General features: G+C 67.8%; 44 protein-coding genes and 1 tRNA gene (2 of these 45 only partly in view). 19 read left to right on the top strand and 26 right to left on the bottom strand.

Annotation, left to right across the window (positions count from 1 at the left end; genetic code table 11):
* The 4 genes from ACP7AI_RS02350 to ACP7AI_RS02335 all read right to left on the bottom strand — a co-directional run.
* A protein-coding gene (locus ACP7AI_RS02350; protein WP_426163650.1) for a hypothetical protein crosses the window boundary here: on the bottom strand, nucleotides 1-2259 show its 5' portion. The gene continues 1044 nt to the left of window position 1, outside the view; the window shows 2259 of its 3303 coding nt (coding positions 1-2259); its start codon is at nucleotides 2257-2259; its stop codon lies beyond the left edge, outside the window.
* A gap of 13 nt (nucleotides 2260-2272) precedes the next feature.
* On the bottom strand, nucleotides 2273-5410 hold the full coding sequence (locus ACP7AI_RS02345) for a hypothetical protein (RefSeq protein ID WP_426163648.1): 3138 nt from the start codon (nucleotides 5408-5410) through the stop codon (nucleotides 2273-2275).
* Nucleotides 5407-12663: a hypothetical protein gene (locus ACP7AI_RS02340; RefSeq protein WP_426163647.1), complete on the bottom strand. Its 7257-nt coding sequence runs from the start codon at nucleotides 12661-12663 to the stop codon at nucleotides 5407-5409. The genes ACP7AI_RS02345 and ACP7AI_RS02340 overlap by 4 nt, the downstream gene beginning before the upstream one ends.
* A gap of 132 nt (nucleotides 12664-12795) precedes the next feature.
* Nucleotides 12796-13815, bottom strand: coding sequence for a hypothetical protein (locus tag ACP7AI_RS02335; protein ID WP_426163645.1), 1020 nt, complete (start codon nucleotides 13813-13815; stop codon nucleotides 12796-12798).
* 189 nt (nucleotides 13816-14004) lie between these two features.
* Between ACP7AI_RS02335 and ACP7AI_RS02330 the strand changes: the two genes are divergently transcribed.
* Both ACP7AI_RS02330 and ACP7AI_RS02325 read left to right on the top strand, forming a co-directional pair.
* Nucleotides 14005-16824, top strand: a complete 2820-nt coding sequence (locus tag ACP7AI_RS02330; protein ID WP_426163643.1) for a DUF2339 domain-containing protein — start codon at nucleotides 14005-14007, stop codon at nucleotides 16822-16824.
* Entirely contained in the window at nucleotides 16821-18185 is a 1365-nt protein-coding gene (locus ACP7AI_RS02325) for a DUF3999 family protein (protein ID WP_426163641.1), read from the top strand. Before ACP7AI_RS02330 ends, ACP7AI_RS02325 begins: the two co-directional genes overlap by 4 nt.
* On the opposite strand, the gene ACP7AI_RS02320 is transcribed toward ACP7AI_RS02325, so the two are convergent.
* The 4 genes from ACP7AI_RS02320 to ACP7AI_RS02305 form a co-directional block, all read right to left on the bottom strand.
* A tRNA-Val gene (locus ACP7AI_RS02320) sits at nucleotides 18164-18238 on the bottom strand. The two genes, ACP7AI_RS02325 and ACP7AI_RS02320, sit on opposite strands and share 22 nt — an antisense overlap.
* Before the next feature lie 131 nt (nucleotides 18239-18369).
* Complete coding sequence (locus tag ACP7AI_RS02315) at nucleotides 18370-18651, bottom strand: HU family DNA-binding protein (RefSeq protein ID WP_426163638.1); 282 nt, start codon at nucleotides 18649-18651, stop codon at nucleotides 18370-18372.
* 139 nt (nucleotides 18652-18790) lie between these two features.
* Nucleotides 18791-21187 (bottom strand): endopeptidase La, encoded by a 2397-nt coding sequence (lon, locus tag ACP7AI_RS02310; protein WP_426163636.1) that lies wholly within the window; start codon nucleotides 21185-21187, stop codon nucleotides 18791-18793.
* 177 nt (nucleotides 21188-21364) lie between these two features.
* The gene (locus ACP7AI_RS02305; protein ID WP_426163634.1) at nucleotides 21365-22546 is read right to left on the bottom strand and encodes a CaiB/BaiF CoA transferase family protein; all 1182 of its coding nucleotides are present in this window, start codon (nucleotides 22544-22546) and stop codon (nucleotides 21365-21367) included.
* A gap of 137 nt (nucleotides 22547-22683) precedes the next feature.
* Between ACP7AI_RS02305 and ACP7AI_RS02300 the strand changes: the two genes are divergently transcribed.
* A complete protein-coding gene (locus ACP7AI_RS02300) occupies nucleotides 22684-22938 on the top strand; it encodes a hypothetical protein (protein WP_426163632.1) in 255 nt (84 codons plus the stop codon).
* On the opposite strand, the gene ACP7AI_RS02295 is transcribed toward ACP7AI_RS02300, so the two are convergent.
* The 3 genes from ACP7AI_RS02295 to ACP7AI_RS02285 all read right to left on the bottom strand — a co-directional run bounded on the left by ACP7AI_RS02295 (nucleotide 22935) and on the right by ACP7AI_RS02285 (nucleotide 26209).
* Nucleotides 22935-23471, bottom strand: a complete 537-nt coding sequence (locus ACP7AI_RS02295; protein WP_426163630.1) for a DUF1003 domain-containing protein — start codon at nucleotides 23469-23471, stop codon at nucleotides 22935-22937. The genes ACP7AI_RS02300 and ACP7AI_RS02295 overlap by 4 nt on opposite strands.
* Nucleotides 23472-23512: 41 nt before the next feature.
* The gene (locus tag ACP7AI_RS02290) at nucleotides 23513-25105 is read right to left on the bottom strand and encodes an MFS transporter (protein WP_426163628.1); all 1593 of its coding nucleotides are present in this window, start codon (nucleotides 25103-25105) and stop codon (nucleotides 23513-23515) included.
* A gap of 63 nt (nucleotides 25106-25168) precedes the next feature.
* Nucleotides 25169-26209 (bottom strand): DUF2855 family protein, encoded by a 1041-nt coding sequence (locus ACP7AI_RS02285; protein WP_426163626.1) that lies wholly within the window; start codon nucleotides 26207-26209, stop codon nucleotides 25169-25171.
* Between the two features lie 193 nt (nucleotides 26210-26402).
* Here ACP7AI_RS02285 and ACP7AI_RS02280 point away from each other — a divergent pair, with 193 nt between their 5' ends.
* Both ACP7AI_RS02280 and ACP7AI_RS02275 read left to right on the top strand, forming a co-directional pair.
* Nucleotides 26403-27476: a PA0069 family radical SAM protein gene (locus tag ACP7AI_RS02280; protein WP_426163623.1), complete on the top strand. Its 1074-nt coding sequence runs from the start codon at nucleotides 26403-26405 to the stop codon at nucleotides 27474-27476.
* 46 nt (nucleotides 27477-27522) lie between these two features.
* Nucleotides 27523-27798, top strand: coding sequence for a hypothetical protein (locus ACP7AI_RS02275; protein WP_426163621.1), 276 nt, complete (start codon nucleotides 27523-27525; stop codon nucleotides 27796-27798).
* Nucleotides 27799-27800: 2 nt separating this feature from the next.
* Here the strand turns inward: ACP7AI_RS02275 and ACP7AI_RS02270 are convergent, their stop codons facing one another.
* Nucleotides 27801-29435 carry a long-chain-fatty-acid--CoA ligase gene (locus ACP7AI_RS02270; RefSeq protein ID WP_426163619.1) on the bottom strand — a complete coding sequence of 545 codons (1635 nt, stop codon included), beginning with the start codon at nucleotides 29433-29435 and terminating at the stop codon, nucleotides 27801-27803.
* Nucleotides 29436-29534: 99 nt separating this feature from the next.
* Between ACP7AI_RS02270 and ACP7AI_RS02265 the strand changes: the two genes are divergently transcribed.
* The gene (locus tag ACP7AI_RS02265) at nucleotides 29535-29708 is read left to right on the top strand and encodes a hypothetical protein (RefSeq protein WP_426163616.1); all 174 of its coding nucleotides are present in this window, start codon (nucleotides 29535-29537) and stop codon (nucleotides 29706-29708) included.
* Here the strand turns inward: ACP7AI_RS02265 and ACP7AI_RS02260 are convergent.
* A complete protein-coding gene (locus ACP7AI_RS02260; RefSeq protein ID WP_426163614.1) occupies nucleotides 29660-30481 on the bottom strand; it encodes a CDP-alcohol phosphatidyltransferase family protein in 822 nt (273 codons plus the stop codon). The two genes, ACP7AI_RS02265 and ACP7AI_RS02260, sit on opposite strands and share 49 nt — an antisense overlap.
* Entirely contained in the window at nucleotides 30478-31248 is a 771-nt protein-coding gene (locus ACP7AI_RS02255) for a phosphatidylserine decarboxylase (protein ID WP_426163611.1), read from the bottom strand. The genes ACP7AI_RS02260 and ACP7AI_RS02255 overlap by 4 nt, the downstream gene beginning before the upstream one ends.
* Before the next feature lie 71 nt (nucleotides 31249-31319).
* On the opposite strand from ACP7AI_RS02255, the gene ACP7AI_RS02250 reads away from it, so the two are divergent.
* Both ACP7AI_RS02250 and ACP7AI_RS02245 read left to right on the top strand, forming a co-directional pair.
* On the top strand, nucleotides 31320-31889 hold the full coding sequence (locus tag ACP7AI_RS02250; RefSeq protein ID WP_426163608.1) for a TIGR00730 family Rossman fold protein: 570 nt from the start codon (nucleotides 31320-31322) through the stop codon (nucleotides 31887-31889).
* Nucleotides 31890-31946: 57 nt separating this feature from the next.
* Nucleotides 31947-33170, top strand: a complete 1224-nt coding sequence (locus tag ACP7AI_RS02245; protein WP_426163606.1) for an NADP-dependent isocitrate dehydrogenase — start codon at nucleotides 31947-31949, stop codon at nucleotides 33168-33170.
* Nucleotides 33171-33376: 206 nt separating this feature from the next.
* Here ACP7AI_RS02245 and ACP7AI_RS02240 read toward each other — a convergent pair whose 3' ends face one another.
* On the bottom strand, nucleotides 33377-34204 hold the full coding sequence (locus ACP7AI_RS02240) for a 2OG-Fe(II) oxygenase (RefSeq protein ID WP_426163604.1): 828 nt from the start codon (nucleotides 34202-34204) through the stop codon (nucleotides 33377-33379).
* 205 nt (nucleotides 34205-34409) lie between these two features.
* Here ACP7AI_RS02240 and ACP7AI_RS02235 point away from each other — a divergent pair, with 205 nt between their 5' ends.
* Nucleotides 34410-37772 (top strand): S41 family peptidase, encoded by a 3363-nt coding sequence (locus tag ACP7AI_RS02235; RefSeq protein WP_426163602.1) that lies wholly within the window; start codon nucleotides 34410-34412, stop codon nucleotides 37770-37772.
* 78 nt (nucleotides 37773-37850) lie between these two features.
* The gene (locus tag ACP7AI_RS02230) at nucleotides 37851-38678 is read left to right on the top strand and encodes an enoyl-CoA hydratase-related protein (protein WP_426163600.1); all 828 of its coding nucleotides are present in this window, start codon (nucleotides 37851-37853) and stop codon (nucleotides 38676-38678) included.
* A 1-nt stretch (nucleotide 38679) separates the two neighbouring features.
* Here ACP7AI_RS02230 and ACP7AI_RS02225 read toward each other — a convergent pair whose 3' ends face one another.
* Complete coding sequence (locus ACP7AI_RS02225; protein ID WP_426163597.1) at nucleotides 38680-39771, bottom strand: acyl-CoA dehydrogenase family protein; 1092 nt, start codon at nucleotides 39769-39771, stop codon at nucleotides 38680-38682.
* Nucleotides 39772-39990: 219 nt separating this feature from the next.
* Here ACP7AI_RS02225 and ACP7AI_RS02220 point away from each other — a divergent pair, with 219 nt between their 5' ends.
* Nucleotides 39991-40731 carry a TetR/AcrR family transcriptional regulator gene (locus ACP7AI_RS02220; RefSeq protein ID WP_426163595.1) on the top strand — a complete coding sequence of 247 codons (741 nt, stop codon included), beginning with the start codon at nucleotides 39991-39993 and terminating at the stop codon, nucleotides 40729-40731.
* Between the two features lie 3 nt (nucleotides 40732-40734).
* On the opposite strand, the gene ACP7AI_RS02215 is transcribed toward ACP7AI_RS02220, so the two are convergent.
* The 7 genes from ACP7AI_RS02215 to ACP7AI_RS02185 form a co-directional block, all read right to left on the bottom strand.
* The gene (locus tag ACP7AI_RS02215) at nucleotides 40735-40962 is read right to left on the bottom strand and encodes a lipoyl domain-containing protein (RefSeq protein ID WP_426163593.1); all 228 of its coding nucleotides are present in this window, start codon (nucleotides 40960-40962) and stop codon (nucleotides 40735-40737) included.
* Between the two features lie 13 nt (nucleotides 40963-40975).
* Nucleotides 40976-41995, bottom strand: a complete 1020-nt coding sequence (locus ACP7AI_RS02210) for an alpha-ketoacid dehydrogenase subunit beta (RefSeq protein ID WP_426163591.1) — start codon at nucleotides 41993-41995, stop codon at nucleotides 40976-40978.
* Nucleotides 41992-42978 carry a thiamine pyrophosphate-dependent dehydrogenase E1 component subunit alpha gene (locus ACP7AI_RS02205; protein WP_426163589.1) on the bottom strand — a complete coding sequence of 329 codons (987 nt, stop codon included), beginning with the start codon at nucleotides 42976-42978 and terminating at the stop codon, nucleotides 41992-41994. Before ACP7AI_RS02205 ends, ACP7AI_RS02210 begins: the two co-directional genes overlap by 4 nt.
* Nucleotides 42979-43004: 26 nt before the next feature.
* Nucleotides 43005-44147 carry a thiolase family protein gene (locus ACP7AI_RS02200; protein ID WP_426163587.1) on the bottom strand — a complete coding sequence of 381 codons (1143 nt, stop codon included), beginning with the start codon at nucleotides 44145-44147 and terminating at the stop codon, nucleotides 43005-43007.
* The gene (locus ACP7AI_RS02195) at nucleotides 44144-44563 is read right to left on the bottom strand and encodes a Zn-ribbon domain-containing OB-fold protein (protein WP_426163585.1); all 420 of its coding nucleotides are present in this window, start codon (nucleotides 44561-44563) and stop codon (nucleotides 44144-44146) included. The genes ACP7AI_RS02200 and ACP7AI_RS02195 overlap by 4 nt, the downstream gene beginning before the upstream one ends.
* 65 nt (nucleotides 44564-44628) lie before the next feature.
* Nucleotides 44629-45837, bottom strand: a complete 1209-nt coding sequence (locus tag ACP7AI_RS02190; protein WP_426163583.1) for an acyl-CoA dehydrogenase family protein — start codon at nucleotides 45835-45837, stop codon at nucleotides 44629-44631.
* An 11-nt stretch (nucleotides 45838-45848) separates the two neighbouring features.
* Nucleotides 45849-46589 carry a 2-oxo acid dehydrogenase subunit E2 gene (locus tag ACP7AI_RS02185; protein WP_426163581.1) on the bottom strand — a complete coding sequence of 247 codons (741 nt, stop codon included), beginning with the start codon at nucleotides 46587-46589 and terminating at the stop codon, nucleotides 45849-45851.
* Between the two features lie 55 nt (nucleotides 46590-46644).
* On the opposite strand from ACP7AI_RS02185, the gene ACP7AI_RS02180 reads away from it, so the two are divergent.
* The 8 genes from ACP7AI_RS02180 to ACP7AI_RS02145 all read left to right on the top strand — a co-directional run bounded on the left by ACP7AI_RS02180 (nucleotide 46645) and on the right by ACP7AI_RS02145 (nucleotide 55102).
* Entirely contained in the window at nucleotides 46645-47649 is a 1005-nt protein-coding gene (locus tag ACP7AI_RS02180; protein WP_426163578.1) for an NADP-dependent oxidoreductase, read from the top strand.
* 18 nt (nucleotides 47650-47667) lie between these two features.
* Complete coding sequence (locus tag ACP7AI_RS02175) at nucleotides 47668-47985, top strand: 2Fe-2S iron-sulfur cluster-binding protein (RefSeq protein ID WP_426163576.1); 318 nt, start codon at nucleotides 47668-47670, stop codon at nucleotides 47983-47985.
* 107 nt (nucleotides 47986-48092) lie between these two features.
* Nucleotides 48093-49463 carry an aromatic ring-hydroxylating dioxygenase subunit alpha gene (locus ACP7AI_RS02170; RefSeq protein ID WP_426163574.1) on the top strand — a complete coding sequence of 457 codons (1371 nt, stop codon included), beginning with the start codon at nucleotides 48093-48095 and terminating at the stop codon, nucleotides 49461-49463.
* On the top strand, nucleotides 49460-50008 hold the full coding sequence (locus tag ACP7AI_RS02165) for a nuclear transport factor 2 family protein (protein ID WP_426163572.1): 549 nt from the start codon (nucleotides 49460-49462) through the stop codon (nucleotides 50006-50008). Before ACP7AI_RS02170 ends, ACP7AI_RS02165 begins: the two co-directional genes overlap by 4 nt.
* Nucleotides 50005-50523, top strand: a complete 519-nt coding sequence (locus ACP7AI_RS02160; RefSeq protein WP_426163570.1) for a nuclear transport factor 2 family protein — start codon at nucleotides 50005-50007, stop codon at nucleotides 50521-50523. Before ACP7AI_RS02165 ends, ACP7AI_RS02160 begins: the two co-directional genes overlap by 4 nt.
* A 9-nt stretch (nucleotides 50524-50532) precedes the next feature.
* Nucleotides 50533-51081: a nuclear transport factor 2 family protein gene (locus tag ACP7AI_RS02155; RefSeq protein WP_426163568.1), complete on the top strand. Its 549-nt coding sequence runs from the start codon at nucleotides 50533-50535 to the stop codon at nucleotides 51079-51081.
* Between the two features lie 12 nt (nucleotides 51082-51093).
* Nucleotides 51094-52452 carry an aromatic ring-hydroxylating oxygenase subunit alpha gene (locus tag ACP7AI_RS02150; RefSeq protein WP_426163565.1) on the top strand — a complete coding sequence of 453 codons (1359 nt, stop codon included), beginning with the start codon at nucleotides 51094-51096 and terminating at the stop codon, nucleotides 52450-52452.
* A 121-nt stretch (nucleotides 52453-52573) separates the two neighbouring features.
* Entirely contained in the window at nucleotides 52574-55102 is a 2529-nt protein-coding gene (locus ACP7AI_RS02145; protein WP_426163563.1) for a TonB-dependent receptor, read from the top strand.
* 278 nt (nucleotides 55103-55380) lie between these two features.
* Here the strand turns inward: ACP7AI_RS02145 and ACP7AI_RS02140 are convergent, their stop codons facing one another.
* The 3 genes in view from ACP7AI_RS02140 to ACP7AI_RS02130 are tightly spaced (at most 42 nt apart) and all read right to left on the bottom strand, a layout consistent with a single transcriptional unit that may run on beyond the window.
* Complete coding sequence (locus ACP7AI_RS02140; protein ID WP_426163561.1) at nucleotides 55381-56766, bottom strand: MFS transporter; 1386 nt, start codon at nucleotides 56764-56766, stop codon at nucleotides 55381-55383.
* Between the two features lie 42 nt (nucleotides 56767-56808).
* Nucleotides 56809-57564 carry an SDR family NAD(P)-dependent oxidoreductase gene (locus ACP7AI_RS02135; protein WP_426163559.1) on the bottom strand — a complete coding sequence of 252 codons (756 nt, stop codon included), beginning with the start codon at nucleotides 57562-57564 and terminating at the stop codon, nucleotides 56809-56811.
* A gap of 35 nt (nucleotides 57565-57599) precedes the next feature.
* A protein-coding gene (locus ACP7AI_RS02130) for a VOC family protein (RefSeq protein WP_426163557.1) crosses the window boundary here: on the bottom strand, nucleotides 57600-57671 show its final stretch. It continues 429 nt past the right edge of the window; only the last 72 of its 501 coding nucleotides appear in the window; its start codon lies off the right edge, out of view; its stop codon occupies nucleotides 57600-57602.

Raw genomic sequence — 57671 nt, 5'->3', positions numbered from 1 at the left:
CGCATCGGCCAGCGCCGACAGGCCTTCCGCCACCAGCAGCGCCGCCGGACCGCCCAGGTCGATACCGACACCCGCCGTTTCGGGCGCTGCCGGGCTGCCGGGATGGCCCTGCTGCGCGGGCCCGATCTCGTGGAATCGCGATAGTGCCGGCGGCGGAAACAGCACCGCGCGCGCCGTCGTCGCGTCGAACGCCGCCGCCGCACTGGCCAGCGCCATCTGGGACGGTAGCGGCGTGCCCGGGCCGCTCGTGCGCAACACCCCCTCGCGCAGTATCTCGGTCGCCGTCGCACCGGTCGCGCCGAGCAGCGCCGCCGTACCACCCAGCGGCTCGGCACGGAACGCCGGCCGGCTGATGACGACGCGATCGCCTGCCGTCAGCGACCGGATCACCGTTCCCGCGGCAAAGGCGGCCGCCGGCACGCTCGCCGGATCGATCAGGCTCGCCGTACCGCCGCTGTCGTCAACCAGCGTCGAGCCGGGCAACAGTCCCGCCGCCTGCGCCGCGGCGATGCCGGCAAAGCGGTCCTGTTCACAGGCGATGATCGCCCCGCCGGCCGCGCTCCAGGCCAGCGCCGCGCCGCCCGCCGCCAGCGGCCGCGGAAACCGCAGCTCGCCATACAGCCGCGTACGGTCGCCGGTGCCGATCATTGCCGTCGCGCCGAGCTGCGACGCGGCATTTTCGCCATCGGGCAGAAGCACCACCAGGCTGACCTTGCCGTCGGCGCGCACCCGCCCCGCCCCGCCGTCGGTCGCCTTGCGCCGGCCAGTGGCGAGGTCGATGCCATTGGGCCACAGCCGCAGCATGGCGCCGGTCAGCACCGGATCGAGGTCGAATTCCACCAGCACCCGCTGTCCGGCGATCGTCGAACCGGCAGCGGTGCCGCCGCCGACCAGCGCCCGCACCGTCGGCGTCGGCAGGCTGGCGGGGAACGGATCGGGATCGACAGCCAGCGGTGGCAACGGCCCCTGGTCGCGATCGAGCTGCTGCGCCACCACCAGCGCCGGCGCCGCGTCCTGCAGCAGGTCGACCAGCGCATCGGCGGCATCGTCGATCGAGATGCGCAGCGGCGTCGGCGCGGCATCGCCGCCGGGCGCCCGCGCCACCGCCACCCGCGTCGCGGCGCGGTTCTGGTCGGCGGCGCGGCGCATTTCCCCTGCAGTCGGCGTCACGCTTGCCGGCGTACGCGGCTGGCCGGTCAGATGGCGCTCGACATCGACCAGCGCCACCCGGGCATAATCGCGCCCCAGCGCCGCATCGACCGGCCCCGCCGGCCACAGTGACACGCTATTGCCCCAGGCCCGATGCGGCAGCAGCGCCGCCCGCGGCACCGGCGCATCGTCGGGCGCTGGCGCCGCAGAAAATCCCACCGTCACCGCCGCCGTGCCGCTCGCTCGCCGCACCACATCGGTGGCGGCGCCGTCCACCCCCGCCAGCGTGGCGCGCGCCAGCAAGGCGGCCGTCAGCGTGCCTTCATGCGCGTTGACGAGGTAGACGCTGCGCGCGTCGGGCGCCGTCGCCGTGCGCTTGTCGCCGGCGTCGAGCCCCGGCGCCCAAAGATTGTCGAACTCGACCGTCGCCAGATAGGCCAGCCAAGCCGCCGCAGCCCCCGGATCGACGGCCCGGCCGCGCGCATCGAAGGCCCAGACGCCATGGCTCACCGCCGCCAGCGTGAACAATTCATCGAAACTGCCGGCGAACTTGCCCGGCGCGGCCAGCACCTGCGCCGGTCGTTCCGCATTAGCCAGCGCACCGTCGCTGCCGCCCAGCCCGATCTCCTTCAGCTTTTCGGGCGTCGTCGTCTCGGCAAAGCCCTGCACCCAGCGCGCGAACACCTGCGCCGCCGTGCTCGCCGTGGTGACTCCGCTCGCCTCGATGGCGAACCAGCGCGGCATCGGCCGGGTCGCGACGCTCGCCGCGCTGCCATCGGGCGAAGGGATGTTGGCCAGCAGCGCCTCCAGCCGCACCATCACCTCGGGCAGCAGCTGGAACAGCGCCACCAGCACATTGTCGGCAAAGGCCGGCGCACCATTGGCCCGGCGCAGCATCGCCAGCGCCGGCGGGCGCGGGCTGGTGGCGAAATGCAGCGACAGCACGCCCCGCGCCGGCGGCAGCCAGGTCGTCGAGGCGCCGGGCGTGACCCGCACCGCCAGGTCGCCGTCGGGCGCGCCCAGCGACAGGTCGCTCGCAAACCACGGGCCGATCGCCGGCGAGGCGAGGCCCAGGCTGTCGGGGGCCGGCACGAGCGGACGCGGCGCCATGGCTATGCCCCCCTCATGGCACGATCACCGCGGCGCTGGGCACGCTGGTGCGCCCGGCCGGGTCGGTGATCATGGCGCGGAACACCGTGCCGCTGACCGGCGGCGCCGCCAGGGTGAAGCGGAACCGCCCGCTGCGATCGGGCTGGCGGCCGCCGTTGGCCGCCTCGGCATCGGCCGACAGCACCGCGACGAACGCCATATCGCCGCCTGGCGGCTGGGCATAGAGATCGATGGCATAGGCACCTATGCTGCCGCCGCGCAGCGGTTCGGGGTGGCTGAAGCTGACTTCAGTGGCCCCGTCCCACTGACCGTTCTCGGGTGCCGGCGGCGGCCCCGGCGGGATGATCGCCGTCGTCACCGCGGCACTCGGCGGCGACCATTCGCCAGGCACGCTGCTGCCCGGCTCCGGCCCGCCGCGGACCTCCACGACCCAGCTGTACGCCGTCCAGGGCAGCAGCACGTCGGGCGTCCTGAACTCGTTGCCACCGGTGTCGCGCAGCGTCGCCACCTCCTGCATCGCCTCGGGCCCGGCGCCGGCGGCCAGCGGCGGCACGCTGCCGGTACGGGCGACGGGCATGCGCTCGACGATCCGGCTCTCGACCGCCGATCGCCGCAGCCGGTATTCGCCCGCCTGCACCGGCCCCTGCGGCACCCGGATGATGACCTGGGCCTGCACCGGTGTGGCATCCCCGGCGTCAAACACCGGCTTGACGATCAGCAGCGGGGTCGCCGGCGGGCCCGAGTTGGGGATGCCATAGGGCACCAGCGCGCTGTCGCCGATCCGCCCCTCCACACTGGCAGCGCTCACGGGCACGATCCGATAGAACACCAGCACGCGCAGGCTGCCCGACACCTTGTGCTCGAAGGCCTGCGCCGTAAACCCGTCGGGGTTGACCAGCTCGAACGCCGTCCGCCCGAACCGCGCCTTGTTGGCGACGAAGATCGCCGCCCGCGCCGCCGGATTCGGTGCCGCAGCGATCGCGTCGCGGATGCCCTGCGTGCTTGCCCCGGCCTTTTCGAGCACGGTCAGCAATGTCGTCTCGTCGCTCTGGTACACCCGCGTCGTCGCCTGGCCGGGGCTGTTGGTCCAGCGCAGCTGGATGCGCGACTTGCCGGTGACGTCGGGGCGGGAGCCATAGGCCAGCACCTCGGGGATCACGATCGCCGCCGGCGGCCGCGGGTCCTTGATATCCCGGCCCATCTCGGGCGACGGATCGGAGAACATGCCCGCCGCATCGCGCCAGCGGCAGGTCAGCGTGATGGCGCCTGTCGCACAGCGCGCCAGCGCCGGCCCGACGCGGGTGAGGTCGAGCTCGAGCGCACCGCCCGGCACCGCCACCAGTTCCGGCGCGCCGCCGTTCAATGTCATCTCGAGCGTCGTCACGACCTGGCTGCCCGGCGGCAGCTGCAGCGGCTGCGGCACCGCCACGCGCACATTGATGCTGCCCGCCAGCGGCGCATCGTGCATCGGATCGGGAATGTCGGGCTGGGTGTAGAACAGCTCCGGCACCGGGCGCGGCGGCCGCGGCCGGATGCCCGGCGGTGACTGCGCCTCGTTCCACTCGCTCCAGCGGCCGAACCAGTCGGCCTGGGCGACGCGATAGCGGATCGGATCGGGCGGCGAAAACCGGTCATAGACTTCGCCGCGCCCCGGCGTCAGCGCGTCGGGCAGCAGCGCGGCGCTGATCGGCAACCTCCCGCCATCGGGACACTTTTCGTGCAGCGCCTCGGGCCCGGCGGCACCGCTGCGCGCAAAGGCCAGGACATTGGCCCCGGTCAGCCCCGACAGCGGCACCGTCACCTGCCGCGCCGCCGCCGGTGGCACCAGCGTCGTGTTCCACGGCCCGCCGAGCAGCGCGCCCATTGCCGGCCGCAGCGGCCGGTCGGGCGGCACGCCGACGATCAGCGGGATGATCGTGCCCATGTTGACCAGCGCCCGCACGGCGTCGGGCACCTTGCCGTCGAACGTCCGCCTGAAAACCTCGGGGTCGTTTTTTGCGCCCAGGATGTCGCTGTTGATCAACTTGCCGAACAGCCCCTTCGACGGCACCGCGCGGCTGTCCCACCAGCTGTCGATCCAGTAGAGCACCAGCGTCTGCGCCGGCAGGCCCGGCACCTCCGGATCGGTATCGGCGAACCCCAACCAGCGCGCCATGCCAGGATCGACCGAGGCCAGTTGCACCGCCGCCAGCAGATTGACGTTGATCGTGCCGACCACCCTGCCGCTGATCTCGTCGCGGCTGGCGACCGTATCGACCAGCTCGGAAGGCGGCGCGCTGAGGTCACCGACCAGCCTATCGACGGCCTTTTCGAGGTCGCCGTCATAGCGCTTCACCACCCGCGTCACATCATGGTCGACGGGGTCGGCAAAAGCCGGAGCGGTCGCCGGCGTCGCGCCCGGCGCATCGTACATCGCCTCGCGCTTTGGCGCGCCGTTGGCGACACGGTCCTTGGCCCGCCCCCTGGGATCGGGCAGCGACAGGTAACGCGGCGCGCTGTCATGGGGCAGCGACCACATCGTCCAGCGCTTGCCGTCCTCGCCCTTCAAGGAATTCGCGTCGACCCACGTCACGCCGCGCACCGTGCCGCTGCCCGACACGCGGATCCGCGCGATATGGCTGCCGGCGAGCATGTACGGCGCCGTCGACCGGCTTTGCACCACCGCCGGACCCAGCAGCGACGTTTCCATCTGCGCCAGCTGCAGGCCGCCCTGCAGTAGCGGGCGCAGCACGTCGGCCGGGTCGCGGCGCGGGCGGTCGATGACGATGTCGCCCAGCCGTCGCCGCGGGTCCAGCGGCAGCCGCGGATCGATCGGCGGCAGTTGCCGTTGCGGCGTCATGTCGACCCGGATCCAGATGCAGCGCGCCTGCGGCATCGGCGGGAGCGTGCCATAGACCGGGTTGCCGGGCACGACGTCGAACGGCGGCGTCAGCAGCAAGCCGTTGCTGTCGCGCCATTCGATCACCCGCCGGCCCAGCCGCTTCAGCCGGTCGGCATCGAGGATCGTCCGCGATACGATGATGGGCGCCACCGGCAGGCCCAGCGCCGGATTGGCGAACAGCCGGATATGGCCGCCCTTGGCGAGGTGCGGATCACCCGGATCGTCGATGCCGACGCCGGAAAGCAGCCGTGGCGGCGCCATCCAGGTCATGCCAGCCCCTCCAGGAACGCCATGCGTGGCAGCTTCAGGATCGATCGCCGGCCGGTGATGGTGGCGGCGCCGTCGAGGACAGCGACCGAAATCACCGCATCCCCCGCCAGCAGCAACGGCGTCGCCGCCATCCAGATCATGCGCGTTGTCGCCGTGTTGGCGACGATGCGCTGCAGTGCCACGCCGGCAATCGTGATCGACGCGACGGCCATGCGGCCCGGCCGCTCCAGTGGCTCATCGGTCTCGAGCATGATGCCATGCAGGTGGAACGGTGCCGTCCGGCTCCACAGCGCCACCACACGCGGCAGCGTCGGCAACGGCCAGGGATCGAGGCCCAGGGCGCGCAGCACGACTTCGAAGGCGGCATCGTTTGCCGCCGCCACCGCCGCCGGCAGGCCCGGCGCCACCAGCGCATCGGTGGGCAGCCGCGGATCGGGATTGCCCGTGATCGGCAGCGCCATCGCCGCCAGCATCGCCGAGGGCGACGCATAGCGCGAGGTGTGGAAATGGCCGCGGGTGATAAGCACCATGTCGACATCGGGGGTCGCCGCGGGCGGCGCCACCAGCAGCAGGTCGTAATCGGCATCGGGTTCCAGCGGCGCGGTGATGTCGAGCGTGCGCCCGCCCACCGCCGGCGGGTTCGGCACGCAGGGCGCATCCTCGGCGGCGTTGACCAGCAGCAGGTCCGATGGTTCGAGCAGGAACTTGTCGAGCAGCCCGACGACGATCATCATCGGCACCAGCGGCGGCGGCAGCGAGCCACCCAGCCCGCCCGGCCCGGCCAGGCTGGCGGGCGGCGGATCGGTGCGGCGCAGCTTCAACCGCAGGTCGCGGCCGTATTTGGCCAGCAGCGGCGCGATATGATCGGCGCGGAAATCGACCTTGATGGTGTCGCCGAGGAAATGCGGCGCCCCCAGTCCATCGGGCCGGAAACCGAGGAAATAGCGCATCAGCCCGCGCGGATCGAAGGTGCGTTCATCCTTGAAATCGGCCGGCGGCGGGTTGGCCGGCAGCACAGCAGCGGGCGATGTGCGGAACCGGTGCACGGCCTCCGGAAAATCCTGCCAGGCCAGCGCATCGCTGATCGGCGGCGGCCCGGCATTGGCCGGCGCATTGCGCGGCTTGCGCCAGCCGACCCACTGCATGCCGACGACGATCTCGTAATCGGTATCGGCGTCGAGCAGGTTGGGCCGCTCGCTGGTCGACGGGTCGCTGTGATCGCCGAGGCTCCCGGCCGTCCCCGCCTGCGCGTCACCGTTGACCGTCTGGATATAGCGCGTCACCCAGTCGGTCCCGCACAGCGACACGACGGTGACCTGGCCGCCGGTCCATGGTGAAATCACCAGCTCGGTCGCCGTCCGACCCGCCGGCACCGTATATTGCACGAGCGCGCAGCGGCGAACGGCGGCGCGCAGCACGCTGCCGGGGCCCAGGTCGACATTGCCGGCACCGACGCCCCGCGCCGTCAGTGTCACCAGCTTGCCATCGGGCATCCGCGCCTGGACGCGCGGCAACTGGGCGTCGCCGCCCCTGGCGATCAACGTGCGCAGCTCGTCTGCGATACCGCCGCCACCCTGGCCGATGCAGAACTTCAGCAGCGAGCCACCGCCCTCGATCGAGATCTTGCGGCCGTCGCCGCCGCCGAACACCTGCACCGCCGAAATGCTCGTCGCATGCAGGACCAGCACCTGCGCCTCGCGCAGCACGTCGGTCGCGACCGCGCGCGCCACCATGGCGCCGCTGGCGTCCATGGCGATCGCGGTGATCGGCTCGCCGCCGGAATAGGCGACCGTCAGCTCGACATGTTCGGTCGCGACATCGAGCTTGGCGACCACGCCCTTGCTGCCGACCCACAGCTCGGCGCGGCCGTCGCGATCCGGCGCGAAATGGTCGACGATCGGCGACGCCTGCTTCCACAGGTCGGACTGCCATTGATAGGTGACGCCGGGCCGCCGCAGCGTGCCGTCGACCTGGGTACCGATCGCGAGGTCGCCGTAATCGTCGCAGCCACCGACGCTGCCTTGCCGGGCCCCGACGCACAGTTCCAGTGTCAGCACCGCATCGTCGAGCGCCAGCGTCGGCTCGATCCGCGCGCCCAGCGTCGCCACGAACACCGGCCCGTGCATGATGCTCGCCAGCCGATAGCCGGCAGTGACGGCGGACGGCCCCGACGGCACGTTGATCGGCGGCGCAAAGGCCCGCTGCTCCCCGGCATGCAGGCTCCAGCCCGCCAGCGCCAGCGCTGCCGCGGCATCGGCGAGCGACGTCGATCCCGGCAGGCCTTCCGCGACGATCGCCGCAAAGCGCGTGCCCGGCGGCCCCGACAGGCGCACCGCCTCCAGGCTCTCGCGCACCAGCATGTCGCCGCGCACGCAGGTGCGGAACCGGTCGCGGATCGGGGTGCACAGGTTGCCGACGGTGCCGCCGGGATCGGCCGGCGTATCCTTGCCGCCATCGGCGATGTTGCGCGACCAGGGCGTCGGGTGCCAGCTCAGCAACGCCAGTTGCCGCCCTTCGTTTGCCGACGGCGGCGCGTCCTCGGGATCGAGCACGCCGCCGCGATGTGTCGGCCACCACCAGACGCTTTCGATCGGGCCCGGCAGCGCCGCGCCGCCGGACTTGCGGATCGCCAGCGACGTCAGCCGATAGGCGTATTTCAGCTCGCTGCTGCCGCTCCAGGGCTCGCCGGGCAGCTCCGCCGGCACCGGCGCGAACGACGATCCGGCCAGCCGGTTCTGCACATAGGCGGCAAAATTGAGCAGCGGCACGGTATCGGGCCAGGCCAGCGCCGGACGCTGCGGATCGACCGTTTCCCCGGCGCGATAGGCGCGCCCAACGATGGCGCCGGTGCGCTGGGTCAGGTCGACGCGGGTCAGCGGATGGTCGGGCACCGGCACGCCGGGGTCGCTGCCGCTGCCGAATTCGACATCGACGCAGCCTTCGACCGAAAAGAAGAAAAAATCGACCTTGCCGCAGAATTCGCCACTGAACAGCTGCGATTGCTCGGTGATCAGTGCCTTGACGTTGCCGCGTACCGATACCGACACGATGATCAGCCGCAATTCGCCTTCGATGAACAGGCCGGCGACGATGGTCAGCGGCTTGGTGCCGAGGCCGGCAAGGATCTTGGCCGAGGCGCGCAGGTAGATCGGCCCGCCGCCCCATTGCATCGCCCAGCCGGCGCCGAAGCCGATCGAAAAACCGTTGAGATCGAAGCCGGCGACATCGCCGAGCCGGATCAGGTTGCGCTCCTCGACCATCGCATAGGCCCAGACGCCAATATCGAGCGTGCCGGGCAGCAAGGTCAGGCTGACGGGATCGCCGGTGCGGCCGTTGATGCCGTCGGCGCCGATGCGCACGAACGCCGGGTCGGGGTTGCCCGGCAGCGGGAAATAGGCGCCGAACGGCAGTTCCAGCTTCAGCACCTTGGGGATGAGATAGCTGCCGCGCACCCCGACGACGACGGCACGCGGGCTGATTGCGATGACGCCGAGGATGCGGAGCGATCCCGCCGGCGACGGCGGCTTTTCTTCATCGGGCAGCGCCGGCCGGTCGAACAGCTTGGCATCGATGCTGATGACGACATCCGGATCGGGAAAGCCGACCGAGACCATGCCGAGCGCGTTGAAGGTAAAGCCCGTGTCGGGCATCGTGCCGATGCTGATGCCGAGGCCCATCGCCCATTGGCCGGGCGCCGGTGCATATTTCTGCGCGCCCGGCAGTTCGTACCAGCCGAGCTCGCGGCCGACCGGATCGGTGGCGGCGACACTGGTGAAATCGCGCTTGCCGTTCGACACCACCCGCCCGACAAAGCCGTAGATGGCGAGCCCCGACTGCGCCAGCGGGATGCCGACCGGCAGGATGACGCCCACCTCCAATGCGACGAAATCGCCCTGCAAGGCGAGACTGGCCGAGGCGCTGGTGTTGATCGGCACGATCGTCGCCGCCAGCCCGGCGCGGATCAGGCCGCCATCGCCGATGCTGACGCTGCCGGTGCCGCTGATCACGCCGGGCAGGTCGACCGACGCCGAAAAGCCGCGGAATTCGATGCCCAGCCCGCCATTGGTGAAGCTGGCGCGCAGGGTGCAGCCCGTGATCTTCACCACCCCCAGGTCGAGTGCGAACTTCAGGTCGAGCTCCACCCAGGTGCTGCCGGAGCCGGCGCGGGTGCCGGCGACACGGATCAGCTCCCCCAACGGGCCATTGATGACCCACTGGCCCGGGTCCTCGATGTCGAAGCTGGCGTTTTCATAGACGACGCCGAACGCCTCGAAGCCGCTGCGCGCGCTGTCGATCTCGATGCCGACATCGCGGTAGCGCACCTTGATCGGTTTGTTCGCAACGATGCGGATGCCAAACTGGTCGAAATCGAAACCGATCGCCGCCGTATAATCGCAAAGCAGCCGGAAGCGCGCGCCCTCGACGCTCGATATCGCCCGCTGCCGCCATTCGACCTTGACGCCGTGGAAGACGACCTTGCCGTCCTTGCCGAAGGCCGCGGCGAAGCCGATCGCCGCGACGAGCGCCGCCACCCGCGTCACCCCGCCTGCGACATCGCCGGCGCCGATGCCGGCCAGCAGCGCAGGACCGAGCGCAAAGGCCGTCGCCACCGCGTTCATCGGCGCCGAATCGCCGGTCAGCATCGCCAGCCCATCGGGATCGCCGGTCGAATTCAGCGCCAGGCTGAACTGCGTCGCGGTGGTGCGCGGGTCATAGGTCCAGCCACCGATCAGCGTGAACACCTCGTGCCCGTCGACCTGCTGCGGCTGGCTCGCCGTCGGTGTTACGTCCCCGACGCCGCCCGGCACGGGGATCGACCGCCCCTGCCAGGCGATGGTCAGCTCGGCTTGCGTCGGGATCGCATCGGACAATTCGGTGACCGTCGGGCTGTCCCAGCGCACCACCAGCCGCACGCGATAGGGCGTCGCGACATCACGCGGCGCCAACGGCACCAACGCTGGCGGCAGCGTGCCGGGGATGAGTGCCCGGCGCAGCTCGGTCGCCGCCTGGCTGGCGGCATCCGCCGGCGCCGCCGGATCCGCAACCGGGGTGCCGCCGACGGCGTAAAAATCGGCGCGCCTGAAGAGTGGGCGATCATGCGCAGTCGTCGAGGGATCGCCGGCAAAGCCGCCGCCGGTCCTGATCTTGAACAGCCAGCCGTCATAATCGGGCGCGGCGGTCGGGTTGGTCCCGGTCTTGGCACGCTCGTCGGCATCGATCGTCGACATGCCCTCCAGGGCCGCCCCGGCATCGGCGCCCGCCTCGCCCCACTGGAAACGCTCGCCCCGCTGGAACGCCGCCGCGCCGCCGAGCAGCGCCTTGCCGGCGGCGCCGCGTTCGGCCGACAGCGTCTGGTTGCGCGACGGGGTGCCGATATCGCAGGTCCGTCCGACGACGATAAATTGCGCGCCGCTCCACTTCGCCGTCCATTCGGCCAGCTTTGCCCGCGCCTGATCGTCGGCGGTGATCACCTCGACCGTCCCGTCGCCATCGGCATCGGCCACCCAACCGGTCGGCGTCGTATGGTCGAACTGCATCAGCACCTGGACATGGCGCGACACCGCGACCTGTGTCGCCGGCGGCGGTGGCGGTCCGCCGCCGCCCCAGTCGGCGGTCACGCTGGCCAGGTCGCCGGCCGGCACCGACACCACGCCGCCGACCAGCGTCGCATTGTCCGGCGACGGGTCCATGTCGCCGCGGCGATTGAATGACGGCAGGCGGTAGGTGCCCTCTACCGCCCGCACGCCGACGGGAGCCGAAATGTCGAACAGCCCGGCGCGGCAGCCGATCAGCAGCGCGCCTTCGGCCAGCACCTCGATGCGCAACCGCTGTGGGACGCCATCGGGCTTGCCGACGCTGAGGAAATACAGGCCCGGTGTGGCCGGGATCACCGGGGTGAAGCTGGCGCCGCGCGCGGTCTGCGCCGACACGCCCTCCCCGAATTGCCATTCGAAGGCCGGGTCAGTCGCGGGATCGAGGGTATAGGCAAATCCCGACAGGATCTCCTGTGTACCCGACATGCTGAGCACGCCGCTGCGGACCTCGCCACCCGATGTGACCGTGATCGCCGGCAGCGACGCCGCCGCCTGCGGCACGAAGAGGATGGTGACCTCGGGCGACACCGCCAGGTCGCCCGCCGCGCCCTCGACGCCCGCCACCCGCAGCGTGTCGCCGGCCTCCACCGCGAACTGCCCGGTCGTCGAATCGATGATGATCGTCCGGTCGGGCAGCGTCCAGCGGTTGGTGCTGCCTTCCGGCCCGCGCGCCGACACCAGGGCGCGGCTGCCGGCCAGCCCCGACAGCTGCACCTGGTAGGTGCGCGGCCCGGCTGCGGGGACGGGGCTGCCCAGCGCGACATCGGCCGGCGGCGTGCCGACCTGATGCTGGGTGACGCTGATCGTCGCCGGGTTGACCGGGGTGGTGCCGAATTCGATGCGCACCTCGCCCTGCAGGCCGAGCGGACTGCCGAGCAGTACGTCGCGCACCCCGACGCTGAGATCGCCGACCGCCGGCGCACTGCGCGGGAAATAGAGCGTCGCCTCCTTGATCGAGATGCCGCGCCATTCCGGACCCTGGCCGCGTGCCTCGATATCGGCGGGGGTAAAGGCCTCGCTGTCGTCGTACAGCAGCTGGTCGACGGTCAGGCCATAGTCGGAGCTGCCGAGGAAAAAGCTCGCCGGCTCGAAGGTCAGCCCGACCAGCGCCCCGGTGGGGGCATCGGGGTCAAACGGATCGGGCGGCGCGACGAAGCGGATGACCGGCGCGCCGCCACCCGGCGCCGAGGCGATGCGCAGCGTCCCCGAGCCGACGATCTTGACACGCTTGCCGAACAGCGGCTGGCCAGCGATCGGCCGCACCAGATGTGTCGGCGTGACATCGACACCGGGAATCGCGACCGCCGGCTGCAGCCCCGGGATGGCGATGGCGACGCGGTTGAGCAGCAGGTCGAGCTGGAAACCATCGGGCGCCGGCTCGATATCGCCGACCAGCGGCAGCCGCCGCCGCACCAGCTGAAACGGCACACCGACATTAAGCATCGGCAGCTCGATCGGCCAGTTCAACGACGAACTGAAGAACGCCTCGCCCAATGAGCGGATCGTGCCCGAATAGATGAAGGCCGCGTCGCTGGTGATGACGGTAAAATCGACAACGGCAAGCTTGGCGAGCTCGGCGCGGATATCGGCAGGCACAAGCGAAGTCGATCCGGGCGGCAGGCCCAGCAGGTCGACAATCGAGATTCCGCGCGCCGCCATGAAAACCACACCCCTCGGGGCACCTTTTCATCCGACGGGTTGGCCCGTTCCGCAAAAAGGTTAACGGTTTATTTCAGCGACCTGGTGTGATCCTCTCATCATCGTTTCGGCGAGTCAAGAACGACGCCGCCTTCAATAATTGTACAGGTCGTCCAGTCGCTGCCGGGTGATGCGCGCGATGCAACCCGGCGTTTCGCAACTGGCGCGGGCGTTGAGGAACGACGCCTGCTCGCGATCGATATCATATTCCGCCGCTACCCCGCCCCGCTCGACGGCGGCGCGATAGGCCTCACCCATCGCGGCATCGAGAGCGCCGAGACGGGCATCGGCGCAGATCATGCGATTGACCTCGGTCTGCGCGCGGCGACAATCGAAGCTGGCATCGACGCTGGTCACGACGGGGGGCCGACGATCGGCAACCGGTGCGGGAGGTTCGGCTACGGTCCTACTGGCAGCGGACCTGGCCACGGCAGGCGGTGCCACGGCAGGCAGGGCCGCGGCGGTCCGGGCCGCCTCCGCCTCGAGCGCCGCGTCGCGCTGGACGGAGGGCTTGGGCGCTGTCGCCATAGCCGCGCGCTGGACGGCCGGCGCCGGCGCAACCGTCGCCTCGGCCACCGCTGCGGGAACAGCAGTCGCCGACGGCTCGGGCACGGGCGCCGGATTAGCTGCGACCATCGGCCGGGTCGCCGGTGTCGCCGTGCCTGCCGCCTGTCGCGCCGCGATCGTCATCACCGGGTCGGGCGTGCCCAGCACCGCGTGCAGCAGCCAGCCGCCCGCCGCGGCGGCGAACAGCGCGACCGCCAACGCCGCCGCACGCAGCGCCGGTGATACCCGCGGCGGTGCCGGTACTGCCGCAGCAGCCGGCCGGGCCGACGGTGGTGGCGGCGATGGTTGCGCCACGGCCCGAGGCTCGATGGGCAGCGCGGGCGGCGCTTCACGTACGGGCGGCACGATGTCCGGCGCTGCGGGCGGTGCTGCAGCCGTTACCGGCGGGGGTGCCGTGTTTCCTGCGGGCGCTGGCGGCGTTGGCGGCACCGGACGGGCGACAGGCTTGCTGTGCGGCCGGGCATCCCGCCGGCCCGCCAGCGGCCCCATGTCGACCAGCCCGAGTTCACGGGCCTTTTCAAAGCGCCAATCTTCGTTGTCCGGCATGGTCTTTCCCTCAGCGGCCATAACGAAGGTGTTACGGAACGGTTGCGCCCCTGCATCGGCTGGCCGCTTGCCAAAGCGCGGCGCTTGGCGGCAGATACGACAGCTGCGACCTGGCCGCGGCGTGTGTGCGTTTTGCCTGTCGCCATTTACCGACGGATCCTCGATGTCCCTCCCCGTTCGCGCTGCCCGATGACATCGCGCCCGACCGCCCTGCGCAGCTGGGGCCTCGTCATCGGCGCACTGGCAGGGGGCGCCGTCGGCGAAGCCGCCGACCTGGGCTTTGTCATCGGCGCCATCGTCGGCCTCGTCGCCACCTATTGGTTGGTCAGTGCGATCAACGCCGAGATCCGCGCTCGTGTCGAGGAAGAAACCGCGACGCTGGCCGACGTGCTGCGTGCCGAATTCAGGCGGGCCCAGACGCAGCCGGTCCCGGTCGACGCCACGCGGCGACCGCCGCTGCAGGCGCGTGCGCCGGCCGCCGAAGCGATCGTTGACGCTGCAGACGACCGCGAGGCTATCGACAATTTCGAGGCTGGCGACCCCGATCCCGATTTCGCGCCCGCAGCGGCCGACCCCTGGCAGGCAACGCGCCAGCCCGAGCCGATGGCGCCAGCCGAACCCGGGTTGCTCGCACGCGCCTTCACCTATGCCCGCAACTGGCTGTTCGGCGGCAACACCATCGTCCGCGTCGGCCTGGTCATCCTGTTCGTCGGCCTGTCGTTCCTCGCGCGCTATGCCGCCATGTCGGGGCTGCTCCCGATCGAATTCCGTCTCGCCGCCATCGGTGCCGCCGGGATCGCGCTGCTTGTCGTCGGCTTCCTTCGCCGCGAGGCCCGGCCCGATTTCGCGCTGGCTCTGCAGGGCGGCGGCGTCGCCGTCATCTACCTGACCATCTTCGGCGCCGCGCGCTTCTACGAGCTGCTGCCACCGATGGCGGCGCTCGTGCTGATGATCATCGTCTGCGCGTTCGGCTGCGCGCTTGCCCTGCTGCAGAATTCGCAGGTGCTGGCCGCGGCCGCCTTTGCCGGCGGCTTTGCCGTGCCGGTGCTGGTCGGCGGCGACGGCGACGGGTTGGGCCTGTTCAGCTATTATGCCGTCCTCAACTTCGCCGTGCTGTTCATCGCCCAGCGCCGATCGTGGCGGGTGGTCAACCTCATCGGCTTTTTCGCCACCTTCGGCGTCGCCACCGCCTGGGGCGTGCTCAGCTACACGCCCGCCAGCTATGTCATGGCGCAGTCGTTCCTCATCCTGTTCATCCTGATCTACGTCACCGCCGCCATCCTCCACGCCCGCAACACCCCGGGCCGGCTCGGCAATTTCGTCGATTCGACGCTGCTGTTCGGGCCGGCGCTGGTCGGTTTCGGGCTGCAGGTCGGGCTCGTCCGCCATCTCCAGTACGGCGATGCCATCTCGGCGCTGGTCTTTGCCGCCATCTATGTCGGGCTGGCGACCTTCCTCGCCCGCCGCGCCGGGCCGGGCTACCGCCTGCTCGTCGATGCGATGGTCGCCATCGGCACCGGCTTCGTCACCCTCGCTATCCCGCTGGCGCTTGGCGCGCGCTGGACATCGTCGGCCTGGGCTATCGAAGGCGCCGGTGCATTCTGGGTCGGCCTGCGCCAGCAACGCTGGCTGCCGCGGCTGTTCGGCCTCGGGCTCATCGCCGTGTCGGCGCTGATGTTCCCCGGCACCATCGGTGCCAACATGGCAGCGCTGCCGCTGCTCGGCCCGCAGTTCCTCGGCGCCACGCTGATCGCCGCGGCGCTGCTGGCCGTCGCCTGGTGGCTGCGTCCCGCCGCCGGTCACACGGAGCTGCGGGCGTACGAACGCACGCTGCCGAATGGCGCCTTCGTCGTCGGCTTCCTCTACTGGTGCCTCGCCATCGCGCTGGAAGCGACGCGTCTGCTGCCCCCGACCGTCGTCGGAGGGCCGGTGCTCCCCGCCATCGATCCCGACTGGCAGACGCTTGCCACCATGCTCGGTGTCGTCGCCAGCGCATTCATCGCCAGCCTTGCCGGCCGACGGTTCGGCTGGCGCATCGCGACCTGGCCCGGACGGCTGACGCTGCTGCCACTCGGCCTTACCCTCATTGCCCGGCAGCTCTACGGCCATGACGTGCTCGATACGCCCGACTGGGCGGCCTGGCTGATCGCCATCGGCCTCCACGTCGCGCTGTTGCGCGCCAACGACCGGGACGAGGACACCAGCGGCTTTGCCCGGCTGGCGCATATCGGCAGTGTCTGGCTGGCCATGCTGTTCCTCGCCGACATCATCTGGGTCGGCATCGATCGCGCGCAATTGTGGAACACGGCGTGGGCCGCCGCCGTGCCGCTGCTCAGCGCAGCGGCGGTGCTCGCCGGCCTGGCGGCGGCATCGGGCAGCACGCGCTGGCCCATCGCCGCCCATCGCCGTGCCTATGCCTGGACTGCGGCGCTGCCGATCGCCGTCGGCGTCTATGGCGCCGCGCTGGTCGCCGCCCTGGGCGTTGCCGGCGATGCCGCGCCGCTGCCCTATATCCCGCTGCTCAACCCCATCGAGCTCGTCCTCGGCCTCGCCATCGCCGCCCTGCTACTGTGGCAGCGCGCCGTCGCCGGGCTCGATCCGCTGCCCGCCGGCGGGCTGACGGGGCGCAACGGCCAGGCGATGCTGGCCTGGCTGGCCTTCATCGTCATCAATACCGTCTGGCTGCGCATCGCCCACCAGCTGCTCGGCGCGCCGTGGAGCCTCGACGGCCTCATCGACAGCCCCGTCGTCCAGACCGGCCTGTCGATCCTGTGGACGCTGCTGGCGTTGGCGCTGATGCTGGTCGCGCATCGCCGCGTGGAGCGGTCACTGTGGCTGACCGGGGCGGTCCTGCTCGGCGCCGTGGTCGTCAAGCTGCTGCTCGTCGACCTGTCGGCGACCGGCGGCGGCCAGCGCATCGTCGCCTTTATCGCGGTCGGCGTGCTGATGCTCATCGTCGGCTATTTCGTGCCGCTGCCGCCGCGGGCACCGGAGGAACGGCCGGCATGATCCGCCCGCTGCTGATCGCCCTCCTGATCGCCACCCCCGGCGCCGCGAAACCCGGCGATGACCACGCCGTCCGCCTGCCCATCACACCGGTGCCGGGTGCGCCGCTGCAGCGGCTGGCCGTACCGGCGGTGGCGCTGGTCGCGCTGCGCGAACCCGGGCTTGCCGACCTGCGCATCCTGAACGGCGCTGGTGCCGCCGTCCCGATGGCGCTGGCCGATGGCGGCCGCCCCGGGCGCCGCACCCTCGCCGTGCCGGCGCTGCCGATCCTCGGCCGGCCGGGCGTGCTCCAGGTCACCGGGCTGACGCTGGCGTTCGACGCCGCCCGCAACGCCCGGGTCGCGACGGTCGCCGGCACCGTTGCCGGCGCCGACGGCAACATCGTCCTCGGCGTGCTGTTCGATACCCGCGCGGTGCGGCTGCCCGGCGAGACGCTGGCGCTCGATGCCACGGTGCCGGCCATGCAGCCAGTGACCTTCACCGTGGAGGCCAGCAGCGACCTCAGCACTTGGACCCGCGTCGGCGAGCGCACGCTTTACCGCGCCGGACCCGCGACCCCCGGTGATGCGACCGTGGAACTCGGCGGCATCCCGCTGCGCGATCGCTACCTGCGCGTGCGCTGGCGCGGCGATACGCAGCTCGTGGGCGCCGTTGCCGTGCGCGGTGCCACGCTGGCGCTGACCGGGCCGACCGATCGCCTGCCCGCACCGCGCCTGGCGGTGACCCCGCGCCGCGAGCCCGATGGCGCGCTGGCCTTCGAGCTGCCCTTCGCCACGCCGCTGGCGACGCTCGATGTCGCCCTCGCCGGCGATGCCGAATTGATCCCGGTTCGCATCCTCGGCCGTGACAATCGTGAACAGCCCTGGGCCGTGCTCGGGGCCGGCACGCTTTATCGCCTGCGCGCCACCACCGGACTGCGCCGCAACGCGCCCATTGCCCTCGATGGCCGCGGCGCCCGCCAGATCCGTATCGAGCCCGATGGCAAGGCGGCAGGCTTTACCGGCACGCCCGCCGTCGCGCTGACGCTGGCGCCTGTCGAGCTGGTCTTCGTCGCGCAGGGCTCGGCGCCGTTCACGCTCGCCGCCGGGCGCCCGGGCAGCAAGGCGGCGTTCCTGCCGCTCGCCACGCTGATGCCCGACGCGCCGCCCAGCGCCGCGGCCACCCTGCCCGCCGCCACCGTCGCCGGAGGCTCCGATGTGCCGCGTCTCGTCGCCGCGGCCACGAGCAGCGGCCCCGACAGGCGGACGCTGCTGCTCTGGGCGATCATCCTCGGCGGCGCCGCGCTGTTGGGCGTGATGGTGCTGCGCCTACTGCGGCGGCCGGTCGCGACGACAGATGGGGATGGTGGGCGCGACAGGGTTTGAACCTGTGACCCCTCCCGTGTGAAGGGAGTGCTCTACCGCTGAGCTACGCGCCCGCAGCCGAAGCCATGGCGAAGGCAAACCTTCACTACCGATCCGGCGGCGAAGGCGCTGGTTAGTGGAGCCTTCCGCCCAAGTAAAGCCCGACTTCACCGGGTGCGACGCGCCCCGCCGCCGGGCCCAAGGTTCAGGCGTCGCTGTTGCAGGCGTCCTTGAGATTGCGGCCGACGCGGAACTTGGGGATGACGCTGGCGGCCAGGTCCATCGGCTCGCCGGTGCGCGGATTGCGGCCCGTCGAGGCCTTGCGCTGACCGGCGACGAAGTTGCCGAAGCCGACCAGCCGCACCTCCTCACCCCGGGACAGGGCATCGGTGATGGTATCGAGCAGGGCGTCGATTGCACGCGCCGCATCGGCGCGAGCAAGGCCGGTTGCGTCGGCCACCCTGATGGCCAGATCCTGCTTGTTCATCGACTCGAGAACCCCTGGCGCAGCATTGAAAAGCCATCATGGCGGGCCGCCACAGCCTGTCAAAGCAAGACTGGTGCAAAAACGGCACGACCCCGCCGGGCCGTGCCGAATTTACGATTCTTTGCCGGTTATCGGCGATTTAATGTCGAACCGCCGGTTCGACGACCACCGCCGGGTTGGGGCTGACGGCAAGCTCCTCGGGCTCCGACCATTCGATCGGCACCAGCGGCAGCGTCAGCGCCAGCGCCAGTACCTCGTCGGCATGGCTGACCGGTATGATGGTCAGGCCCTCGGTGACATTGGTCGGAATATCGGCCAGGTCCTTCTCGTTCTCCTGCGGGATGAACACCGTGGTGATGCCGCCCCGCAGCGCCGCCAGCAGCTTTTCCTTCAGGCCGCCGATCGGCAGCACACGGCCGCGCAGCGTCACCTCCCCGGTCATCGCCACGTCCTTGCGGACCGGGATGCCAGTCAACGTCGACACGATGGCAACGACCATCGCGACACCCGCCGACGGGCCATCCTTGGGCGTGGCGCCTTCGGGAACATGGACGTGGATGTCCTTCTTCTCGAACAGCGACGGCTTGATTCCGTATTGCACGGCCCGCGCCTTGGTGAACGACAGCGCCGCCGAAATCGACTCGGTCATCACGTCGCCCAGCTTGCCGGTCGTCTTGACCAGCCCCTTGCCGGGCGCCGTCACCGCCTCGATGGTCAGCAACTCGCCGCCGACTTCGGTCCAGGCCAAGCCCGTCACCGCACCGATCTGGTCATCGGCCTCGCCGACGCCGAACCGATACTTCCGCACCCCGGAGAACTCGGCCAGGTTATCGGCATCGACGGTAACCGACTTGGTCTTCCCCTCCAGGATGCGCCGCAGCGACTTGCGCGCCAGCTTGGCGAGCTCGCGCTCCAGCGTCCGCACCCCGGCCTCCCGCGTGTAATAGCGGATGAGGTCGCGCAGCGCCGCATCGGTCACCGCGAACTCGGCCTGCTTCAGGCCATGCGCCTCATACTGCTTGTCGAGCAGGTGGCGCTTGGCGATCTCGACCTTTTCGTCCTCGGTATAGCCCGACAGCTGGATGATCTCCATGCGATCGAGCAGCGGCTGCGGCATGTTGAGGCTGTTGGCCGTCGTCACGAACATCACGTCCGACAGGTCGTAATCGACCTCCAGATAATGGTCGTTGAACGCCTTATTCTGTTCCGGATCGAGCACCTCGAGCAGCGCCGACGACGGATCGCCGCGGAAATCCTGGCCGAGCTTGTCGATCTCGTCGAGCAGGAACAGCGGGTTGCCGGTGCCGGCCTTCTTGAGGTTCTGGATGACCTTGCCGGGCATCGAGCCGATGTAGGTCCGGCGGTGGCCGCGGATTTCCGCCTCGTCGCGCATGCCGCCCAGCGACTGGCGCACGAATTCACGCCCCGTCGCCTTGGCGATCGAACGACCGAGTGAGGTCTTGCCGACGCCCGGCGGGCCGACGAGGCACAGGATCGGCCCCTTCAACTTCGACGTGCGCGCCTGCACGGCCAGATACTCGATGATCCGGTCCTTGACCTTTTCGAGGCCATAATGGTCGTCGTCGAGCACCTTTTGCGCAGCCACGATATCGCGCTTGACCTTGGACTTCTTGCCCCACGGCAGCCCGAGCATGACATCGAGATAGTTGCGCACGACAGTCGCCTCGGCCGACTGCGGCGCCATCGCCTTCAGCTTCTTCAGCTCCGAAATCGCCTTGTCGCGGGCTTCCTTGGGCAGCTTGGCCTTGGCGATCTTCTCCTCGAACTCGGTGGCCTCGTCCTTGGCCTCGTCGCCCTCGCCCAACTCGCGCTGGATCGCCTTCATCTGCTCGTTGAGGTAATATTCGCGCTGGGTCTTCTCCATCTGCCGCTTGACGCGGTTGCGGATCTTCTTCTCGACCTGCAGCACGCCCATCTCGCCTTCCATATGGGCGAAGACCTTTTCAAGGCGCTTCATCACATCGGGTTCGGCGAGCAGCGCCTGCTTGTCGGCAATCTTCAAGCCCAAATTTGCGGCGACGGTGTCGGCAAAGCGGCCGGCATCCTCGATCTGGCCGATCTGCACGGCAATCTCGGGCGCCGTCTTGCGGTTCAGCTTTACATAGGATTCGAACTGCTTGGCCGCAGAGCGCAGCAGCGCCTCGACCTGGGTCGGGTCGGTCTCGCTGTCCTCGCGCTCGACAACGGTCGCCTCGAGATAATCGTCCTTTGCCCGCAGTTCCTGCAAGCCACCGCGCGACTGCCCTTCGACGAGCACCTTGACGGTGCCATCGGGCAGTTTCAGCAGCTGCAGCACGGTCGCGACAGTGCCGACATCGTAAAGGTCGTCGGCCTGCGGATCTTCATCGCCGGGGTTCTTCTGCGACAGCAGGAACACCGTCTTGTCGCCCTGCATCGCGGCTTCGAGCGCATTCACCGATTTGTCGCGCCCCACGAACAGCGGCACGATCATCTGCGGGAACACGACGATGTCGCGCAGCGGCAGCACGGGCAGGATATGGGTTTCGATCGTCATTCCACTACTCCACTCCGGCCCCCAACCAGGCAACCGGACTCTCTGGCTTCGGCATATGGGAAGCCGCGCCCGGCGCATCAATCCATTGCAAATAACTATGACGGCACCAACGGGCTCCGACTAGAGCCGTTACGGTAAATAAGTGTCACGGCACCGGGTTCCAGCAACGACCGGGCATCACCCGCGCAGCACACCCGCCGCCGCAAAGGCCGCCACCTCTGCCGCGTCATAACCGAGCGTCGCCAGCACCGCGGCGCCATGTTCCCCCAAGCGGGGTGCCGGCCCCGACACCAGCGCCGGGCTGCGGCCAAAGCGCGCCGGCGGCCTCGCCCCGCGCACCCGGCCGTCCGATCCATGGTCGATCTCGACAACGATCTCGTTGAACCGCACCTGCGGATCATCGACGACCCCGGCGCAGCTGTTGACCCGGCCACCCACCGCGCCTTCGCGGACGAACCCCGCCATCAGCTCGTCGCAGGTCCGGCCTGCGATCGCCGCCGCGACCTGCGGTGCCCATTCGGCCTGGTGCTGCATCCGGCCACCGACCGTCCCCAGCCGCGCATCGCCGGCGAGATGGTCGAGCCCCAGCGCCTGCATCAGCGCGACGAACTCCACGCCCTGCAGCATGCCGATCGCCACCTGCCCGTCGGCGCAAGGCCATAGCCGGGTCATCGCGCCATATTCGGGCGACGGCGGCGGCGCATCGTCGATGAAACTGTGGTTGTACATCCCCTCCGGCCAGTTGAACGCCAGCGCCGCATCGAGCATCGCCACGTCGACGCGCTGCGCCTCCCCCGTCCGCTCGCGGTGGAACAGCGCCGCGGTGATCGCCTGCGCCATGGTCACCGCCGTCACCTTGTCGGCAACCAGCGTCCGCACCAGTTGCGCCCGCCCCTCGCTGTCGACCTGGGTCGCGGCGATGCCACTCACCGCCTGGACGACCGGATCATAGACCCGGATGTTGCGGTAGGGGCCGTCCTGACCAAAGCCGGTGATCGAGGCAAAGATCAGCCGCGGGTTGATCTCGGCACAGCGCTCCGACCCGAACCCCAGCCGCTCCATGGTGCCCGGTCGGAAATTGTCGACCAGCACATCGGCCCAGCCGACCAGCCGCTCCAGGATGGCGCGGCCGCCTTCCGTCTTCAGGTCGATCGACAGCCCGCGCTTGCCGTGGTTGACCGCGATGAACATCGCCGACCGATCGCCCTTCCTGGGCCCCAGCCCGCGCACCGGATCGCCGCCCGGGCTTTCGACCTTGATGACATCGGCGCCCTGGTCGGCCAGCATCGCCGCCGCCATCGGCCCCGACACGATCTGCGACAGGTCGACGACCTTGATGCCCGCCAATGGTCCGGCCATGCGAAATCTCCCTGATTGCAACCCGACCATAACCAATTCGCCACAATCCGCTCCTGCCAGAAGCGGAAGGGCCGCTGACGGCCGGCAGCGATCATGCTATGCTGCCGGCAACTGATCAGGAGGCTATTGCGATGCCCTTGGCCAAGGTTGCAGCTGCCACGCTTGCCGCGCTTGTCCTGACGGCGGCTATCGAGGCACCCGACCAGCGCCGCTGCAACGCCGTCGGGCCGCGTCCCGTCGGCGAGCTGAGGCCGCTGGGCGCCCGGCGGCTCGACCTGCTGCCGCCGGCACAGCACGTCCTCACCGTGTTCCGCACCGTCGACGGCTGCCTGGCGCCGGTTATCGTTCGCAGCAGCATCGGCGTCGATCGCAGCCCGGCACCGCCGCGCTAGGCCGGATCAGTTGCCGCCGCCGGCGGCGTGCACAGACCCGACCGGTTGAGCAGCCCGGTCAGCTCCTGCACAGCCCGTGCCAGCGACATGACTTCCTGCTCGCGCAGCTGGTCGAGCTTCTGGTGCAGCAACTCGATTTCCAGCTCGGCCTTCACGTTGATGCGGTAATCATCCTCCGCCGCCTTGCGGTCGATGTCCTGCTTTCGGTTCTGGCTCATCATGATGAACGGCGCCGCATAGGCCGCCTGGAACGACAGCGCCAGGTTGAGCAGGATGAAGGGATAGGGATCCCAACGATTGACATAGGCTGTGACGTTCAATGCGATCCAGCCGACGAGAATACTCGACTGGATGATGATGAAACGCCACGATCCCATCGTCGCGGCGACCGTATCGGCGATGCGCTGGCCGGTCGTCAGCGTCGGCGGCGGCGGCCCGGCGATGCTTTTGCGCACGTTGCGCCGCCAGGCGCGCAGCTCGCCGAGCAGCCGCTTTTCGCTCTCGGCGATCGGGTGGCGTATGCAATCGGCCATGGCATTCGCCCTTGCTGGCGTCCGCGGGCGCAGTCCCCGCATCAGACGGTGATGTCGCGGTCCTTCGTCTCCGGCAGCCAGATCACGCAAACGATCAGCGCCATCAGCACCACGCCAAAGGTGTACCACAGCCCCGAATAGGTGTTGCCGGTCTGCACCACGATATACTGCGAGATGACCGGCAAGAAGCCGCCGAAATAGCCGGTGCCGATATGATAGGGGATCGACATCGAGGTATAGCGGATGCGCGCCGGGAACAGCTCGACCATGATCGCCGCGACCTGGCCATAGGTCATCGCCGACAGGCCTACCATGACCGCGACGGCCAGGATGATCTTCCAGTGCGTCATCGCCGCCGGATCGGCCTTGTCGGGATAACCGGCCGCGACCAGTGCCGCGGTATAGCCGTCCTTGTCGAAGCCCGTCAGCCGGGCGCCGCCGACAACGACCGCCAGTTCGCTCGCCGACTGCTTCGAATAGCTGATACCGCGCTTGGTCAGGTAATCGAGCGCCCGCGCACAGTCGCTCGCCGGCTTGACGAAGACGCTGTAATCGCAGGCCGGCAGCTCGATCGTCACCGGCGACATCCGCGTCGCCGTTTCCAGCGCCGGGTTGGCGCCATCGGCCATCAGCCTGAACAGCGGGAAGATCAGCACCAGCGTCAGCCCATAACCCAGCAGCAGCAGCTTTTTGCGCCCGACCTTGTCCGACAGCCAGCCGAAACCGACGTAGAAGGGCGCCGCCAGCAGCGCCCCGCACGCCATGTAGAGGAGCGCCTGTTCCTCGGGCACCCGCGCCGTCCCCTGCAGGAAATACAACGTACCGAACTGCGAGGTGTAATAGATGACCGTCAGGCCCGCCGCGACACCGAACAGCGACACCAAGATGGTGCCGATGTTGCCCTTGTGCTTCAGGCTGTCGAGGATCGGGTTCTTCGATGTCGTGCCGGCGTTCTTCATCGCCTGGAATACCGGACTTTCGGACAATTTCAGCCGCATGTAGAGCGAGATCGCCAGCATCAGCAGCGATATGAGGAACGGCACCCGCCAGCCCCAGCTGTTGAACGCCTCGGGGCTCATGGCGTGCCGCGTGCCGAGCACGACGATGAGGCTGAGCAGAAAGCCGCCCGCCACCGAGGCCTGGATCCAGCTGGTATATTGCCCGCGCTTGCCCTTGGGCGCATGCTCGGCGACATAGATTGCGGCGCCGCCATATTCGCCGCCCAGCGCCAGGCCCTGCAGCGTGCGCAGCGACAGCAGCAGGATCGGCGCCCAGATGCCGGCGGTGGCAAAGGTCGGCAGCATGCCGATCGCCGCCGTCGCCAGCCCCATCAGCGTGATGGTGACGAGGAACGTGTATTTCCGGCCGATGCGATCGCCGAAATAGCCGAAGACGACGGCACCCAGCGGCCGGAAGAAAAATCCGATGGCAAAGGCGAACAGCGAAAACAGCAGCTCGGTCGTCGGGTTGCCGGTGGTGAAGAACAGCTTGCCGAGCAGCGCCGCCAAAATGCCGTAGACGAAAAAATCATACCATTCGAAGACGGTGCCGAGCGACGATGCGGCGATGACGAGCCGGTCGCGCTTCGGATCGAGCGCCACTTCGCCTGCCGCCGCCGCCGCTGATGCTGCCAATGTCCGCGCTCCCCTGACGTCTTTTTCCGTGTCTAGCGCCCTCGCTGTTAGGCGCAAGCATCGTCAGACGGTCAGCACCAGCCCCTGCGCCGGGTCGACCTGACCGGCCGACACCGCCTGCCAGTGCGCCGCAACCGCCTCGGCGCCGCTCGCCTCCACGACCTCGAGCCAGCCGGTCGAGGCGATGAAGCGCTGCCAAGCCGCCGCAAGGCGCGCCTCGAAGCCCTCGGCACCCCATTGCGCGATGCGCTCGACGATGACCGACGGCGCGAAGAACAACTGCGCCTGGACACCCGGCAGGTCGGCGGTGTTGGCGGTATCCCAATGCGTGTCGCCGGCGACATGGCTTTCGACCAGCCGCTCGCCGAGCGTCGCATGGACGGCATGGCGAACGACGCCGTTGCCGGAGAAATCGACCAGCGCGAAGCGGCCCGCCATATCGCCGAGCGCCGCGATATCGTCATAGGTGAAAATATCGTCGTAATAGCCTGTTCCGACGACGAAATCGCGGTTCACCGCCGAGGTCAGCCCGATGATCCGCTGCCGCCCTTTCGCCGCCTGCGCCAGCCCGAGCGCCGTCTTCGACGACGCCGAGGTCAGCACCAACGTGTCGACGTGATGCTCGGCAAGCATCACGTCGAGAACGAATGAGGTGGTGTAGAGCGGGCGGAACAGCGCCTGGATCGTCTCCGGGCCGAAATCCGCGCTGGCGACGACATAGTTGTTGTACACCGGCGGCAGCGGCAGGCGATGCGCGGCCGCGTCGGTGAAGCCACGCGGCGACACCCGCGCCGGCAGCAGCAGCGCGTGGCTCGCCATCGGCCAATAGCCGTAATAGCGCGTGCCGTCGGCAATGCCCTCGGCCAGGCTCTCGACGACCGTGGCAAAGCCCCAGACCGGCACGATGCCCTTGCCCTGGTCGGCCGGGAAGAACTGCCAGTAACCCATGTCGACGCCGTGCGCCCCATAGGTCACGTTGTTCGCGGTCAGCGCAAAGCGGTCGATGCGCAGCAGCACCTCGCCATCACCGACCGTCACGTCACGGTCGATCGCCGCGATGCTGCCGAGGTCGTCACGGCAGACCTGCAGTTCGGTGATCTTCATCATCGTTCTCCCTGTCTCATCGTGTGCGCGCACGGCGTTAGGCGTCAATGGCCAAGAGCGTTGTCGGGCACAGACCTTCATGCGCGCCTCGTCAGATAATCGCATCAACACCTTGAGTTATATGAAGGAAGACTATCCATCACTGATCGGCAATGTTCTTGTATTGTTCTCCTGCGCCGACTAGAGTGCAGCCGTGCCACCTCCCCCGCCTCGCCCGGCCCGCGGTGCCACCCGCAACACCGCGTCGGCACGCTTCGACGACCGGGCCCGCGCCGCCGACGGCGACTGGCTCGACGACCAGCACATCGTCGACGACGGCCCGCCGCCGCTGCGCACCACAGTGACCGTCGAGCGCCTGCGCTCGATCATCACCCGTAACCAGTCGCCCGACATCGCCTTCGACCGCTCGCTCAATGCCTATCGCGGCTGCGAGCACGGCTGCATCTACTGCTTCGCGCGGCCGACCCATGCCTTTCACAACCTGTCGCCGGGCCTCGATTTCGAAAGCCGGCTGTTCGCCAAGCCCGACGCGCCGGCACTACTCCGCACCGAACTTTCCAGGCGAAGTTACGTCTGCAAGCCGCTGGCATTGGGCACCAATACCGATCCTTACCAACCTATCGAGCGCGACTGGCGCATTACCCGCCAGGTCCTCGAAGTGCTTGCGGAGTTCCGTCACCCGGTCACGATCACCACCAAGTCCGACCGCGTCATCCGCGATATCGACCTGCTGGGACCGATGGCCGCCGATGGCCTCGCCGCTGTCATGCTGTCGGTGACCTCGCTGGATCCGGCAACGGCGCGCAGCCTCGAACCCCGCGCCCCGGCGCCGCACCGTCGCCTGGCCGCCATCCGCCGGCTGACCGATGCCGGCATCCCGGTCTGGGTGTCGATCTCGCCGGTCATCCCCGCCATCACCGATCATGAAGTCGAGGCCATCGTTGCCGCTGCAGCCGATGCCGGCGCGGTGGGCGCCTTCTCGCTCGCCGTGCGGCTGCCCTACGAGGTCGCGCCGCTGTTCCGTGACTGGCTCGCCACCCACCACCCCGATCGCGCCGCCCGCGTCATGTCGCACATCACCGAAATGCGCGGCGGCAAGGACAACGACCCGCGCTTCTTCGACCGCTTCAAGGCCCAGGGCGCCTATGCCGAACTGATGCGCACCCGCTTCCACAAGGCGCGGGCGAAGCACGGACTCGACCAGCGCCGCCTCGAACTCGATTGCACCCGGTTCCGCGTCCCCAGCGACCAGTTGCAACTCCTGTAGCATTCCGTGCGGCGTCGCCTATCAGGAGCAAAGACCGGAGCGCCGCATGAACCGCCATCCCAACATCCTCAACGCCGCCTCGAACCTGCTCGGGATCTGCTTCATCCTGATCACCGGGTTGAAGCTGACCGGCCGCAACGGAAGCTGGGCCGATGAAACCGCCTGGTGCGCCGCCCTGCTGCTGCTGGCGAGCTGCATATTGTCGTACCTGGCAATCCGCGATGACCGGACCGAAGGCTGGCCCAGCCGCTGGGCCGACCGCAGCTTCCTCGCCGGCATCGGCTCGCTCTTCGTTGCCGTCGTCATCGCGGCGAGCGCCTGACGTCAGGCACCCGGAAAACGGTAGTCCTTGTAGCGGTCGCGCAATTCGGTCTTCAGTAACTTGCCGGTGGCAGTGTGGGGCAGCTCGTCGACGACCAGCACCTCGTCGGGCATCCACCACTTCGCGATGCGCCCGTCGAGATAGGCAAGAACGCTGTCTTTCGTGACGGTTGCGCCGTCTTTCTGACGCACCAGCAAAAGCGGCCGCTCGTCCCATTTCGGATGGTGAATGCCGATGACGGCCGCCTCCGCCACACCAGGCGCCCCGACCGCCGCATTTTCGAGGTCGATCGAGCTGATCCATTCGCCGCCCGACTTGATGACATCCTTCGACCGGTCGACGATCTGCATGTAGCCGAGCGGGCACAGCGTCGCGACATCGCCGGTATCGAACCAGCCCTCGGTATCCAAGACCTGGCCGCCGTCGCCCTTGAAATAGCTTTCGACGATCCACGGCCCCCTGACCAGCAGCCGCCCAAAGGCCTTGCCGTCGCGCACAAGCTCGGCGCCATCCTCGCCGACGATCTTCATCTCGACCCCGAAGATGCCTCGGCCCTGCTTGATACGATAGTCGAGCTGTTCGTCATAACCCATTGCATGGACTTGCGGATGCGGCGACCCGACGGTGCCCAGCGGCGACATCTCGGTCATGCCCCACAGCTGCAGCACGCGCACGCCGTGCAGCTTGTCGAAGCTTTCGATCATGCTGCGCGGCACCGCCGAGCCACCGATGGCGGTGCGCTCCAGCTTGCCCAGATTGCCGCCGGTCGCTTCCAGGTGCTGCAGCATCGACAGCCACACGGTCGGCACCGCCAGCGCGAGGTCGACATCCTCCGATACGATCAATTCCTGCAGCGTCGGCGCGTCGAAATTGGGACCGTTGAGCACCAGCTTCGCCCCGCAGGCGGCGGCGGTATAGGGCATGCTCCAGGCGTTGGCATGGTACATCGGCGCGATCGGCAGCACCGTCGTCCGGGCACCCATGCCGAACGTGTCGGTCATGCTCGCCGCCATGGCGTGGAGCACGTTCGACCGGTGGCTGTACTGCACGCCCTTGGGATTGCCGGTGGTGCCGCTGGTATAGCAGAGTCCGGCCGGGGCCTTTTCATCGAGCTCGGTCCAGGGTGCATCGACCGATTCACCAGCGATGAAGTCCTCGTAGCAAGTTAGATCGAGCGTCGTGTCCGCCAGCATATGGGCGCGATCGGTCAGCAGCACATAATGCTCGATCGTCGTGAAGCGCGGCGCCAGGCGCTCCACCAGCTTGATGAAGGTCAGGTCGAAAAACAGTACCCGGTCCTCGGCATGGTTGGCGATATAGACGATCTGGTCGTCGAACAGCCGCGGGTTGATCGTGTGCGCCACCCCGCCCATGCCCGATATGCCGTACCAGCTTTCGACATGGCGATAGGTGTTCCAGGCCAGCGTCGCGACCCGGTCGCCCGGCACGATGCCCATGCCCCGCAGCGCCGCCGCCACCTGCCGAGCGCGCCCACGCACCGTCGCCCAGTTGCTGCGATGCTTGCCGCCCTCGCAGGTCAGGCTGACGACCTCGCGGTCGCCGTGAAAGGTCGCGGCATGGTCGATCAGCTTCCAGACCAGCAGCGGCCAATCCTGCATCGTGCCCAGCATCGTCATCTCCCCGAATTTCTTGCGTTCTTGTTAGCCGTGAATGGCCGGGCTTGACAAACAGAACATAACGGGAACATTATCGTCGTCCAACAGGGGACGACAGCAATGACGATGATCTTGAGCGTGCTGACGATGATGGCGTTCGCCGCGGTCTATGCGGCGATCCTGGCGATGCTCGGCAATCGTGCCGGTGACCTGCTCGCGGCGCTCGGCGGCCGTCCCGCGGGGCGTCAGGCGGGCGTAACGGCGGCGGCTTCGCGGCGCTTCAGTCTCGCATAGCTGCGGATGGCGAACGGCACCGACGCCGCATAGGCAGCGGCAAGCAATGTCAGTGTCAGCCAGGGGGCCGAAAACAGCGCCCCCGCGAACAGCCCGACCCCGACCAGCGCCGGCAGCCGCTGCGAAGCGCGCAGCCGGATCGAACCCCAGCTGTAGGTCGGCAGGCTTGATGCCATCAGGAACGACACGGTGACGACGACAATGGCGACGAGCGTGTAGCGGACGCGCAGGTCGGCAAGAATGACCGGCTCCAGCCAGAAAGTCAGGAACAACGGGCTCAGCGTCAACGCGGCAGCGATCGGCGCCGGGATGCCGGTCAGATAGCCGGCACGCTTGTGGGGCTGGTCGGCGGCATCGATCTGGGCGTTGAAACGCGCCAGCCGCAGCGCACAGGTCACGGCATGGGCCAGCGCGATGACCCAGCCGATGCCGGGCAGATATTGCAGCGACCAGAGATAGACGATCAGCGCCGGCGCCACGCCAAACGCCGTCACGTCGGACAGCGAATCAAGCTCGGCCCCGAAACGCGTATTGGCCTTCAACAGCCGGGCGACGCGCCCGTCGATGCCATCGAGCACCGCCGCGACGATGATCGCGCCCACCGCCTTTTCCCATTCGCCGGCGATGGCAAAGCGCACGCCGGTCAAGCCGAAGCACAGCGCCAGCACGGTGACGGCATTGGGGATGACGGCGCGCAGCGGGATGCCGGCACGGCGCGGCCCCGGCACGTGGCCGTCGGGCAGACCGGTTTCGCCCGCCGGCTTGTCGCTCACTGGGCGATGCCGCGCGGCAGCGTCAGGCCTTCGCCGAGCCGCGCCAGGATCGTTTCCCCCGCCGTGGCGCGCTGGCCGACGATCACCGCCGGCACATAGCCCGCCGGCAGATAGACATCGACGCGGCTGCCGAAGCGGATGAGGCCGATGCGCTCGCCGACCGTCAGCCGGGTGCCCGGTTCGATGAAGCGCATGATGCGGCGCGCCACCAGCCCGGCGATCTGGGTGAAGGCGACGCGCGTGCCTACGGCATCCTCGACGATGAAATACTGGCGCTCGTTATCGTCGCTGGCCTTGTCGAGGTCGGCGTTGAGGAACTTGCCCGGCACATAGACGATGCGGGTGCAGGTGCCGGCGATCGGCGAGCGATTGATGTGGACGTCGAACACGCTCATGAACACCGAAACGCGCACGCACGGCCCGGGTGGCAGCCCGCCCTCCCCGGCCAGCTGGCGCGGCGGCTCGACGGTGGTGATCAGGCTGACGAGGCCGTCGGCGGGCGACACGATCAGCCCGGGATCGGTCGAAGTGACGCGCACCGGATCACGAAAGAAGGCCGCGATCCACACCGTCAGCCCGGTCAGCAGCCAGGCGATGGCGGAAAGGTTGAGAACAAAGCCCGTCACCAGCACCGCGACCGCGGCGATGCCGACGAACTTGCGCCCCTCGGGATGCATCGGCGGCATCTTGTAGCGCGCCGATTCCCCCGGCACGATCGGCAGCGGCTGTTCCGGGATGGTTTCGATTTCAGTTGGAAGTTCGCTCATGTTGGTGCTCTAGCGGAGCCACACGGCGGCGGCAAATCCTGCCGCCCGCCTGCGACCCCGTGGGAGACAAGATGATCCGCTCGCTGCTGCTGTTCTGCGGGTCGCGCACCGGCCATGATCCGGCCCAGGCGGCGCTGGCGGTGGCGCTCGGGCGCCTGCTCGCCGAACGCGGCGTCGCGCTGGTTTACGGCGGCGGCGGCGTCGGCCTGATGGGGCTGGCGGCGCGATCGGCGCTGGCCGCCGGCGGCACCGTGATCGGCATCATCCCGCAGGCGCTGATGACGGCGGAAATCGCCCAGGCCGGCCTCAGCGAGATGCACGTCGTCGCGACCCTCCACGAGCGCAAGGCGCTGATGCACGCCTGCGCCGATGCCATCCTCGCCCTGCCCGGCAGCATCGGCACACTCGACGAGCTGTTCGAATCGATGACCTGGCGCGAACTCGGCATCCATGACAAGCCGATCTGGCTGATGGGCGCCAACGGCTATTGGACGCCACTGCTGGCGCTGCTCGGCCATCTCGCCGCGGAAGGCTATGCTCCGCCCGACCTGCCAAGGCTCGCCGCCCTGCTGCCCGACCTGGCGGCGCTGGGTGCGCTGCTGCCGCCGGCAATTCCACCGCCGACCGACGGCCATTCTTGACCCCTGCCGCATCGGCACCCTAGACGGTGCCCACATAAAGAAAGCCTCGAGGACAGCATGGCGAAGATCAAGGTCAAGAACCCCGTCGTGGAGCTCGATGGCGACGAGATGACGCGAATCATCTGGCAGTGGATCCGCGAGCAGCTCATTCTGCCCTATCTCGATATCGAGCTGATGTATTTCGACCTCGGCATCGAGCATCGCGACGAGACCGACGACAAGGTGACGGTCGCCTCGGCCAACGCCATCCGCGAGGTCGGCGTCGGCGTCAAATGCGCCACCATCACCCCGGACGAGGCGCGGGTGAAGGAATTCGGCCTGAAGCGCATGTGGAAATCGCCGAACGGCACCATCCGCAACATCCTGGGCGGTGTCGTCTTCCGCGAACCCATCGTCATCAAGTCGGTGCCGCGCCTGATCCCGGGCTGGACAGACCCCATCGTCATCGGCCGCCATGCCTTTGGCGACCAGTATCGCGCCACCGATTTCCTCGTCCCCGGCCCCGGCAAGCTGATGATGAAATGGGTCAGCCAGGACGGCGCGGAGACCATCGAGCACGAGGTCTTCGAATACCCCAGCGCCGGCGTCGCGATGGGCATGTACAACCTCGACGACTCGATCCGCGATTTCGCCCGCGCCTGCCTGAACTATGGCATCGCCCGCCAGTGGCCGGTGTACCTGTCGACCAAGAACACCATCCTGAAGGCCTATGACGGCCGCTTCAAGGACCTGTTCCAGGAAATCTATGACAATGATTTCAAGGCGCAGTATCGCAAACTTGGCATCGTCTATGAACATCGCCTGATCGACGACCTCGTCGCCAGCGCGCTGAAATGGTCGGGCAAGTTCATCTGGGCCTGCAAGAACTACGACGGCGACGTCCAGTCCGACATGGTCGCGCAGGGCTTCGGCTCGCTGGGCCTGATGACCTCGATCCTGATGACACCCGATGGCAACACCGTGGAGGCCGAGGCGGCGCACGGCACCGTCACCCGCCATTACCGCATGCATCAGGAAGGCAAGCCGACCAGCACCAACCCGATCGCCTCGATCTTCGCCTGGACCGGCGGCCTCAAGCATCGCGGCAAGCTCGACGGCACCCCGGAGGTGACGAAGTTCGCCGAGACGCTGGAGCGGGTCTGCATCGAAACGGTCGAATCGGGTGCGATGACCAAGGACCTGGCGCTGCTGATCGGCCCCGACCAGGCCTGGATGACGACCGAGAAGTTCTTCGAGGCGGTGCGTTCGAACCTGGATACGGCGATCAGCAAGGGGCTGTAGGGCCCGGAGCGGTCAACCCAGACACCTGTCACCCCGGCGAAGGCCGGGGCCCATGAACCACAATCTCCGTCACACGGGTGCCCACTCCCCCGCTATCCCGGCGGGTAAAGCGCACATCAGTACCCGAAATGGTGATCCATGGGCCCCGGCCTTCGCCGGGGTGACAGCTCGATTGCCAGGCCCGCCCTCTTAGCGAATCCCAAGCCCTACCAGAGGCTCGATTTCCGCCCCGAAATATTGATGTAGAGGAAATCCCGCGCCACGCCCTTGGACGTGACCGCGCTGACCCCGTGATAGCTGTTGTTCATGCACGGGAAGAACACGCCCAGATTGGCCTTTGGCGACAGCGTCGCGACACGATCGACATCGGCCGGCCGCGGGTGGCGCTCGTAATCCTCCACGGGCTTGACCTGCTTGTGCTTGAAGATCGACAGGTCGCCGCCCTCCAGCCCGACCGCCTCGGCATCGGTGAAATAGACGATCAGCGAGCACAGCCGGTTGGGCCGGTCGCAATGCGGCACCTTGGCATAGCCGCCCATGCTCTTGTGGATGTCGAGCCGGGTGAACAGCGGCGTCGGCTTGGGGCTGCGCAGCGGCGCCAGCAGCTTGTTGGCGACGCCGTCGACACGATCCTTGAAGGTCGCCGTCTCGCTCATCACCGCGCGCGGCTCGGCATAGGCGGGATCGACGTGCGAATTGGCGATGTCGACCTTCAGGCCGATGCTGTCCAGATGATCGGCAAAGATATCGCGGAACGTGTCGGCGAATTTCTCCGAATTGAGGAATTCGGCGAATTCCCGCCAGGCGTCGGAGCGGGCGACCAGCGCGTCGAACGAACTGTCGCCGCGATAGATGTCGAAGCCCGATCCGGTGCGGCTCCCCGACGTGCCGCTTTCGCCCTTCTGGCCGGCGAACACGGTCTCGTCGGGAAAATCGGCGCGCAGCCGGGCGAACAGGGCATCGGGCAGGATCCCCTGCTTGATCACATGCGGAAAGGGATCGGAAACCACGTCCGCGCGCGAAACCTGCAGCATAGTCACTCCTCGACGACTTTCCGGCCCTGAAACGCAAGGACGGCCGTCACCGGCACGGCCTTACAGTGCGTCGATGACAGTTGCAAAGTCCCGTGACCACCGGGACGATTACGTAACCGCTTCAAGTCCATCACCATCGCCGCAGCCGCGGTTGCAACGCACCCGGCAATGGCCCAAACCATTGCGCTGGGGACGGGGGCAAGACATGACCATCAAGGCGATATTGGCGGCGGCGCTCGGCGGCGTCGCGACGGCGGCACTGGCGCAACCGGCGCCGCGCATCCTGCAGCAGCCGGCAATCAGCGGCGACCGCGTCGCCTTCGTCAATGCCGGCGACCTGTGGACCGCGCCAAAATCCGGCGGCGCCGCGACCCGGCTGACCACCGGCGTCGGCGTCGAAAGCGCCCCGATCTTCTCCCCCGACGGCCGCACCATCGCCTTCACCGGCGATTACGACGGCAATGTCGATGTCTACACCGTGCCGGCCAGCGGCGGCGTGCCGAAGCGGATGACCTGGCACCCCGCCGCGGACAGCGCCGTCGCCTGGTCGCCCGATGGCCAGCGAATCCTGTTCCGGTCGAACCGCAGCAGCGCCAGCCGCTACACCCAGATCTTCGAACTTCCCGCCGCCGGCGGCCAGGCGAAAGTGCTGCCGCTGCCGATGGCATTCTCCGGCACATTGTCCCCGGATGGCGGCACCATCGCCTACAACCCGCTGGCGCCGGCGTTTTCGGCCGATTTCACCCGCTATGTCGCCTGGGGCAATTACCGCGGCGGCCAGGCCGGCACCATCGCACTGGTGACGCTCGACGGGCTGGCGACAACCCAGGTGCCGCACACCGAGGCTGCCGACTTTTCGCCCGTGTGGCTCGGCGGCAAGCTCTATTTCCTGTCGGGCCGCAACGGCCCGATCGGCGTCTTCTCCTATGACCCCGCGACCAAGGCGGTGGCGGAAGTCTGGCAGAACCCCGGCCCCGCCAACGTCCGCTCGCTCGCCACCGACGGCCGCGAACTCGTCTTCGATCGCCTCGGCGAGCTCTACACCCTCACCCCCGGCGCCGCGCCGCAGCGGCTGGCGATCAGCGTCGAAGGCGACATGCCCGATGTCCGCGCCCGCATCCTCAACGTTGCCGACGAGGTGCAGGCGGTCCACATCTCCCCCACCGGCCTGCGCGCCGTCGTGGAGGCGCATGGCGAGATCTTGTCGGTGCCGGCCAAGGACGGCGTCATCCGCAACATCTCCAACTCGCCCGGCGTCATGGAACGCTCCCCCGTCTGGAGCCCCGATGGCCAGTCGATCGCCTATTTCTCCGACGAAAGCGGGCTTTATGCCCTCCACGTCGCCGCGCAGACCGGCGCCAGCGACGCCGGCGATCGCGGCAAAGGGGCCCTGCGCACCTACAAGCTCGATGCCGAGCCGACCTATTATTTCGATCCGCTCTGGTCGCCCGATTCGAAAAAGATCGCCTTTCGCGACAACAAGCTCAACACGCTGCTGCTCGACCTCGTCACCGGCAAGCTGACCCGCGTCGCCGACCCCGACAGCTTCGGCGGTTTTTCCGCGTCGCCGGAGGGCATGGCCTGGTCGCCGGATTCGGCGTGGCTCGCCTTTCCGCGCACCGCCGCCAACCATTTCCAGGTGCTGATGCTGCACTCGGTCGCCACCGGCAAGACCATGCAGCTGACCGACACCGCCGCCAATGTCAGCTTCCCGACATTCGATCGCAGCGGCAAGTATCTGTATTTCCTCGCCAGCAACGATGCCGGCGCCACCCGCCAGGGCCTCGACATGTCGAGCGACCTCTATCGCCCCACCGCGTCGGTCTATGCGCTGGCGCTCGCCCGCGGCACCGGATCACCGGTGGCGCCCGAGACCAACGACGAAAAGGTCGAGGCCGCCAAGCCCGCGGAAAAATCCGACAAGGTTGCCAAGCCGGCCGTCCCCCCCGTCATCGTCGACCTCGCCGGCCTCACCCCCGCCGCCATCGCCCGCCGCATCTCCGCGCTGCCGTTGCCGCCGGGCGAATATCGCGACCTCCAGGCCGGCAAGCCCGGCACGCTGTTCCTGCTGGCCGCCAGCGAAGGCGCCGACAGCGACGAGGATGCCCCCGCCGCGGCGACGCTGAAGCGCTGGACGATCGAGGGCAAGAAGACGACGACGCTCGCCGAAAACGTCGAGCGTTTCGAAGTCAGCGCCAATGGCGAAAAGCTGCTTGTTGGTTATGCGCCTGCCGGCCCGCCGCCGGCGCCGGGCGCCCGCCCGCAGCCGAGCTATGTCATTGCCGGCGCCGACGCCCCGCTCAAGCCCGGCGATGCCGAGACCCGGCTGAAGTTGGACGCGCTCGCCGTCCGCGCCGATCCGCCGGCCGAATGGACCCAGATGTTCCGGGAAATCTGGCGCATCCAACGGTCCTATTTCTACGATCCCAATTTCCACGGCTATGACATGGCGGCCGCCGAAAAACGGCTGCAGCCCTATCTCGCCGGGGTGCAGTCGCGGTCCGACCTCAACTATGTCTTCCAGGAAATGCTGACCGGCCTGTCGGTCGGCCATCTGCGCGGCTCCGGCGGCGCCATCCCGGCGGCCAGGCGCGTGCCGGGCGGGCTGCTCGGCGCCGACTATGCCGTCCGCAACAACCGCTATTGCATCACCAAGATCTACGACGGCGGCAGCTGGTCGCCCGATGCCAATGCGCCACTGGCCCAGCCCGGCCTTAATATCGCGCCCGGCGACTGCATCGTCACCATCAATGGCAACGACCTGACCGCCGCCACCGACATCCAGCAGCCGCTGGAGGGCATGGCCCGCCAGGCGGTCATCCTCGGCATTGCGCCGGCCGGCGGAGGCCTGCCGCGGCAGGTGACGGTGGTACCCGTCGCCAGCGAGGCGCAGCTGCGCAACCTCGACTGGATCGACGGCAACCGGCGCCGCGTCGACGAACTGTCGGGCGGCAAGCTCGCCTATGTCTATCTGCCCGATACCGGCTATGGCGGCTTCACCAGCTTCAACCGCTATTTCTTCGCCCAGACCGACAAATCCGGGGTCATCGTCGACGATCGCTTCAACGGCGGCGGCCAGGCCGCAGACTATATCGTCGACGTCCTCGCGCGAAAGACGACCAACTATTTCCAGCCGCGCTATGGCGCCACCGAACGCACCCCCTATGCCGCCATCCCCGGCCCCAAGGTCATGGTCATCAACGAATCGGCCGGCTCCGGCGGCGACATGCTGCCCTGGCTGTTCCGTGACCGCGGCCTCGGCCCCCTTGTCGGCAAGCGCACCTGGGGCGGCCTCGTCGGCATCGGCCCGATCCCGCCGCTGATCGATGGCGGCAGCGTCACCAGCCCGTCGGTCGCCTTCTTCAGCCCCAAGAGCGAATGGGATGTCGAAAACCACGGCGTCGAACCCGACCACCGCATCGACCAGGAACCGGCGCTGGTCGCCAGGGGCCAGGATCCGCAGCTCGACACCGCCGTCGCGCTGGCGATGGAGGCGCTGAAAAAGGCGCCTCCCGTGGAGTCGCGGCGGCCCGCCTATCCGGTCTATCCGCTGCCGCCGGGAAAATAGGGGGCGACCTAGGCGAAAGGGCAGGACGCCGCCTGCCCGACCGCGCTGTACCCTGCCTTCGCAAGACGGAGGCAAGCCATGACCGACGACCCGGTGCTGCTGCACGACGACCCGGCGCCCGGCGTGCGGCGGCTGACGCTCAACCGCCCCGCCAAGCGCAACGCCCTGTCCAACCAGCTGCGCGGCGCGCTGTTCGCGGCGCTGGAAGCGGCCGACACCGACCCCGAGGTACGCGTCATCGTCATCCGCGGCGCCGGCACCTGTTTTTCATCGGGCTATGACCTCGCCGGCGTCGGGCCGCTGCCCTTCCACACCGCCGGCAACCAGGCGCAATGGGCGCGGCATGTCGTCGAAGGTTGCTTCCGCATGTGGGACCTCGCCAAGCCGATCATCGCCCAGGTCCATGGCTGGTGCCTCGCCGGCGGCTCCGAACTCGCCTTCGCCTGCGACCTTGTCTATGTCGCCGAGGACGCCCAAGTCGGCTATCCGGCGGTCCGGACGATGAGCCCGCCCGACAACCAGTTCTACCCCTGGCTGATGGGCATGCGCGCCGGCATGGAGCTGATGCTGACCGGCAATTCGATATCCGGCATCGAGGCCGTCCGCCTGCAATTCGCCAACCGCGCCTTCCCGCTCGACCGGCTGGAGGAGGAGGTGCTCGCGATGGCAAGCCGCATCGCCAGGGTCGACCCCGAACTGGCGCAGCTCAACAAGCGGCTCGTGCATCGCCAGATGGAGGCCATGGGCCTGCGCGCCGGTCTGCGCGCCGGCACCGAACTGCACGGCCTCGGCTGGCACACCGGCGCATCGCGGGCGTATATGGGCAAGATGCGCGAGGGCGTGAAGCAGGCGCTCGATGTGCGCGACGCCGAATTCGGGGACTATGGGACCGGCCCGAAGGGCTGAGCTATTCGCTCACCGCCGCCATCAGTTTCAGGTGATGCGCCGCCGAACCGAACTGGCTCTCCATCACCGTTGCCCGCCGGAAATAATGCGAAATGGCGATTTCGTCGGTGGTGCCGATACCGCCGTGGATCTGTACCGCGCCCTGTCCGACAATGCGCAACGCGTCCGATACATAGGCCTTGGCCGCCGACACCGCCTTGCGCCGCTCGTCGCGCGGCGCGTCGAGGCTGAGCGTCGCCATCAGCGTCAGCGACCGCGACAGCTCGATCTGGGTCCGCATGTCGACCATGCGGTGCTGCAGCGCCTGGAACTGCCCGATTGCCTTGCCGAACTGCTGCCGCTGCCGGGCATAATCGACCGTCAACGCCAGCGCCGTCTCCATGACGCCCAATGCCTCCGCACACAGCCCGGCAATGGCCTCGTCGACGGAGCGTTCGATTACCGGCAGCGCGTCGCCGCCGACATCGACGGCCGTCGCCGGCGTGCCGTCAAAGGTAAGGTCGGCGGCGCTGCGGCCGTCGATGAAGGCATAATCCTGCCGTGCCAGCCCGGCCGCCTCGACGGCGACCAGCGCCAGCACCGCGGTGCCGTCGGGGGTTCGCGCGCTGACGAGGAAATGCGTCGCATCGGCCGCCCCGGCGACCGCGATCTTGGCGCCCGACAACCGGCCGCCCGCGATACGTGTCTCGATATGGGCAAGATTGAAACGTCCACCGTCCTCGTGCAGCGCCGGCGCGATCCTGAGGCGCCCGTCGACAATCCCCGCCACCGTGTCGCGCACGGCGGCACCGGCCGGCCGCAGCAACGCCGTCGCCAGGGTGACGCATTCTAGATACGGCACTACCAGCAGCGCCTCGCCGAACTTTTCCATGATCAGCATGGTTTCGACGGGGCCGCCGCCAAAGCCCTCCAGTTCGGCCGGCACTGCCGAGCCGAACAGGCCGAGCTCGCCGGCCAAGTCCTGCCACACCGCGGCCCGGCGCCGGCCGTCGACGAGCAGCACCCGGCGCGCCTCGAGATCATGGTGACGCGCCAAATAGGTCGCGAGCGCGTCCTGCAGCAGCTGCTGTTCCGGGGATAGGGAAAAGTCCAAGGCGAGGTCCTGAATTTGCGCAGCGTGCTAGTTTCTACCCGAGAGCCGACACCCATACAATCTGCGGCATTTTCCCGCCGCCAGCCGTACGCCGGATTGCAGCTCATGAAAAGCAGTGACTTAGCGATTCAGATGGCCGAACAGGCGAAAACTGCACGGCTTGGCGCTGCCAATCACAAATGCTAGGCTCTAACGAATGTTTCAGGAACATCGCACGCAATGACAAATGCCCGGCACGCCGCCCTTGCAGGACACCCCGACAAACCGCTGCTCTATTCAAGTCCGTCGATCCTCGATCGCCGGCGCCGCATCCTCAAGGAAGCGCGCAAGATCATCGCCGAGGTCGGTTTCGAAAACTTCAGCGTGCGTGAATTGTGCGTCCGCGCCGGCATTGCCCACCGCACCCTGTACAACGCTTTCCACAGCAAGGATCGCGTCATCGCCATCGCCATCCGCCAGGCTTTCGACGATTTCAACGGCCATGTCCGGCATCGCACCGACCAGGATACTGTCGCCGGCGTGCTCGACCGCACCATCGCGATCAACCGCCGCAACTTTGGCGTCCGCAACTATACCAAGGCGGTGTGCGCCATCTATTTCGGCCCCAACACGCCGCGCGACGTCTGGCAGACGCTGCAGCACATGTCGCTGGTGCGTATCCGGGAATGGCTCGACGTGCTGCGCAGCAAGGACCAGTTGCAGGACTGGGTCAGCATCGATCACCTCGCCGACACCATGGCCAACGTCCAGTATTCGACGATCAACGACTGGTGTCTGGGGCGGCTCGGCGACGAGGAATATCTGCAGCGCCTGACCGAGAACATGCTGCTGCTGATCATCGGCGCGGTAAAGGGCGAGGCCCGCACCGAGGCGGAAACATTCCTGTTCGAAATGCAGCGCACCGGCGCGGTCCCGGCCTTCCCGCCGGCGACCTGGGCAGCAACGAAGGCAGCGGCGTAACGCCTATTCGATCCGCGCGATCAGCTCCCCGACCGGATAGACCTCCCCCGCCGCCGCGATGATCGACAGGCGCCCCGATGCGGGCGCCTGGATCTCGGTGGTGCTCTTGTCGGTTTCGATCAGGTACAGGTCGACGCCCTCGGTCACTTCCGCGCCATCGGCGAACAGCCACTCGGTCAGCGTCGCTTCGGTCATGCTCATGCCGAGCTTGGGGATCTGGATATCGGTCATCGCATGGTCCTCCTCAGGCGCGGCGCTTGAAATCGATGGTGGCGCGGATCGCCGCCGAAAGCTGCGCCTGGCTGTAGATCCAGGCCTTTTCCAGCGGCGGCGAGAACGGCACCGGCGAATAGGTCGAACCGATGCGGCCGACGGGCGCCTTCAGCGTGTCGAACAGCTCCTCATGGATCCGCGACGCGATCTCCGCCCCGGTCCCATAGGCGCGTACAGCCTCGTGCACCACCACGGCGCGCCCGGTCTTCGCCACCGACGCCAGCACGGTCGCCTCGTCGAACGGCGCGATGGTGCGCAAATCGACGACCTCGACCGAAACGCCCTCCCCCGCCAGCGCCTCGGCCACCGCCAGCGCGTCGTTGATGGCGCGGCCATAGCCGATGACGGTCACATCGGTGCCGGCGCGCGCGATCGCGGCCTTGCCCAATGGCACGCGGTATCCCGGCGGCGGCGCCTCGCCCTGCTGGCCATAGGCGAGGATGTTCTCGATCAGGATCACCGGATCGTCGTCCTCGATCGCCGACAGCAACAGCCCCTTGGCATCGGCGGGGTTCGACGCCATCACCACCTTCAGGCCCGGCACATGGGCGAACCAGGCCTCCAGCATGTCCGAATGCTGGCCGCCGAAGCCGACGCCGGCGCCGGTCGTGGTACGGATGACCAGCGGCACATTGGTCTGCCCGCCCGACATGAAGCGCAGTTTCGCCGCATGATTGACGATCTGGTCCATGGCGACCGTCACGAAATTCATCAGCATGATCTCGGCGACCGGCCGCAGCCCGGCGATGGCGGCACCCACCGCGGCACCGATGATCGCCTGTTCCGAAATCGGCGTGGCCCTTATGCGGTGGCGCCCATATTTGGTCGACAGGCCCTTGGTGATCTTGAAGACACCGCCGCCCTGTTCGTCGCCGATGTCCTCGCCCAGCGCGATGACATTCTCGTCGGCGGCCATGGCTTCGTCGAGCGCCATGTGCAGGCCCTGGACGAAGTTGATCTTTGCAGGGGTAGTCTGGGCAGGCGCGTTCATGCCGCAATCTCCTGCGCGACGACATCCAGCCGCAATTCCGAAACCTCGGGGAACGGGCTCTCCATCGCAAAGGTCACCGCTTCGTCGATCTCGGCCTCCACCTCGGCCTCGATCGCCGCCAGTTCGGCCTCGGCGATCTGCATCTCCAGCAACTGCCGCCGGAATGCCGGCACCGGGTCGTCAGCGATGCCGGCCGCGGTCATCTCCTTGGGCACATAGCTGAAATCGGCACCGAACAGATGCCCGAGCATACGGAAGGTCATTGCCTCGATCAGCGTCGGGCCGTCGCCGGCGCGGGCGCGATCGACCGCTTCCTTCGCGGTCCGGTACATCGCCACCGCGTCGTTTCCGTCGGTCTTCACGCCCTTCATGCCATAGCCCGCGGCGCGATCGACGATCGACGGCACCGACGTATGGTCGGCAAAGGCAGTATGTTCGCCGAACTTGTTGTTCTGGCACAGGAAGATGACAGGCAACTTCCACAGCTGCGCCATGTTCATCGCCTCGTGGAAGGCGCCGATGTTCGACGCGCCATCGCCGAACGACACCACCGTCACCCGGCCGTCGCCCTTGTTCTGCGATGCGATGGCAAGGCCGTTGGCGATGGGCAACCCCGACCCGACGACGCCGGTCGTCACCATGACGCCCGTCTCTGGGTGGGTGATGTGCATCGGGCCGCCCTTGCCCTTGCAAGTGCCGGTGGCGCGGCCGGTGAATTCCGCCCACAGCAGTTTCGACGGGATGCCCTTGGCAAGCTGGTCGCCGACGCCGCGATAGGTGGTGATCAGGTAATCGTCGGGCCGCAGCGCCGCCATCATCGCCGCCGACAGCACCTCCTGCCCGCGCACCGGATAATAGACGATCGCCAGCTTGCCCTGCGTCAGCAGCGCCCGAAAGCGCTCGTCGGACCGGTTGATCAGCGTCGTGCGCCGGAAAATGTCGAGCAACGTGGCGCGATCGGGGATCGCGTTCTGGTCAGCCATGGGGGCAATACTCCGGCGGAATGTGATCAGCGTTCAAGGACGACGCAGCCCGAAATGCCGGGGGCGCCATAGACCTGGCTATAGGCGATGCGGGCGTCCTCGACCTGGCGGCCATTGGCACGGCCGCGCAATTGTTCCAGGTTTTCATAGATCTGGCGCAGGCCGGAGGCACCGATCGGCTCGCCACAGGCCAGGCAGCCGCCATCGGTGTTGACCGGCAACCGGCCCCCGATGCGCGTGTCGCCATTGGCGATCATCGCCTCCTGCTCGCCATCGGCACAGAAGCCGTTCTCGGCCATGTGCATGATCTCGGCGCCGCATTCGGTGTCCTGCAACTGCGCGACATCGACATCGTCGGGGCCAAGCCCCGCCATCTCCCACGCCGCCGCCGATGCCAGCTGCGTCGCCGATTTGCCGCGCTCGATCTCCAGCGCCGGGGCGAACACCTCGAACGACCCGGCCGGCCGGGTGCGGATCGCCGCGGCGCGCACCTTGGGGCCCGACAGGCCCAGCTCGCGCATCTTGCGATCCGACGCCAGGATCAGCGCGACGCCACCCTCGGCCGGCGAACAGAACATGTATTTCGTCAGCGGGTCGGACACCATCTGCGACTGCATGATGGTATCGAGGCTGACCGGCGTCTTGCGCCAGCTGTGCGGCGTATGCTCGGCATTCCGGAACGCCTTTTCGGCGACCAAGCCCAGCGTCGTCTGGCTGATGCCGTTCAGCGCCATGTAGCGATTGATCTTGTTGCCGAAAAACTGCGTCGTCAGCATCATGCCGGTCTGCCCGTACCAGCGCGGCAGGCCCGACGCCTCGGGGTCGGCATTGAAGGCGCCGCGCGGATGCTTGTCGAAACCGACGACGATGCCGATGTCGAATTCACCCGACTTGATCGCCGCATAGCCCGACAGGATCGACGAGCCGCCGGTGGCGCAGCCGTTGTTGACGTTGATGAATTGCATCCCCGTCAGCCCTAGCCGGGGCAGCACCGCATCGGCGGCACCGGCGGCGGACGAACCGCCATAGCCGAATTCCATCTGCGACCAGTCGAGCCCGGCGTCCGCGAGCGCCTGGCGGATGGCGAACACGCCCTGGTCGAGGCCGGTGCTGCCATCGGTGCGGCCGAACGGGTGGATGCCCCCGCCGACGATGTGGACGGATGTCATGCGACTGATCCTTTCGGGGTAAAGGCGTAGGTCAGCACCGGCTCCCCCGCGGCATTTTCGGTATAGGCCTCGGTGGTGATCCGCATCGGCAGGCCGATCTTCAGCGACTCGAAGCGGTCGACGACGATGCGGCTTTCGACGATCAGTTCGCCCGGCAGCTCGATATAGCCGACCGCATAGGGCAGGAAATCATGCTCGCCGCCGCGGCCGTCATAGGGTGATTTCGGGCGGAAGCGCTGCACGGTCCACGACCAGAGCGTCCCCTCCGGCGCCAGTTCGACCAGCGCGTAATTCTCGGCCTCCGGCCCGGACGGAAACGGAAACAGCAGCTTGCCGTCGCCATGCCGCCGCCCGGCGAGCAGCCGCGTGGCCTCGCCTTCACCGGTGAAAAGATTGTCTGCGACCTGGACTGTCATGGGCTTCCTTCACCGCGGACTTTATACCGGCATGCAGTTTTGGCCATGCCCAAAAATCACAGGCATCACAGGCCCAGGGCAACCTTGGCGATCACGTTGCGCTGCACCTCGCTCGACCCGCCGAAGATCGTCGCCGCCCGGGCGTTGAGGTAGCGTGCCATCGGCGTCAGCGCATGATCGGGGCCGACCACCGCCGCATTCGCCGCCAGCCCAAGCGCCTGCCGCTGGTTGGCGCCGGCGCGGGTGCCGAGCGCCTCGACGGTCAGTTCGGTCAGCTTCTGCGTCGCCTCGCTGACGATCAGCTTCAGCATGGATGCGGTGGCGTCGCCGCTGCGCTCCCCGATGGCGCGGCCGGCGATGTTGCGCCGCTCGGTCCAGTCGATCGCCAGCACCTCGGCCTCCAGCCGCATGATCCGCGCCCGGAATGTCGGGTCGTCCCACAGCGGCTGGCCATCGTCACCGCGCTCGATCCGCGCGATGTTGCACAATTTCTGCAGTTGCGCCGTCAACCGCCCGGCCGCCGAGCCACCGCCGCGCTCGAACTCGAGCAAATACTTGGCCACCGTCCAGCCCTGGTTCTCCTCTCCGACGCGATTGGCGACGGGAATGCGGACATCGTCGAAGAAGCACTGGTTGACCTCATGCTCGCCCGACATCGACCGGATCGGCGTTACCGTCAGCCCCGGCACATCCATGGGAGTCAGCAAGAAGGTGATGCCCTGCTGCGGCTTGCCGCTGGTACCGGTGCGGACCAGAACGAACATCCAATTCGCCTCATGGGCATGGGTCGTCCAGATCTTGGTGCCGTTGATGACATAGTCGTCGCCATCCCGCACCGCCCGCGTCGCCAGCGAGGCAAGGTCCGACCCGGACCCCGGCTCCGAATAGCCCTGGCACCAGTAATGCTCGCCCGACAGAATGCGCGGCAGGAAATAGGCCTTTTGCTCGGGCGTGCCGTAACCAATCAGCACCGGGCCGCACAGCGCCAGGCCCATGGCGGGCAGCGACGGCGTGCCGGCCAGCCCCATCTCGCGGTCGAAGATGAAACGCTGCATCTGCGTCCAGCCCGGGCCGCCATGTTCCGGGGGCCAGGACGGCGCGATCCAGCCCTGTTCATACAGCGCCGTGTGCCATTGCCGGGCGAGCTCGCCTTCCGCGAACACGCCGGCCTGCTTTGCCGTCGCGGCGCGCAATTCGGGCGTGAACTTGTCGGCGAGGAACTGGCGCACCTCGTCGCGAAAAGCGATATCCTCGGCAGAATAGTCCATGTCCATCGCCGGTTCCTTCAATCCAGTGCCGCGGCATCGGCGATGGCCGCTGAAAACGCCTGCAGCCAGCGCGCCCCGGTGGCGCCATCGATGACGCGATGATCGCAGGTCAGCGTCACCGTCATCATCTTCGCCACCTGGGCCGCGCCATCAACGGCTACCACCCGATCCTCAACCGCGCCGACCGACAGGATCGCCGCCTGGGGCGGATTGAGGATCGATCCGAAGCTGCTGATCCCGAACATGCCGAGGTTCGACACGCAAAAGCTGCCGCCATTATATTCGTCGGGTTTCAACCGCTTGCGGCCTGCGCGATCGGCGAGGTCGCGCACGCCGGCGCCGATCGCCGCCAGGTCCAGCGTTTCGACGCTGCGCAGGATCGGCGTCACCAGCCCGGCCTCCAGCGCCACAGCAATGGCGATGTCGGCATGGTGGTGGCGCGCGATGCCATGGGCCGTGAAGCTGGCATTGACCGCCGGCACTGCGACCAGCGCCCGGGCGGCGGCGGCGATGACATAATCGTTGATCGACACCTTGGCGCCACCCCGGGCATTGTACGTGCTGCGGGCATCCATCAGCGGCTGCATCGCGACATGGATGGTCAGCGGGAAATGCGGGATATCGCGGGCGGCATCGGTCAGCCGTCGGGCGATCAGCTTGCCGATGCGATCCTGCGGGATCAGGTCGTACTGGCCGGGCACGAGACCGAGCAGCGCGAGCTCGTCGGCGATCTCGCCCGAAATTTCGGATGGTTGCATTAGCGCAGGATACACAACATTCTGCACACTGGATCAACTTCTTTATGGAGCCCTCATGCATTGGCGAATTGCCGCACGACCCCGTGGCCGCGAGCTGCGAATCGACGATTTCACGGCGCATGACGACGGCCCGCGCGAACCATTGCAGCCCGGCGAGGTTCGCCTCCGCACGCTGCTGCTGTCATGCGATCCGGCGCAGAAGGGCTGGATGGAAAACGCCGGCGGCTATGCGGCGCCGACGAACGTCGGCGACATCATGCCGGCGACCGGCATCGGCCAGGTCGTCGAATCGACCGTCGCCGAACTGGCGCCGGGGGACTTCGTCGCCGGGCCGCTGGGCTGGCGGCACGAGGCTGTCGTCGCCGCAGCGCTGCTCGACGAATTGCCCCCCGATCGCGACCACCTGCCCCGGCACCTGGGCGCGCTCGGCGGCAGCGGACTGACCGCCTATTTCGGCATGGCGACCGCGGCGCATCCGTTCCCGGGCGACACGCTGGTCGTCACCGGCGCCGGCGGCGCGGTCGGCTCGGTCGCCGGCCAGATCGGCCGCATCGGCGGCTGCCGCGTCATCGGCATCGCCGGCGGCCCGGCCAAGTGCCGCTGGCTGATCGACGAACTCGGCTTCGACGCTGCCATCGACTATAAATCGCAGGATCTGAAGGCGATGATCACCGAACACGCGCCCGGCGGCATCGATATCCTGTGGGACAATGTCGGCGGCGACCAGCTCGACATTCTGCTCGGCAGGCTGGCATTGGGCGCCCGGGTCGTGCTCTGCGGCGGCATCGCCCGCTATGAACAACCGGGCCGCCCGGCGGGGCCGTCGAACTATTTCAACCTCGTCTTCCGGCGCGCGACGATGACCGGCATCCTGCTGACCGACCACAAGGCCGATTTCCCGCGCGCCCGGCAGCGACTCGCCGGCTGGATCGACAGCGGCCGGCTCCACACCCGCGAGGACATCGCCGATGGCCTGGAAAACGCGCCACAGATCCTGATGCGGCTGTTCCGCGGCGACAATATCGGCAAGCTGCTGATAAGGGTTGCCGACCCTCTATAGCCTGCCGAACGGTCCTGCATGATCGAAGTCCATTTCGTCGAAGCCGACGGTCGCCGCCACCGTGTCCTGGCGCGGAGCAACATCACGCTGATGGAGCTTGCCGTGCGCCAGGGCATGCCCGGCATCCTGGCCGAATGCGGCGGATCGTGCGCTTGCGCCACCTGCCATGTCGTCATCGATCCCGACTGGACCGCCGCCATCGGCGGCCCCAACGACATGGAGGACATGATGCTCGACCTGGTCGACCGGCAGCCCGGCTCGCGGCTGTCGTGCCAGGTCAAGCTGCGCGACGCGATGACCGGGATGGTCGTTCATCTTCCAAACCCGAACGGTTAACGGCGCTTGTTCGCGGCGGGTTATCCCACCAGCGCTTTGGATAGGGCCCGCATCCAGAAATTGACACACTACGCAGAAAGTGAAAAAACCACTCCCAGAGGTGGTTCATGTCGACTTATGCGACTCTGCAACCCGGCGAGCATCGGTGCCCCGGCCCGAGCACGCGGGACATTATCCTGGCCGATGGCTGGGACGTTCCCGCCGCGCTGACCGCCGAAGCCTATGATTTCCTCGGGCAGGCCGACATCCCGTTCGATCGGTACGTCTCGCCGGCATTTTTCGAACAGGAAATGAAGCAGCTCTGGCCGCGGGTCTGGCAATGGGCCTGTCGCGAGGAACATCTGCCCGCCGTCGGCGACTACATCACCTACGACGTCGGCCGCTATTCGATCCTGATCACCCGCGTCTCGCCGACCGAGATCAAGGCCTATCACAACAGCTGCCTGCATCGCGGCACCCAGTTCAAGCCGTCGGACAGCAGCGGCAGCGCCCAGGAAATCCGCTGCCCCTTCCACGGCTGGAGCTGGCAGCTCGACGGCAGCCTGAAGAACATCCCCTGCCGCTGGGATTTCCCGCACGTGCAGGACGCCGAAACCCGGCTGCCCGAGGTCAAGGTCGCGCTCTGGGGCGGCTTCGTCTTCATCAACATGGATCCCGACGCACCGCCGCTCGCACAGCAATTGGGCGTCCTCCCCGATCATTTCAGCGGCCGCTGGGACCTGTCGAAGCGCCGGGTCAAGCTGCACCTGCAAAAGGAGCTGCCGACCAACTGGAAGGCCGCGACCGAGGCCTTTCTCGAGGCCTATCACGTCTATGAAACCCATTCGCAGGGCCTCGCCACCGCCGGCGACGCCAATGCCCAGTACGACATCTTCGACGATCATGTGACGCGCTTCGTCCACACCATCGGCTTTCCCAGCCCGCACTACACGACGCCGCAGACCCAGCAGGAAATCTTCGACAAGATGCGCGGCGGCGGCGGGGTGACGGTGCCGGAGGGCAAGACCGCTCGCTCGGTCGCCGCCGCCCTCGCCCGCGCCGACATCGGTGCCACCACCGGCGTCGACCTCGCCGAATATTCCGACAGCGAGATGCTCGATTCGATCGAATATCACCTGTTTCCGAACATGTGCCTGTTCCCCGGCGTCTCGCTGCCGATGATCTACCGCTTCCGGCCGATCGGCATGGACCCCGGCCGCACCATGTTCGACCTGATGTTCCTCGAACTGGTACCCGACGGCACCCCGATGGACTATGCGCCGGACCCCATCCCGGTCACCGTGGAGCAATCCTATGCTGATGCCCCGGGCATGAATGCCGGCCTCGGCGCGGTCTATGACCAGGACACCAACAACCTCGCCATGCAGTATCGCGGCTTCCAGGCCGCCTTCAAGCAGGGTGAAACGCTCGGCAACTACCAGGAGGCGCGCATCCGCCGCTTCCACACCACGCTCGACGACTATCTGGCCCGGCCGTGACCGCCCCCGTGAACGCCATGAATCCCGCGCAAACCAGCACCAAACTCGACGAAATGCTGTCGTGGCACGCCATCTACAACCTGCTTTGCGACTATATGCGCGGCCAGGATCGCCTCGATCCGGCCCTGCACCGCTCGGTTTTCCACGACGATGCGACCACCGACTATGGCAGTTTCACCGGCAATGCCGACGAATTCGTCGCCTTTGCGCAAGGCGTGCTGACCCCGCACCTGTCGAACCACCACATGATCGGCCAGGTCCGCATCGATTTCGAAGGCGATACGGCGTTCGGGGAGGTCTATTTCCAGGCCTTCCACCGCACGGTTTCCGACGCCGGCGAAGCCGATTTGTGGGTTTCCGGCCGCTATGTCGACCGCTACGAGCGCCGCGCCGGCCACTGGAAGATCGCCCATCGCAGCGAACTCGTGGACTTTACCCGCCTCGAACCCGCCGGCGACGATGCCTTGAAGGCCATGAACTTCCCCCTCGGCCAGCGCGCGCCGCACGATCTCAGCTGCCGCCGCGAAGAAATGCGCGTCCGATGACCGCCAATCTCCAGTGGATCGGCGACCGGATCGCCATCGCCGATGTCATGGCGCGCTATACCCGCGGCATCGATCGCTGCGATCTCGACGCGCTGTCCTCGGTCTGGTGGCCCGGCGCCACCGCCGATTATGGCGACGGCAGCGTCGATGCGCTCGACTGGTCGGCCGCCGCCGTCACTGCGCTCGCCGCGCTCAACCGCACCCAGCACTTCATCGGCAACCTGCTGGTCGATATCGACGGCGATACCGCCACCGCCGAATGCTATTGCCGCGCCTATCACGAGGCGCCCGGCCCCGACGGTGCCCCCGACGCGGCCACCGCCTTCGAGGTCGGCGGCCGCTATCTCGACCGGCTCGAGCGCCGCGACGACCAATGGCGCATCGTCCATCGCCGCTATGTCATGGACTGGAACAGCAACGCGCCATCCACTGCCAATTGGGACGACGGGCTCTACGCCCGCCTCACCCGGCGCGGCACCCGTCATCCCGCCGATCCACTCTATACCGGCAGCTGAGGACCCATCATGGCCACCCAATCCGCCATCGACGCACTGATCGACAAGCAGACGATCACCGAATTGATCTATCGCCTCGCCCGCAGCATCGATCGCTGCGACGCCGGCCTGCTCGGATCGCTGTTCCATCCCGACGCCACCGACGATCACGGCAGCTTCGTCGGTACCGCCGCCGACTTCATCCCCTGGGTGATGGGCGTGCTCGGCACCATGGAGCGCACCCAGCACGTCATCGGCAACATCCTCATCGACCTCGATGGCGACAGCGCCGCCAGCGAAACCTACTTCGTCGCCCATCATGTCATCGCCCGCGAGGGGGGCGAGGTGCTGATGCTCGCCGCGGGCCGCTATCTCGACCGCTTCGAACGCCGCGACGGCCAGTGGAAGTTCAGCCACCGCCACGCCGTCTATGACTGGAGCAGCACCGCCCCGGCCAGCGACATCTGGAACCGCGCCGACCCCGGCGTCACCATATTCGGGCAGCGTGGCACCGCCGACGCCTCCTATGCCAACCAACCCGCCCACCGGCCCGCGCCGGTCCTCCAGCACGCGCACTGATCGGATCAGACCATGGCCAGCACATTCGACGACGTTACCGCGGCAAACGACACCGCCCCCCAGGCGCGTGCCGACATGTCGAAGTTCCCCGACCCCAACTTCCGCAACACGCCGATCACCCCCGATCGCTATTTTTCCAAGGCCTTTGCCGACAAGGAATGGGAAAAAATCTGGACAAAGACCTGGCAGATCGGCGGCGTCATCGCCCAGGTCGCGAAAAAGGGCGACTATCTGACCGCCAACCTGGGCACGGAGACCATCGTCTGCGTCCGCGGCGACGACGGCAAGGTCCGCGCCTTCTACAATGTCTGCCAGCATCGCGGCATGCCGGTGGTCACGGGCGAACAGGGCAACGCCCCGCGCCTCGTCTGCCCCTATCACGGCTGGGCCTATGACCTGAAAGGCACGCTGAAATCCGTCCCCGACGAGCCCGATTTCGTCCAGGGCAGCCCCTGCGGCAAGCTCAACCTCGTCGAAATCCGCTGCGAAGTCTGGGCCGGCTTCGTCTGGTTCAACATGGATACCGAGTGCAAGCCGCTGCGCGAGTTCCTCGGGCCCATCGCCGACCAGATCGACACCTATCCGATGGACAAGATGGTCCGCACCCACTGGGTCACCATCGAGGCCGATTTCAACTGGAAGCTGATCCAGGACAATTTCAACGAGAGCTATCACGTCCCCTTCGTCCACCCGCAGACCAAGTACGTCATGGAATATTCGTACAATTTCTGCCAGTTCGACCTGTATCCCGAAGGTCACGCCCGCATGTTCATGCCCGGCGCCGGCCCCACCAAGATGCTGCGCGGCGGCGAAGACGAGACGCTGCGCATGATGGCCGAGGAGCTGAAGTTCTGGGGGCTCGACGCCGATGACTATCGCGGCGGCAAGACCGGCGAGATCCGCGCCGCCCTGCAGAAGGCCAAGCGCGAGAAAGGCGCCGAAAAAGGCTTCGATTTCTCCACCTATCACGACGACCAGCTCACCGATCACTGGCATTTCACCATCTTTCCGAACCTGTCGTTCAGCCTGAAGCCCGACGGCAATATCTGGCTGCGCGCCCGGCCGCACGAAACCGACCCCGAAAGATGCTATTTCGACATGTGGTACATGACGTTGTTCCCCGAAGGGACCGACCGCTACTACTCGCAGAGCATGGCCGAATGGGTCGATGTCTCGGTCCCGGCACCGCATGTCGTCGGCAAGGTCAACGAGGTTTCGATGGGTCCGGGCATCGACCAGGACGTGTCGATCTGGGGCGCCCAGCAACGCGGGCTCCACTCCCGCGGCTACAAACGCGACTATCTCGCCTGGCAGGAACGCCGGGTCCGCTATTTCCACGAGAATATCGAACGCTGGATCGCCGCCGACTGAGACCCCGGCGGCGCTGCGGCGCGCCGCCAGCCATTGAAGCGACCACAACCGGCGCCAAGCCGGAACGATGCCGCATGTCGCGGCAGCGCGGGAACACCCGCGTCACCAAGGGGAGACGACCATGCTTTTGCACGACGCGCGCCGGAAATATGCCGCCCTGGGCCTCATTGCATCATCCTGGTCGGCCATCGCCGCCGCCCAGACGCCCCCGCCCGCCCCGCCGGCCAACCCGTCCACTGTCGCCGGCACGACGGCGGCCGAGACCGGCCCCGCCGAGGGCATCGCCGAAATCGTCGTCACCGCCCGCCGCCGTGCCGAGCGCCTGCAGGACGTGCCGCTCGCGGTCAGCGCCTTCGACCAGCGCATCCTCGGCGAAAAGGCCGCGACCAACCTCATCGCGCTGTCGAATTCGGTGCCGAACATCCGCCTCGAACCCGTCGGGCTGTTCCTGTCGGCATCGGCCTTCGCCATCCGCGGCATCGGCCAGGCCGGCGTCGAGAGCCATGACGACCCCCGCGTCGCGCTCTATATCGACGGCGCCTATCAATCCCGTAACGCCGTCGGGCTCGGCGACATGTTCGATGTCGAACAGGTCGAGATCCTGCGCGGTCCGCAGGGCGCCCTCTATGGCCGCAACGCCTTTGCCGGCGCCATTTCCATCCGCTCGCGCCGCCCCGGCGACGACTTCAGCGCCAATGGCGAGATCACCGTCGGCAACTACGGCCGCCGCGACTTCAGCGCCGGGGTCGATATCCCGCTGCTGCCCGGCATCCTCGTGGCGCGCGTCACCGCCATGCACCGCGGGTTCAACGGCTTTTCCACCATCGGCAACCCGACGCCGTCGATCAGCATCACCGACCAGGCGGCGCTTGTCGGTCGCCAGCTCGATCCGGTCATCGGCCAGTCGATCGGCGGCGAAAGCAAGAACGCCTATCGCGGCATCCTGAAGTTCACCCCGACCGACACGGTCGAGGCGAATCTCATCGTCAGCCGCACCGAAGCCCGCAACGACGGTTCACCGACCATCAACCAGCGCCTGCCCAACAGCGTCTTCGGCGCGCTTGGCTTCCCCGGCCGCGACCCGTTCGGCGACCAGGGCCTGGGCATCGGCGGCGACGGCACCGACCCGTTCCTGACCGGTTCGAGCTATGGCAACCGCTATGACATCGACGACTGGGACGTGCTCGCCGACCTGACGGTGCAGGTGGGCGGTGGCACCTGGTTCACGGTCGTCGACTACAAGACCCAGGCATCGACCATCCTGACCGACACCGATGGCGAGCTGGTCGACCTGTTTTCGTCCGACCGGCTGGAAAAATACCACAGCCTGCAGGCGGAAACCCGCTACCAGCACGACTTCCTCGACGACCGGCTGCAGGTCACCGCCGGGCTGTTCTGGCTCAAGGACCAGTTCGACCTGTACCAGCGGCTGCAACTGGGCTTCGGCAACCCGGGCGATCCGACCGCGACGCCGCCGCTGGCGCCGGTGCCAGCATTCCATTTCCCCATCGATGGCCGCTCCGCCAACAACAATCTGCAGTTCGACGGCCAGCGGCGCCACACGATTTCGCCGTTCGCGCAGATCAACTACAAGCTGACCGATACGGTACGGCTTACTGCGGCCCTGCGCTATTCCTATGAGAAGAAGCGCGCCTACAACTTCCCGCTGCAACAGATCGTCGGCCCGCCGGGCAACGCCGGCATCGCCAAGGACTTCGATACCGTCAACGCCAGCGTCACCTTCCGCAACAGCTGCGGCGAAGCGACGACTTCATCGAAGAACTGGTCCCCCAGCCTCGGCATCGACTACAAGCCCAATGACGACATCATGGTCTATGCCCAGTGGCAGCGGGCCTTCAAATCGGGTGGGCTCAACGTCAACGCCCAGAGCTGCGCCACCTTCCAGACGCCCTACAACGACGAACAGGTCGACAATTTCGAGGTCGGATTCAAGGGCGAGCTGTTCGACAAGCGCCTGCGCCTCAACCTCACGGCATTCTGGGCGGAATACAAGGACCTCCAGCAGAGCGTCATCCGGGTCAATCCGTTCAACAGCGCCTCGGCGGAAACCTATACGTCGAACGCCGCCGGCGCCCGCATCCGCGGTGTCGAAGCCGAATTCACCCTGATTCCGGCCGACGGCTTCAACATTTACGGCAACGCCGGCTATCTCGATGCCAAGTACAAGGAGTTCTGCGCCGATCTCGACGGCCCCGGCGCCTTCGTGGGCACCCCGGTATCGTCATGCGGCGGCATCGCCCAGATCGTGTCGCCAGGCCTGGCGCTGATCGCCACCGACAATGCGAATCTGAGACTGACCCGCGCCCCCAAATTCAGCGGGCAGCTGGGCGCGCGCTATACCCATGTGATGGCCAGCGGCTCGCTGAACTTCGACACCAGCGTCAGCCACACCTCCACGGTGGAGACCCAGGTCCAGAACAACCCGTTCACCGACCGCAAGCCGCTGACCATGATCGACGCCTCGCTGACCTGGACCGACGCCACCGAGCGCTACAAGATCATCCTGTGGGGCCGCAACATCAACGACGATGTCGGCCGGCTCGCTGCGACCTATGTGGCGCCGCTGTTCATCTTTGCCTATCCGACCCAGCCGCGCACCTTCGGCGCCACGGTCAGCTTCAAATACTAAGGGCTTCCCCGGGGCTGGCCAACATATCCATCCCCGACTGCCATCCCGGCACCCGCCGGGATGGCCATTTTTTGTTTTTTGTGCGCGGATCGCGACCGGGAAGCACCTGCTGTCCCCCTACCCGTCATGCTGGCGAACGCATGCATCCACCCTGCCGCCATGATCCGGCTATCGGCATCCGGCGCACGGTTGGTGCAGCGGCAGCCCAAGCCGGCACGTTACACGGCAGTGGATGCCGGCATGCGCCAGCATGACGAAGCCCCCAGATGGAAGCGCCGCTATTCGGCCGCCGCCACAACCCGCCGGGCCCGCAGCCGCGTCACCGCCAGCACCAGCGCCAGTGCCAGCGCGCCGCCGAGCGCCGCAAAGGCCAGCCGGAAATCCCCCGCCGCCACGGTGCCGTCGGCGCGGTCGATCAGCATCATGCCGATCGACGCCCCCATCGCCGTGCCGAGCTGCTGGCAGACGAACAGCAACGCCGTGCCGACGCCCTGTTCGGCAGGCTGCAGCGCCCCCGTGGCGGCCCCCATGAGCGCGATGTAGGCGCTGACACTGGCCAGCCCGCAGATGACCAGGCCCGGCGCGACGCTGAGCCAATAGCCCTGCCCCGCCATCCCGGCGAGCACCATCAGCCCCGTCAGGTTGACCAGCGCCGCGCCGATGACGATCTCGCCGGTGCTGAACCGCCCCAGCAGCCGCGGCGCGACATTGCCGGCGATGATTACCGCCGCGGCATAGGGCATCGTCCCCAGCCCCGCCCGCGCCGGCGGCAGGCCGAGCGCGCGCTGCATATAGACCTGGATCAGCACCATCAGCCCGCCGACGCCGATCATGAACAACAGGCTGATCGCTGCCGCCGGCATGAAACCCGGCCGATGAGACAGCGCCGGCGGCATCAGCGGCGCCGGCACCCGGTGTTCGATCAACGCAAAGGCGCCGAACATCACCACCGCGCCGGCCATCAGCGCCAGCGTGCGCGGCGCCAGCAGCCCCAGCGCACCAAGCGACGAGATGCTCGTCACCAGCATGACGATGGCCAGCGTGATCGTCACCGCGCCGCCATAGTCGATCGCCTGGGGTGCCGGCCGGACGTGGCGCGGCAAATATCGCCACGTCAGCCACAGCGCCACGGCGATGAGTGGCAGGTTGATGAAGAACACCCCCCGCCAACCCAGCGCCGACACGATGCCACCCCCCAGCAGCAGCCCCAGGATCAGCGACACGCCCTGCGTCACGCCGAACACCCCCAGCGCCTTGTGCCGCAACGGCCCTTCCTCGATGAACGCCGGGATCAGCGCGAATGCCGCCGGGGAAATCAACGCCACCGCCGCGCCCTGCACGCCGCGCGCCGCCAGCAACCACCAGATATTCGGCGCCAGCCCCGCCACCGCCGATGCCGTGCCGAACACCGCCAGCCCCAGCCCCAGCGTGTTGCGGTGGCCGAAGCGATCGACCAGCCGCCCACCGACCAGCAACAGCCCCGCCACCGCCAGCGAACTGGCAACGATGACCCATGACAGCAGCGACGGCGCCACCCCCAGGTCGCGGCCGATCGATGGCAAGGCGATGCTGACGATCGAAAAATCGGTCGTCAGCACGACCTTGGATAGCGCCATCAGCGTGACGACCGGCACAAACGCCGGTCGCATGTCGGGCCTGGCCATCGTTCGGCCTCCTAAAGTGGCAGCCCGGAGGCCGCCGATACGCTAGAACTGCACGCGCTTGGTGTAACCGCCGTCGATGATCACATTGGTGCCGGTGGTGTACGACGACGCCGGGCTCGACAGGAACACGACCGTACGCGCCACTTCCTCGGCATTGCCGAAGCGGCCCATGGCCATCTGCTTCTCGGTGCCGGTGTAGAAATCGGGCATGGCCTCCTTGATCTTCGACCAGTTGCCGCCCGGGAACACGATCGGCCCCGGCGACACGACGTTGACGCGGATGCCCTTGGGCCCCCAGGCCTGGCTCAACTGCTTGCCATAGGTGATCAGCGCCGCCTTGAGCGCGTTGAACGCCGCCGGCTGGATGAACGTTTCCACTGCCGCGGTGCTCGACATCAGGATCACCGATGGCGCCGAGGACTTCTCCAGCCAGGGCTGCAGCGCCGTACAGCCATCGACGGCGCCGCGAATGTCATAGCGATAGGTCATGTCCCAGTCGCCGGTGCCGCCGGCGCCCGACGAGCTGACATTGTGGACGAAGATATCGACCCCACCGAGCGCCTCGGCGGTGCTCTCCAGCCAGGCCGTGTAACCGTCATTGGCCATGTCGAAGACATCGCCGATGACCTTGTGGCCATGCTTTTCCAGCGAGGCCTTCGTCTCCGCCACCTGCTCGGCGTTGCGCGAGAAGAACGCCACATCGGCGCCCTCCGCCGCGAACAGCTCCAGCGCGGCGCGGCCAAGGCCACGGCTGCCGCCGGTCACGATGACCTTCTTGCCCGTCAGTTGCAGATCCATGTCAGTCTCCCAAGGTGAATGTCGTTGCTTTGCGCTCAGTTGCGGCCGCGGATGGGGTCGCTGCCGTCCCAATCCTTGTGCGCCGAATGCATCATGGCAAAGCCGGC

The sequence above is a fragment of the Sandarakinorhabdus sp. DWP1-3-1 genome (genome assembly GCF_049896705.1).
Classification (GTDB): Bacteria; Pseudomonadota; Alphaproteobacteria; order Sphingomonadales; family Sphingomonadaceae; genus Sandarakinorhabdus.
Note: the sequence above shows the minus strand (reverse complement) of the source record. Positions and strands in the feature narration are given on the sequence as shown.

Bases quoted from the DNA above. Each gene is read 5' to 3' on its own strand.
- ACP7AI_RS02345 (WP_426163648.1), bottom strand. From the start codon at position 5,410: ATGACCTGGATGGCGCCGCCACGGCTGCTTTCCGGCGTCGGCATCGAC.
- ACP7AI_RS02340 (WP_426163647.1), bottom strand. From the start codon at position 12,663: ATGGCGGCGCGCGGAATCTCGATTGTCGACCTGCTGGGCCTGCCGCCC.
- ACP7AI_RS02335 (WP_426163645.1), bottom strand. From the start codon at position 13,815: ATGCCGGACAACGAAGATTGGCGCTTTGAAAAGGCCCGTGAACTCGGG.
- ACP7AI_RS02330 (WP_426163643.1), top strand. From the start codon at position 14,005: ATGACATCGCGCCCGACCGCCCTGCGCAGCTGGGGCCTCGTCATCGGC.
- ACP7AI_RS02325 (WP_426163641.1), top strand. From the start codon at position 16,821: ATGATCCGCCCGCTGCTGATCGCCCTCCTGATCGCCACCCCCGGCGCC.
- ACP7AI_RS02315 (WP_426163638.1), bottom strand. From the start codon at position 18,651: ATGAACAAGCAGGATCTGGCCATCAGGGTGGCCGACGCAACCGGCCTT.
- lon (WP_426163636.1), bottom strand. From the start codon at position 21,187: ATGACGATCGAAACCCATATCCTGCCCGTGCTGCCGCTGCGCGACATC.
- ACP7AI_RS02305 (WP_426163634.1), bottom strand. From the start codon at position 22,546: ATGGCCGGACCATTGGCGGGCATCAAGGTCGTCGACCTGTCGCAGATC.
- ACP7AI_RS02295 (WP_426163630.1), bottom strand. From the start codon at position 23,471: ATGGCCGATTGCATACGCCACCCGATCGCCGAGAGCGAAAAGCGGCTG.
- ACP7AI_RS02285 (WP_426163626.1), bottom strand. From the start codon at position 26,209: ATGAAGATCACCGAACTGCAGGTCTGCCGTGACGACCTCGGCAGCATC.
- ACP7AI_RS02275 (WP_426163621.1), top strand. From the start codon at position 27,523: ATGAACCGCCATCCCAACATCCTCAACGCCGCCTCGAACCTGCTCGGG.
- ACP7AI_RS02270 (WP_426163619.1), bottom strand. From the start codon at position 29,435: ATGACGATGCTGGGCACGATGCAGGATTGGCCGCTGCTGGTCTGGAAG.
- ACP7AI_RS02265 (WP_426163616.1), top strand. From the start codon at position 29,535: ATGACGATGATCTTGAGCGTGCTGACGATGATGGCGTTCGCCGCGGTC.
- ACP7AI_RS02255 (WP_426163611.1), bottom strand. From the start codon at position 31,248: ATGAGCGAACTTCCAACTGAAATCGAAACCATCCCGGAACAGCCGCTG.
- ACP7AI_RS02250 (WP_426163608.1), top strand. From the start codon at position 31,320: ATGATCCGCTCGCTGCTGCTGTTCTGCGGGTCGCGCACCGGCCATGAT.
- ACP7AI_RS02245 (WP_426163606.1), top strand. From the start codon at position 31,947: ATGGCGAAGATCAAGGTCAAGAACCCCGTCGTGGAGCTCGATGGCGAC.
- ACP7AI_RS02240 (WP_426163604.1), bottom strand. From the start codon at position 34,204: ATGCTGCAGGTTTCGCGCGCGGACGTGGTTTCCGATCCCTTTCCGCAT.
- ACP7AI_RS02235 (WP_426163602.1), top strand. From the start codon at position 34,410: ATGACCATCAAGGCGATATTGGCGGCGGCGCTCGGCGGCGTCGCGACG.
- ACP7AI_RS02230 (WP_426163600.1), top strand. From the start codon at position 37,851: ATGACCGACGACCCGGTGCTGCTGCACGACGACCCGGCGCCCGGCGTG.
- ACP7AI_RS02220 (WP_426163595.1), top strand. From the start codon at position 39,991: ATGACAAATGCCCGGCACGCCGCCCTTGCAGGACACCCCGACAAACCG.
- ACP7AI_RS02215 (WP_426163593.1), bottom strand. From the start codon at position 40,962: ATGACCGATATCCAGATCCCCAAGCTCGGCATGAGCATGACCGAAGCG.
- ACP7AI_RS02210 (WP_426163591.1), bottom strand. From the start codon at position 41,995: ATGAACGCGCCTGCCCAGACTACCCCTGCAAAGATCAACTTCGTCCAG.
- ACP7AI_RS02205 (WP_426163589.1), bottom strand. From the start codon at position 42,978: ATGGCTGACCAGAACGCGATCCCCGATCGCGCCACGTTGCTCGACATT.
- ACP7AI_RS02200 (WP_426163587.1), bottom strand. From the start codon at position 44,147: ATGACATCCGTCCACATCGTCGGCGGGGGCATCCACCCGTTCGGCCGC.
- ACP7AI_RS02195 (WP_426163585.1), bottom strand. From the start codon at position 44,563: ATGACAGTCCAGGTCGCAGACAATCTTTTCACCGGTGAAGGCGAGGCC.
- ACP7AI_RS02190 (WP_426163583.1), bottom strand. From the start codon at position 45,837: ATGGACATGGACTATTCTGCCGAGGATATCGCTTTTCGCGACGAGGTG.
- ACP7AI_RS02185 (WP_426163581.1), bottom strand. From the start codon at position 46,589: ATGCAACCATCCGAAATTTCGGGCGAGATCGCCGACGAGCTCGCGCTG.
- ACP7AI_RS02180 (WP_426163578.1), top strand. From the start codon at position 46,645: ATGCATTGGCGAATTGCCGCACGACCCCGTGGCCGCGAGCTGCGAATC.
- ACP7AI_RS02175 (WP_426163576.1), top strand. From the start codon at position 47,668: ATGATCGAAGTCCATTTCGTCGAAGCCGACGGTCGCCGCCACCGTGTC.
- ACP7AI_RS02170 (WP_426163574.1), top strand. From the start codon at position 48,093: ATGTCGACTTATGCGACTCTGCAACCCGGCGAGCATCGGTGCCCCGGC.
- ACP7AI_RS02160 (WP_426163570.1), top strand. From the start codon at position 50,005: ATGACCGCCAATCTCCAGTGGATCGGCGACCGGATCGCCATCGCCGAT.
- ACP7AI_RS02155 (WP_426163568.1), top strand. From the start codon at position 50,533: ATGGCCACCCAATCCGCCATCGACGCACTGATCGACAAGCAGACGATC.
- ACP7AI_RS02150 (WP_426163565.1), top strand. From the start codon at position 51,094: ATGGCCAGCACATTCGACGACGTTACCGCGGCAAACGACACCGCCCCC.
- ACP7AI_RS02145 (WP_426163563.1), top strand. From the start codon at position 52,574: ATGCTTTTGCACGACGCGCGCCGGAAATATGCCGCCCTGGGCCTCATT.
- ACP7AI_RS02140 (WP_426163561.1), bottom strand. From the start codon at position 56,766: ATGGCCAGGCCCGACATGCGACCGGCGTTTGTGCCGGTCGTCACGCTG.
- ACP7AI_RS02135 (WP_426163559.1), bottom strand. From the start codon at position 57,564: ATGGATCTGCAACTGACGGGCAAGAAGGTCATCGTGACCGGCGGCAGC.